A 56,387-nucleotide genomic window follows, 5' to 3' on the forward strand; every position below is an offset into this window, starting at 1 on the left:
GCTTATCGAGGACCTGCGCGAAAAGGGTATGGCGCTGATCGTCGCCTCTTCGGAAATGGAGGAGCTGGTCGCCTACTCGTCGCGCATCGTCGTTCTGCGGGATCGGCGGCAGGTGGGCGAGTTGAGCGGGGCAGAGATTTCCACCAAGGCCATCGTCGAGGCCATCGCGGCGGAGGATGCGGCATGATTAAATCCACCCTCAGACGGGTGATGCCGCAGATCATCATCCTTGTGCTGGTGCTGGCGGCCAACTTTCTGGTCTTCCCCGGCTTTTTCAACATCGAGTTTCAGCACGGCCGGCTTTTCGGAAACCTGATCGACGTGCTCAACCGCGGGGCGCCGACAGCGCTGCTGGCCACCGGTATGACGCTGGTGATCGCCACGCGGGGCATCGACCTGTCGGTCGGGGCCGTGATGGCCATCGCGGGGGCTGTCGCCGCCTCGGCGGTGGTGGGCGGCGCGCATTGGACGCTGGCGGTACTGCTGGCGCTGGCGGCGGGCGCGGCTTGCGGGCTGTGGAACGGCGTGCTGGTGGCGATCTTCCGCATCCAGCCCATCGTTGCCACTCTGGTGCTGATGGTCGCCGGGCGGGGCATCGGGCAGTTGCTGACCGAGGGCGCCATCCTGACCTTCAACGATCCGGGGCTGATCCGGCTGGGCGCGGGCACCATCGCCGCCGTGCCGACGCCGATCTGGATCTGGATCGTGGTTGCCTGCGCCGTGGGCCTCGTCATCCGCCGCAGCGCACTCGGCCTGCTGATCGAGGCAGTGGGGATCAACCAGACCTCCTCGCGCCTTGCCGGGATCAACGCCCGGGTGCTGCTGATCGCGGTCTATCTGGTCTCGGGGCTTTGCGCCGCGCTCGCGGGCGTCATCGTCGCCGCCGACATCAAGGGCGCGGATGCCAACAACGCCGGGCTGTGGATGGAGCTCGACGCCATCCTCGCCGTGGTCATCGGGGGCAATTCTTTGCTCGGCGGGCGCTTCTCGATCACCGCGTCGCTGCTGGGGGCGCTGATCATTCAGGGGGTCAACTCGCTGATCCTGCTCTCAGGCATGCCGGTGGAGTTCAACCTCGTCATCAAGGCGCTGATCATCATCGCCATCCTCGTCATCCAGAGCCCGCGCGTGCGCCACAGCCTCTACCTGCTGCGCGCCTCGACCGGGCCGGTGCTGCGGGAGCGGCCAAAGCCAGCCCGGCGCACCCCGCAAGAGGAGGGCCAGTCATGAGCCAGTCCACCAAGCTTCCGCTCTACATCACGCTGGCGACCTTCGTGCTGGCCTTCGTGCTCTGCGCCGCGCAGTACCCCGCGATGGCCTCGACGCGGGTGGTCGCCAACCTGCTGACCGACAACGCCTTTCTTGGCATCACCGCGGTTGGCATGACCTTCGTGATCCTGTCTGGCGGGATCGATCTGTCGGTCGGGTCGGTGATCGCCTTCACCGGGGTTTTTCTGGCGGTGATCCTGCGCGACACGGCGCTTCATCCGCTGGTGGCCTTCGCGCTGGTGCTGGTGATCACCACAGGCTTCGGGGCCGCCATGGGGGGGATCATCCACTATCTCGAGATGCCGCCCTTCATCGTGACGCTGGCGGGCATGTTCCTGATGCGCGGGCTGGCCTATGTTCTGTCGACCGAGTCCGTGCCGATCACCCATGAGTTCTACGACTGGCTGCAGTCGCTCTACTGGAAGGCGCCCGGCGGCGGGCGGTTCCGGCTGACCGGGGCGCTGATGCTGCTGACCTATGTGGCGGCGATGATCGTGCTGCACCGCACGCGGTTTGGCCAGAACGTCTATGCCATCGGCGGCTCGGCGCAGACAGCGCAGTTGATGGGGGTGCCGCGGGCGCGGACGACCATCGGCATCTACGCGGTGTCCGGCGGCCTCGCCGGTCTCGCGGGGATCGTCTACACGCTCTATACCTCGGCGGGCTACTCGCTGGCGACGGTGGGGGTGGAGCTTGACGCCATCGCCGCCGTGGTCATCGGCGGCACGCTCCTGACCGGGGGCAGCGGATTTGTCGCTGGCACTTTCTTTGGCATTCTGATCATGGGGCTGATACAGACGTATATCGTCTTTGACGGCACGCTTTCGAGCTGGTGGACGAAGATCGTGATCGGAGGCCTGCTGTTCGCCTTCATCATGCTGCAGAAGGGTTTGGGTTGGGCAACGACGGCGCGCATAAGGCATCTGACCGCATCAGACGCGCGATCATGACTTTGACGGCGGGCGGCGGGTTTTCGGACCGCGCCCAGAGCCACACGACGCAGGTGGTCGATCAACTGGGGCTGGCCATCGTCGCTGGGGAATACCCCGAACGCGCGATGATCCCGCTCGATCCCGACCTCGAAGAGATGTTCGGCGTCTCACGCACGGTGATCCGCGAAGCCAAGAAGACGCTGATCGCCAAGGGCATGTTGGCCTCGAAGGCGAAGGTCGGCACGCGGGTGCAGCCCTCGTCCGAGTGGAACATGTTCGACCCCGACGTGCTGCGCTGGCATTCCGAGCAGAAGACGCCCGGGCGCTTTGTCGACGACCTCAGCGAGATCCGCCTGATTATCGAGCCCGCGGCGGCTGCGCTGGTGGCAGAGCGCGCGGGCCCGGACGAGCATGCCCGGCTTGCCGCCAGTTGCGAGGCGCTGGCGCAGGCGGAAAGCCGCAGCGGATTTGCCATGGCCGATCTGGAGTTTCACAAGCTGATCCTGCAGCTGTCGGGCAATCGTTTTCTGCAGTCGCTGGGGGATCTTGTGCAGGCGGCGCTGTATGCGCAGCTGATCGCCGAGGCCGAGGAGGCGCGCGATCCGGGAGATCTGGCGCGCAGCGTCGAAAAGCACCGCGCCATCGTCGACGCGATCCGCGCTGGGGCGCCTGATGCGGCGCGGCGCGCGATGGAAAAAGTGGTGACCGATGCCCCTTCGGGCGGGGTGAAGCGCGCCGGCTAGCGCCGTTCAGAACGCCCGGATGCTCTCCTGCACCATGCTTAGCAGCCGTTCTGCGGCGGTCGACAGGTGGCGGCCACGCGCCTGAATGATGAGATAAGGCTCGACGGTGATCAGCCGGTTCAGCCGCAGCCGCCGCAGGTCAGCCGAGACCGGCGGCTCCAGCATCAGATCGATCACTTCTTGCGACATCGGCGCGACGGCGTCTGAATCCTTCAGCAGCGCGATGATCGCCAGAAGCGAGGAGGTGGTGATCACATCGGGCGGGGCGGTCAGCCCCTCGTCGTGAAAGGCCGTCTCGATGGCGGCGCGGATCGGTGCGCCGCGCTGCTGCAGGATCCAGCGCGTGGCGTGCAGATCGGCGATCGCCACTGGGCCCTGCGCCAGCATCGGGTGCCCTTCGCGCACCAGCAACTGCACGATCTCGTCGCGGGCCGGTTCGATCAGGAACTCGCGTTCGTTCACCTGCGGTGGCAGGCGGGCGAGGGCGAAATCCAGTTCGCCGCGCTCCAGCGCCTGCACCAGCGCGACCGAGGGCGCGACCTCGATCGAGATATCCACCGAACGCGACTCGGCCTTCAGCCGCTGCACCTGCGGCACCAACTGGCCAAGCGCCGGGCCGGTGACGGCACCAACCCGCACCGTGCCGCCAAGGCCCGAATGCAGATCGGCGAAATCCTCGGCCATGCGGCGCAAGTCATGCTCGATGCGCCGCGCGTGGCGTGCCAGAAGCGCGCCGGTGGGCGTGGGTTCCATCCCCTTCGGCGTGCGGCTGAACAGCTGCGCGCCCACCGCCTTCTCCAGATCGGCGAGCATCCGTGACGCACCGGGTTGGGTCATCCGGCACACGGTCGCGGCGACCTGCAACTGCCCGTGTTCGGCAATCGCGGCGATCAGACGGATTTGCGCAGGGCGCAGGTTCTTCAGAAGCTCGGACATGCAGCATACCTACAATGATATGCAGATTACCGATAATGGTATTTGTTCGGTATATCACCATTAAGTAGGACTTTTGGCGTCGCCTAGCGAGTCCATGAGGAGTCCGGGAGACAAGTGGGGTGCGGGAGACGCCCCCTTAACGGGAGGATACCAATGCAATTCAAGAAACTCGCGGGTGCGCTCGCGGTAAGCCTTGTTGCGCTTTCTAGCGCGGCTTTCGCCCAAGACAAGGGCACCGTTGGCATCGCAATGCCGACGAAAAGCTCGGCGCGCTGGATCGACGACGGCAACAACATGGTCAAGCAGTTGGAAGAAGCCGGCTACGAGACCGATCTGCAATACGCAGAGGATGACATCCCCAACCAGCTCGCGCAGATCGAGAACATGGTGACCAAGGGTGTCGACGTGCTGGTGATCGCCGCCATCGACGGCACCACCCTGTCGAACGCGCTGGCCAATGCCGCCGCCTCGGGCGTCAGCATCGTCGCCTATGACCGTCTGATCCGCGACAGCGGCGACGTCGACTATTACGCGACTTTCGACAACTTCAAGGTCGGCGTGCAGCAGGCGACCTCGCTGGTCGAGGGCCTCGAAGAGCGTTTCCCCGACAGCAAACCGTGGAACGTGGAGCTGTTCGGCGGCTCGCCGGACGACAACAACGCCTACTTCTTCTACAACGGCGCCATGTCGGTGCTGCAGCCGCTGATCGACAGCGGCGACATCGTCATCCAGTCCGGCCAGATGGGTATGGACAAGGTTGGCACGCTGCGCTGGGACGGCGCGGTGGCGCAGGCGCGCATGGATAACATCCTGTCGGCCAACTACACCGACAAGGACGTTCACGGCGTGCTCGCGCCCTACGACGGTCTGTCCATCGGCATCCTGTCGTCGCTGAAGGGTGTCGGTTATGGCTCGGGCGATCTGGAGATGCCGATCGTCACCGGTCAGGACGCCGAGGTGCAGTCGGTGAAGTCGATCCTCGCTGGCGAGCAGTACTCGACCATCTTCAAGGACACCCGTGAACTGGCCCGCGTCACCGTCGGCATGGTCAACGCGCTGATGGAAGGCTCCGAGCCCGAGATCAACGACACCGAGACCTACGACAACGGCGTGAAAGTCGTGCCGTCCTACCTGCTCGAGCCCGTCCCGGTGGACGCCTCGAACTGGGAAGAGGTTCTGATCGGCTCGGGCTACTACACCGAAGACGAGATCAAGTGATCCTCCCGCCATGCCCCTTCTTGTTTCCGGGGGCGTGACAGCAAGGGGGAGGCCGCAGGGCCTCCCCCGACCAAACCTCTGACAAGACAGGCACGGGTCATGACTCATCTTCTGGAGATGCGTGACATCACCAAGGAATTTCCTGGGGTGAAGGCGCTCGACCGGGTGAACCTTCAGGTGCGCGAGGGCGAGATCCACGCCATCTGCGGCGAGAACGGCGCTGGTAAATCCACCCTGATGAAAGTGCTCTCTGGCGTCTACCCGGCGGGCAGCTACGACGGCGAAATCCACTATGCTGGTGGCCTTGCCGAGTTCAAGACGCTGCGCGACAGCGAGGACAAGGGCATCGTCATCATCCATCAGGAACTGGCGCTGGTGCCGCAGCTGTCGATTGCCGAGAACATCTTCCTCGGCAACGAGCGACAGAAAGGCGGCGTGATCCAGTGGCAGGAGACCTTCCGCCGCACCGAGGAACTTCTGGCCAAGGTGGGCCTGCGCGATGCGCCGGGCACGCTGGTCGACAGCATCGGCGTCGGCAAGCAGCAGTTGGTGGAGATCGCCAAGGCGCTGTCCAAGGATGTGAAGCTGCTGATCCTCGACGAGCCGACGGCGGCGCTGCAGGAGAACGACAGCCGCAAGCTGCTCGATCTGATGCTTGAACTGAAGGCGCAGGGCGTGACCTGCATCATCATCTCGCACAAGCTCAACGAGGTGCGCTACGTCGCCGACACGGTCACCGTGATCCGCGACGGCATGGCGGTCTCGGAACTTGACGCCTCGCAGGGGCTGTCGGAGGACCGCATCGTGCGCGACATGGTGGGCCGTGACATGTCGCAGCGCTACCCCGACCGCACCCGCCGCGCCGGCGAGGTGGTGATGGCGGTGAAGGACTGGAACGTCTGGCACCCCGAGCACGCCGAGCGGCAGGTCATCAAAAACATCAATTTCAATGTCCGCGCGGGCGAGGTCGTCGGGATCGCCGGCGTCATGGGGTCAGGCCGCACCGAACTGGCGATGTCGATCTTCGGCCAGAGTTGGGGGCGGAACATCACGGGCGAGGTGTCGCTGCATGGCAAGCCGATCGACGTGTCGAAGGTGGACCGCGCTATCGGCAATGGCCTCGCCTACGTCACCGAGGACCGCAAGTCGCTGGGGCTGATCCTCGACGAGAGCATCCGCTTCAACACCACGCTGTCGAACCTTGGCGGCGTGTCCGAGAAAGGCGTGCTGAACGAGGCCGAGGAGACCGAGGTCGCCGAGCGCTATCGCAAGGCGCTGGCCACGCGCACACCCACGGTGATGCAGCAGGTCGGCAACCTCTCGGGCGGCAACCAGCAGAAGGTGGTGTTGGCCAAGTGGCTGTTCACCGAGCCCGAGGTGCTGATCCTCGACGAGCCCACGCGCGGCATCGACGTCGGCGCGAAATACGAAATCTATTCGATCATCAACGAGCTTTCCGCCGAAGGCAAAGCCGTGGTGATGATCTCGTCGGAGATGCCCGAACTGCTGGGCATGTGCGACCGCATCTATGTCATGAACGAAGGCGCTTTCGTCGGGGAACTCTCTGCCGAGGAAGCCAGCCAAGAGCGCATCATGTCGCTCATCGTCAGCGAGTGAGGGGGAGGGGACATGTCCACTCAAACGGCAGAAACCGCAGGGCAGCCCGATAGCCAGGGCCTGAAGCACTACCTGCGCAACCACATGCGCGAATACGGGCTGCTGTTCGCGCTGATCGCCATCATGGTGTTCTTTCAGGCGGTGACCGGCGGCACGCTGATGCGCCCGGTGAACATCACAAACCTGTTCCTGCAGAACAGCTATATCATCATTATGGCGCTGGGGATGCTCATCGTCATCGTCTCGGGCAACATCGACCTTTCGGTCGGCTCGGTGCTGGGCTTTATCGGCGCGCTGGCGGCGGTGATGATCGTGCAATGGGACTGGCCGGTGCCGCTGACCATACTCGCCTGTTTGATCGTCGGCGGCTTCATCGGCGCGGCGCAGGGCTATTGGGTCGCCTATTGGTCGATCCCGTCCTTTATCGTGACGCTGGCGGGGATGCTGGTGTTCCGCGGCGCCTCGCTGTGGCTGCTGCAGGGGCAGTCGGTGGGGCCGTTCCCGCCGGGCTTCCAGATGCTGTCGACCGGCTTCGTGCCCGATCTCTTCCCGGCTTCGATGACCGCCGGGCTGGCCGAGATCGCCGGGTCGCGCAACTTCAACCTGCTGGCCATGGGCGTCGGCATCATCGCCGCCGTCGCCATCGTCTGGCTGGGCCTGCGCGAGCGTGCCCGTGACAAGGCCTATGGCATCGAGGGCGAGCCTGCCAACTTCTTCTGGATCCGCAATGCCATCGTCTGCGGCGCGCTGCTGTTCCTGACCTACAAGATCGCCACCTTCCGCGGCATGCCCAACGTGCTGGTCACCATGGGTGTGCTGATCATCATCTACGCCTTCATCACCCAGAAGACGGTGATCGGCCGCCGCATCTACGCGCTCGGCGGCAACCGCAAGGCGGCCAAGCTCTCGGGCATCAAGACCGAGCGTCTGACCTTCCTCGCCTTCGTCAACATGGGCGTTCTGGCGGCACTCGCGGGGCTGGTCTTCGCCGCGCGCCTCAACACCGCGACGCCCAAGGCCGGCTTCGGCATGGAGCTTGACGTGATCGCGGCGGTGTTCATCGGCGGCGCGTCGATGGCCGGCGGCTCTGGCAAGATCGTCGGGGCGGTGGTCGGCGCCTTCATCATGGGCGTGATGAACAACGGCATGTCGATCATGGGCATCGGCATCGACTACCAGCAGATGATCAAGGGGCTGGTGCTGCTCGCCGCCGTGATCTTCGACGTCTACAACAAATCCAAACAGGGCTGAGCCGCGCGCTCAGCCCCCAACGAAGCCGCACCGGAGGCACCCATGTCCGTCAAGGATTTCACTCCCGCCCCCTGGCCGCGCAAGCTGCGCTCGACCCATTGGTACTCGGGCAACTCGCGCGACACGATCTACCACCGCGGCTGGCTGAAGAACCAAGGCTACCCGCACGACCTGTTCGACGGGCGCCCGATCATCGGCATCCTCAACACCTGGTCCGACCTCACCCCATGCAACGGCCACCTGCGGGAACTGTCGGAAAAGGTGAAGGCGGGCATCTGGGAGGCTGGCGGCTTCCCTGTCGAGGTGCCGGTGTTCTCGGCCTCGGAAAACACCTTCCGCCCCACGGCGATGATGTTCCGCAACCTCGCGGCGCTGGCCATCGAGGAGACCCTGCGCGGCCAGCCGATCGACGGCGCGGTGCTGATGGTTGGCTGCGACAAGACCACGCCCTCGCTGATGATGGCCGCCGCCTCCTGTGACGTGCCGTCGATCGTGGTGACTGGCGGGCCGATGTTGAACGGCTATTTCCAAGGCGAGCGCGTGGGCAGCGGCACGCACCTGTGGAAATTCTCCGAGATGGTGAAGGCCGGCGAGATGACGCAGGAGGAGTTCCTCGAGGCGGAGCAATCGATGTCGCGCTCGTCGGGCACCTGCAACACGATGGGCACGGCGTCGTCGATGGCGTCCATGGCCGAGGCGCTTGGCATGGCGCTTTCCGGCAATGCGGCAATCCCGGCGGTCGACAGCCGCCGCCGCGTGATGGCGCAGCTCTCGGGCCGGCGCATCGTGCAGATGGTGAAGGACGATCTGAAGCCGTCGGACATCCTGACCAAAGAGGCCTTCGAGAACGCCATCCGCACCAATGGCGCCATCGGCGGCTCGACCAATGCCGTGATCCACATGCTGGCGCTGGCGGGCCGCGTGGGCATCGACCTGACGCTGGACGACTGGGACCGCTGCGGGCGCGACGTGGCGACCATCGTCAACCTCATGCCCTCGGGCAAATACCTGATGGAAGAGTTCTTCTATGCCGGTGGCCTGCCGGTGGTGCTCAAGCGCCTCGGCGAGAGCGGCCAGTTGCACAAGGACGCGCTGACGGTCTCGGGCCAAAGCATCTGGGACGAGGTCAAAGACGTGGTGAACCACAACGAGGACGTCATCCTGCCGCTTGAAAAGGCGCTGACCCAGCAGGGCGGCATCGCAGTGCTGCGCGGCAACCTCGCGCCCAAGGGCGCGGTGCTCAAGCCCTCGGCGGCCTCGGAGCATCTGCTGAAGCACAAGGGCCGTGCCGTGGTCTTCGAGGACATCGACGACTACAAGGCAAAGATCAACGACGAGGCGCTCGACATCGACGAGACCTGCATCATGGTGCTGAAGAACTGCGGGCCCAAGGGCTATCCTGGCATGGCCGAGGTCGGCAACATGGGCCTGCCGCCGAAGGTTCTGAAGAAGGGCATTACCGACATGATCCGCATCTCTGACGCGCGCATGTCGGGCACCGCCTATGGCACGGTGATCCTGCACACCTCGCCCGAGGCGGCGGCGGGCGGGCCGCTGGCGGTGGTCAGGAACGGCGACATGATCGAGCTTGACGTGGAAAGCCGTCTGCTGCGCCTCGACATTCCCGACGAGGAACTGGCCGCGCGTCTTGCCGCGTGGGCACCGACGCATGATCTGCCCGGCAGCGGCTATGCGTGGCTGCACCAGAGCCACGTCGAAGGGGCCGACACCGGCGCCGACCTCGATTTCCTCAAGGGCTGCCGCGGCAACGACGTGGGCAAGGACAGCCACTGATGGATGTGTTCGACCAGCGGATCTGCGAGCTTGGCGAGGGGGCGCTCTGGCATCCTCTCCGGGCCGAGCTGTTCTGGTTCGACATCACCGGCAAGCGCCTGTTGTCGCACCATCCCGCCTCGGGCCACACCCGGGACGTTCCGCTGACCGAGATGTGCTCTGCGGCGGCATGGATCGACAGGGACCGCATGCTCATCGCCTCGGAGACGGGGCTTTGGGAGTATGACGTGACCACCGGCGTCTTCGGGCCCCTCGCGGACCTCGAGAAAGACAACCTGGCCACCCGCTCGAACGACGGGCGGGCGGACCCTTGGGGCGGGTTCTGGATCGGTACGATGGGCAAGCAGGCCGCGCCGCACGCAGGGGCGATTTATCGCCTCTACGGTGGCGAACTGCGCACCGTCGCGGACCGTATCACCATCCCCAACGCCATTTGCTTCGACCGGGATCGCGGCTGCGGCTACTTCGCCGACACCGATGCGGGGCTGCTGTTCCGCGTGCCGCTGGACGCGGCCGGATGGGCCGCCGCCGCCCCCGAGGTCTTTGTCGATTTCGCGGCGCAGGGGCTGAACCCCGATGGCGCGGTGACCGATGCGGCGGGCACACTGTGGGTGGCGCTTTGGGGGGAGGGGGCCGTGATCGAAGTGTCGCCCGATGGCCAATTGGGCAGCCGGCACGCGTTGCCAGCGCCACACGCGACCTGCCCGGCGTTCGGCGGTCCTGATTTCACAACGCTTTACTGCACCACGGCGACCGAAGGGCTGGACGCGGCGGCGCTGGCCGAAGCGCCACTGTCCGGCGCGCTCTTCGCCAAGCTGGGTGCCGGGCAGGGCAAGGCAGAGCCTGCCTTCATACCAGACAGGGGAGACGCATGATGAGCGACCCGATCCAGCTTGGCCTCGTCGGCCTTGGCACCATTGCGCGCAACCAGCATCTGCCCTCGCTCGAGGATGTGCCTGCGCTGCACCTGGCGGCCATCGCCAGCCGTCACGCCGGGCATGACACGCTGCCGTCCTACCACGACATTGACGAGATGCTCGCCAAGGCCCCCGGCCTGCAAGCGATCTCGCTTTGCACGCCGCCGCAGGGGCGGTTCGAGCAGGCGGTCGCGGCGATCAGCGCGGGCAAGCACGTGATGCTGGAGAAGCCGCCCGGCGCGAGCGTGTCCGAGGTCGAGGCGCTGAGGCGGCTGGCGCGCGACAAGGGCGTGACGCTGTTTGCCACGTGGCACTCGCGCGAGGCGGCGGCGGTCGAGGACGCGCGCGCGCTGCTCGCGGGGGCCAAGATCAAGCGGGCCGAGATCATCTGGAAGGAAGACGTGCGCCACTGGCATCCGGGTCAGGAATGGATCTGGCAGCCGGGCGGGCTTGGCGTCTTCGATCCGGGGATCAACGCGTTGTCGATCCTCACCCGCATCCTGCCTGAACCGGTGCACCCGGTGTCCGCACGTCTTGAGGTGCCGCAGAACAAGCAGGCACCGATCGCCGCCACGATGGAGATGCTGACGGCCTCGGGCGCGCAAGTAGCGGCCGAGTTCGACTGGCGACAGACCGGCCCACAGACTTGGGACATCCGGGTGGAAACCGATGGTCCCGAGGTGCTGCTGCGCGAGGGCGGGGCGAAGCTGTTTGTCGGAGGCGAGGAGCGCATCGCCGCCGAGGACCGCGAGTACCGCCGTCTCTACGCCCGGTTTGCCGAACTGATCGCGGCGGGCGAGTCCGATGTGGATCTGGCACCGCTGCAACTGGTGGCGGACGCCTTCCTGCTGGGCGCGCAGAGCCGTGTCGAGGCGTTCCATGATGATCCCTGAGCGGCATGTCTTCGGCGCCATGCCGGGGGGCGCCCCGGTCGAGCGTATCACCCTGCGCGCCGGGGACGTACGGGCCGAGGTGATCACCTATGGCGCGGCGCTGCAGGCGCTGCATGTGCCTGACCGCGACGGGAAGCTGGACGACATCGTGCTCGGCTTCGATGATCTGGCGGGCTACGTCGAGCATCGCAGCTTTTTCGGGGCCAGCGTGGGACGCGTGGCCAACCGCATCGCCGGGGGCCGGTTCGAGCTTGACGGCATGACCTATCAGCTGGCGCAGAACGAGGGCGCCACCACGTTGCACGGCGGCCCCGACGGGTTCGACCGGCGCAATTGGCAGGTGGCCGAGCTGAGCGATGGCGCGGTCACGCTGGAACTGCTCAGCCCCGCCGGCGATCAGGGGTTTCCCGGCAGGCTCTTGGCGCGCGCCTGCTACGCGCTGCGCGAGAACGACGGCGGCCAGCCCTGCCTTACGATCACCTATGAGGCCGAAACCAACGCACCGACGCTGGTGTCGATGACCAACCACAGTTTCTTTGCGCTGGCGGGGCTTTCGGCGCTGCCGGAGCGTCCCAACTCCGCCCTCGAGTATCGGCTGAAAGTGCCGGCGGCGCGCTATCTCACCGTTGACGAGGCGCTGATCCCCACCGGCGTTGTTCCGGTCGGCGCGAGCCCGTTCGATTTCCGCGAGGGCCGGCAGCCGCTGACTGCGGTGCGGTCGGGGGCTCTGGATGGCTATGACCATTGCCTGTGCCTCGACACGGGCGAGGTGGAGCTTGCCGACGCGCAAAGCGGCCGTGTCATGTGGATGAGCACCAATCTGCCCGGACTACAGGTTTACACCGGAAACTTCCTAGATGGCACGGTGCCAGGCAAGGGCGGCTATGCCGCGCGCAAGCATGACGCCATCTGCCTCGAGCCGCAGATCTGGCCAGACGCGATCAACATGCCGCAAAGCTGGGGGGCGCAAAGCCCTGTGCTGCGGCCCGGAGACCTGCGCCGCGCCGAGATGAGTTTCGCCTTCGGCACCCGCTGAGGCGCAGGCCTCTTTGGCGGCTCTTGCTTGACCCCGCGTGATCGCAGGTGTTTAGGTCGCGCGCGAAATTCCAGGAGGAGCCTCACGATGAAATTTCTCGCAAAAGCCGCGCTTGCGGCCAGCCTCGCGGCGCTGGCAGCCCTGCCCGTGCAGGCCGAAACCCGGGTGACGCTGAAGGCGGCCAAGACGGGCTCGTCCTACTACCAGATGGCGGTGCAGATCGCCGAGGCGATGAAGGCCGGCACCGACGGCGCGGTGAATGTGACCGTCGAGGAAAGCCAAGGCAGCACGCAGAACGTGATGGAAGTGCGGGCCCGCGGCGCTGACTACGTGTTCACTTCGCCGCCCGCGCTGGTCAGCGGCGCGCGCAACGGCACCGGTGCGTTCGAGGGCAAGGGCAGCCCTGCCTTCGGCGAGATCCGCGCGCTGTTCCCGCTGCCCTCGCTGACCATGCATTTCGTCATGTCGAAAGACAGCGGCGTCAGCGACTTCGCTTCGATGGAGGGCAAGACCCTGCTGCTCGGCAAGGGCAGCTTCGGTGCGCGTGAGGGCGAGAAATACCTCGGCCTCTTCGGCCTCGACGGCAAGGTCGAGATCGCCGACGTGGAACTGTCGAACGCCGTGCCTGCGCTGAAGAACGGCCAGATCGACGGTTTTGTCACCGCGGGCAGCTTCCCGGCGCCGAACGTCGTCGAGGCGGCGGCCTCGACCGATTTGACCGTGCTGTCGCTGAGCGACTCGCAGGTGGAAGAGACCGGCCGCGCCAAGCTGGTGATCCCCGCCGGCACCTACGCTGGGCAGGACAGCGATATCACCACCACCTCGCTGCCGGTGATCGCCTACACCACCACCAAGATGGATGACGAGACGGCCTACCAGCTGACCAAGACCTTCTGGGAAGAAAAGGCGCGCATGGGCGAAGAATCCGCGTGGTGGACCGGCGTCGATCCGCACCTGCTGCAGAACGTCGAAGGCGCGCTGCACCCGGGCGCGGTGCGCTACTATGAAGAAGCGGGCATTGCGCTGCCGGACGTGCAGCAGTAACTCCGCGTAAAACCAGTTCAGGCGGGCCGGGCATCACTGTCCGGCCCGACCTCATTTGACAAAGAGGCAGAAGATGGGGCTTGAGACGCAGATGCCGCAGGCGGCATGGAAGCGGGCGGTGTGGATCGGGCTGGCGGCGCTGGTCGTGGTCTATCACCTCGGTCTCATCTTCTCGGGCCTCGTGCCCAACCTCGTGAGCCGCCCGCTGCATCTGGCGGTTATCCTGCCTTGGGTCTTCATCTTTGGCGCCTCCGGACGCTGGCAACTGATCTCGGGTGCGGTGCTGACCGTGCTGGGGGTCGGCGCGGCTGGCTGGATCGCGCTGAACCATGAGATGCTGGGCGATCAATACGGGTTTCTGGAGAGCGATTTTCAGATCGGCGTCGCGGCGGTGCTTCTGCTCTGCGTGATCGAGGCGGCGCGCCGCGCCATCGGCTGGCCGCTGCCGCTGGTGGCGATGCTGGCGCTGGCCTACGCGCTCTTCGGTCAGCACATCCCCGGCGAATTCGGTCATGCCGGAACGCCGATCCAGAGCTTTCTCGGCACGATGACCATCGCCGAGGGCGGGCTTTGGGGGTCGCTGACCGCGGTGTCGGTGGGCGTGGTGTCGATCTTCGTGATTTTCGGCGCGGTGCTGAACGCAGGCGAGGCGGGGCAGGGCTTCATGAATGTCGCCGCCGCCGCTGCCGGGCGGCTGAAAGGCGGCGCGGCGAAGGTCTCGGTGCTGTCGTCGGCGCTCTTCGGGTCGATCTCGGGGTCGGCCAGCGCCAACGTCGCCTCCACCGGCGCGATCACCCTGCCGGCGATGACCAAACTGGGTTATCCCAAGAAGCTGGCCGCCGGGGTCGAGGCCGTGGCCTCCTCTGGCGGGCAGATCATGCCGCCGCTGATGGGGGCGGGCGCCTTCGTCATGGTCGAGCTGACCGGCACGCCCTACACGCAGATCATGGCCGCGGCGATCCTGCCCGCGATCCTTTATTTCTGGGCGGTCTGGGTGGGCATCAACGCCTATGCCACGCGCTACGAACTGAGGGGGATCGCCGCCGAGGACCGTCCGGCGCGGCGCGATGTGGCGATCACCTCGGCCTTCTTCCTTGTGCCCTTCACCGTGCTGATGATCGGCATGTTCGGGCTCGGCTACACGCCGCAATACGCCGCCTGCCTCGCGATCCTCGCCGGCGCGCTTTTGCTGCTGACCAACGGCAAGCTGACCTTCGACGCGCGCCAGACCGCAGAGAGGGTGACGGCGGCGCTGGTCAACTCGGCCAAGCAGGTGGCGATGATCGCCGCGATCATCCTGTGTGCCTCGATCGTCATCGGGGTGCTGGGGGTGACGGGGCTCGGGGTTAAGATCACCTCGCTGATCCTTTCGGGTTCGGGTGGCATGCTGTGGCCGTCGCTGCTTCTCACGGCGCTTGCCTGTCTCGTGCTGGGCATGGAGGTGCCGACCACCGCAGCCTACGTCATCTGCGTTTCGGTCGCTGGTCCGGCGCTGACACAGCTGGGACTGGCGCCGCTGCAGGCGCATCTCTTCGTCTTCTGGTTCGCGCTGCTTTCGACGATCACGCCCCCCGTTTGCGGCGCGGTGTTCATCGCGGCAGGCATGATCGGCGAGAACTGGATCAAGGTTGCCAGCAGCGCCATGGCGCTGGGGGTGGGGCTCTACATCATTCCGCTCGGCATGGTGGCGAACCCCGGCCTGCTGGAGCTTGCGGAGTCGCCGGGCACGGCGCTTTTCGCCTTTGTCCGCGTCGGGCTTGGGCTGGCGCTGGTGTCCTACGGGCTGATCGGGCGGGCGGCGCTGCCGCTGCGGCTGGCGGCGATTATCGGCGGGCTTATCGTGGTCTTCGCCGGGGTGGTGTTTTCTTCCGCCGGTTGAGAACGCTCGAACCGTTACCTGCTGGTGTTTTAAGAGACTCCATGCACTCATGTTCGCCGGGCTTGCCGAACGTATGAGGGGATGGTGACCACACGCTACGCCGACCTTTTGATGGAAACCGCCACGCGCCTCGCCGAGGCCGGTACCCCGCGCGAGACATGGGATGCCGCCGTTGCGATCGGCGACAAGATCGGGGCACGGGCGATGACCTGCGGTGCGGTCATGCGCGACAGCCGCGGGGTGGCGTGGGTGCGCACCTCGATGGAGCAGGGGTTTCTCGAGCAATTCGCGGCGGCGCGGCTCTACGAGGTCGATCCGATCCAGCAGGCCGCCATTGCCGGCAATGTGCCGGGGTACATGGATATCGCGGCGCGGCTGCCCCTGCAAAGCGGTCCGCGGGCGCGCGATCTGCACGAACTTCTTCTGGCGCATGGCTACCGTCACTACGTCAATCACACATGGGTCGAGGGCGCGGCCGAGCAGACCTTCGCGCTGGCCTGCGAGAGCCATCCCTCCGAGTTGTTTGGTCGCGGCACCGCTCAGGCGTTCCGGGCGGTGTCGGCGATGTTGTCGACGGCGATGCGGGCACCGGGTCTGAGCGATCTTGAGGACCGCGCCTTCGGCGCCCCCTGGGCGCGCCTCAGCAGCGCCGAGCGCGATGTGCTAAGCTATCTGGGGCAGGGCCTTCACCCCGAGCAGATCGCCGACCACCTCGCGCGGCCGCTGTCACAGGTGCAGCGTTTGCTCGAGCGCGCGTGCCGCAGGCTGGGCACACCGCGTCCGGAGCAGGCGATGTCGCTGATGCTCGTGCGCGGTGGACTCGTGCTCTAAGTCGCGAATTTGACAAAACTTTGCCGAAGCTTTGGGCGAACCGTGCAATGCAACTCAAGCGTTAACGATATCTAAAAATTTCGTGTTTGCCTTAGGTCACCTGTCATGCTTCGTCAGTAGGCGGAAGACGCAAGGAATGCATCGTCGTGATTGGAAACAGCCGGTATGCCAGACTCCTCATCGACACCGCCGACACGTTGGCTTCGGCCGGTTCCGATCAGCAGCTTTGGGAAGCTGTCGTTGGCATTGCGCAGCGTATCGGCGCCAATGCGGTCAACGCCGGAGCGCTGATGAAGGACAGCCGCAACCTCGTTTGGATGCGCAGTTCCGCCTCTGCCGCGTGGGTCGCGGAATACCGCGATCACGAACTCTGGCGGGTCGACCCTTTGCGACGCGGCGCGATCGCAGGAAGAATGCCGCAGTTTCTGGATGCGGCGACCGCCTGCCCGACGCGGGAAGAACCCCTGCGGCGTCATTTGCAGGCTGCGGCGCTGCTCCAAGGGTATCGGTATTTCGTGGCGCGCATGATGCCTCTCGGTGCGACCGATCAGGCGGTGGTCCTGTCTTGTGAGAAAGACCCGATGGGCCTGTTTGGACCGGGGACAGGGCGGGCCTTCACGGCGATCTCGACGATGCTGTCGTTGGCGTTGCAACCGCCGGGCCGTGCCGATGTTGAGGATCTTGCCTTCGGGTCCGGCTGGCCGCTGCTGACCTCCGAGGAGCGCGATATGCTGTGCTATTCCGGCGTCGGGCTGGCACCGGAGCAGGTTGCGGAGCGGCTGCAGATCACCCAAGACACCGCGGCCCGGCTGATCCGCAACACCTGTCTGAAACTGGGCACCGCGACGGTGGAGCAGGCCGCTGCGATGGCGATGGCCCGCGGCGCGGTCGACCTCTGAGCCGGGTCCGCGCCGCAGTCCCCGTCAGCGGCCCTTGATCTGCACGGTAAAGCTGGTCTGTGCGCCCGCCGGAGGGGCGGGGAAGGGCGCGGCGCTGCGGACCACGCGCAGCGCGGCCTGATCGAGCGCCGAGGACCCGGAACTGCGCGCCACCGACAGACCGGCCAGACCGCCCCGCCCCGAGACCCGGAACGCCACGACAGCCGAGCCACGCGCATTGATCCGCGGACGCGGTACGCGCGAGAGCTTGCGCATAACTTGGCCGGGGTAGTTGCTGGCGGCGGCATTGCCCGCCTCACGCGATTGCCCGCCGCTTCCAGCCGTCGCGGAACTGCCGCCCGCCCGGCCCGTGGCCGCGCCCGCCGTGGCGTTGCGTTCGGCGTTGCCCTGCGGCTGCTGCGCCTGACGGCGCGGTTCGGGATCGGGCTCCGGCTCGCGTTGGCGCTGCGGCTGCGGTGCGGGCTCTTGCTGGCGCTCGGCAAGGTCGGGGCTGCGCGGCTGCGGGCGCATCGAGCTTTGCGGAGCGGTCTCGGTCACCTCGACCTCGGGTTCCGGCTCGGTCGCCTCTACGGTTTCTTCGGGCTGCGGGTCCGGCTCCAGCGTTTCCGGCTCGGTCGGGGCCGTCTCTGTCACCTCCGGCTCGGCGGGGGTGACCGTCTCGGGCGGCAGCGCCTCGAGCGCCTCGAGCGTGTCGGGCATCTCTTCGGGCTCGGCCTCTTCCGTCGGCGCCACCGGAACGACCGGCTCTGCCTCAAGCGGCGGAATTACCGGCAACGCCGCGGTCATCTCGTCGACGGGCTCTGCCTCCACGGTCTCGGCCACCTCGGCGGGTGGATCTGCCGTCACCGTCTCGGGGGTTTCCTGTGGAGTCGGCTCGACCTGCTCGGGCGTCACCTCTTCGGGGGTGAGGGGCTCTGCGGTCTCTTCGGTCGGCTGCGTGCTGAGCGTGCCCACGGCCATATCCGCGAAATCAGTGCCGAGGGCGAGGTCGGTGCCGCCCGACATGCCTTCCATTTCGGCGCTTTCATTGGGCGGCATCACCGCAAGAACCGCGGCACCATGGGCCGACAGCGCGAGCACCGCCGCCGCGATTTTCACCTTGCGCGAGGATGCGATCATTCCAGCCCCCTTTCGGTGACGACCACCACCTTCTCGGCGCCGGCGGCGCGCAGTTCGCGCCCGATCCGGATCAGGTCGGCGGCGGGCGCGTCGCGGTCGGGCACGATCCGGGCGAGCGTGAGTGCCTCATCGCCAAGCATCTCCAGCGCAGCGGCGCTGTCTTCGACCGGTGTGCCCTGCACGCTCATCGTGCCATCGGCGTTCAGCACCAGAGCGTCGGCGGGCGCGGTGCCCTGCAACTCGGCGGTGCGCACCAGCCTCAGATCGGGATCGAGGGGCCGTGCGACGGTCCCGGCGACGAGGAAGAAGACCAGCATCAGAAAGACGATGTTGATCAGCGCGATCGTCGGCTCGCGTTCGGTTTTCTGCTTCTTGCGGCGCATTACGACGCTCCGAGAACCATGGCGCGGTATCCGCTGACGCCGCGCAGGACGACCAGCAGATCCGTCAGCCGTTGCGAATTGACCTCGCCGCGCAGCGCCACGATCAGCGGCTGCGCTTCGGCATCCTCGGCGTCATTGCGGCTCTCTTCGAGTTCCGCGGGCAACTCATCGAGGGTCAGCACGGTGCCGTTGAGGCGGATGTCTTCAGCGCCAAGCTGCAGGAACATCGGGCGGGTGTCGCCGGAGACCGCAGCGCCGGACCCGGCCGCCGCCAGTTCCACCTCTGCAAAGCGCGTGAAGGTCGAGGTCAGCATGAAGAAGAGCAGCAGCAGGAAGATCACGTCGATGAGCGAGGTCATCGACAGCTTCCGCCGCCGGCGCATCTTACGCATGGCGGGCCGCCCCTTGCGCCTGCGCCTGCATCTCGCCGGTGCCGGTGGGCGACAGGATGGTGTGCACCGCGCGTTCGGCCAGAACCCGCTCGGATTCCATCCGGGCCTCGAACCAGCTCAGCACCACAGAGGTCGGCATGGCGACGACAAGACCGACGGCGGTGGTCATCAGGGCCACCCAGATGCCGCCCGCAAGGATCGACGGGTCCACTTGGCTGCCCGCGTCCTGCAGCGCCTGAAACGCCGAGATCATCCCCAGCACCGTGCCGAAAAGGCCAAGCAGCGGCGCAAGCTGCGCCACCGAGTCGAGCAGGCGAAAGCCCTTTTCCAGCCGCGCGAACCGGGTTTCGGCCTCGGCCTCGAGCCGGGCGGCGTCGGTCTGGCCCGACATCGCCATGTCGATCACCGGACGCAGGTACGACCGCGAACGGTTCAGCGCCTCACGGGCTCCGGCGCGGTCGCCGCGATCCCAGGCGCGCACCGCCTCGCGCAGCGCAGCGTGGCGCCCGACGCCCGAGGCGGCGAATTGCCAGAGCTTGTAGATCACCACCGCGAGCGTCAGCAGCGAGACAGCGACCAGCAGCAGCACCACGGGGCCGCCAAGTTCAGCGATACGGCGTATGCCGTCGATCACCATGTCGATCATCCGATCACCTCCACGTCGCTACGCGATTTCAGATCCAGCCCCTCGGTGCAGAGGGCCGATTCACCGCCGCCCGCTTCGCAGCGGCTGGCGCCATTGATGAGGATCTGGCCAAGCCCGTCGCAGCCCGTGCCGGGCACGACGAACTGCCGCACCCGGGGCCGGCCCGCGGGCAGTTCCCCGAAGTCGAAGAGCGTCAGGCGATCGACCTGACCATTGGTGTCGAGCAGAACCGTCTCGTAGACCGCGCTGTCGATGTCGGTGTCATGGCCGTTGCGGATCAGAAAGCTCAGCTGGCAGCCTTGCTCGACGCTCTTGGTGGCGTTCAGTTCAAGCGAGAGCGCACCGGCAGGATCGCTGTCCTGAGCGGCAAGGGGCAGGGGCAGCAGCGCGAGAAGCGGCAGGCTCATGCGGAGAGTACGCAACACTGGGGTCTCCTGACTTTTCTTTGGATGGCTGGCCCGGCAAACCGTGTCCGAGGCTGGCAATACGGGGAGTTTAACTCCGAATTTGCCTCTGTGTGTCACGATCCTGAGGAATGCTCAATACCTGACTAAAACAATACGAAATCTGCATGTCTTTGCTTGTCGATCCCAGAGTGCGCGCGGGCTGGCAGCTTTTTCGCCTGCCGCCGGTCTTGGCCACACTTGGCGGTGTGTGTTCCTTTCACATTAGGGAAAGGGTGGTCCAAAGCGCAAATCGCGCGAAGCCGATGGTCATGGCGATAAGCCGGTGATGGCCCACCCACTGGCCCCGAGGAGTTTCGCCGCATGATCCCCGGAGACATGAATGGCTATTGGGGCGGCTATTGGTCGAACGGGACTGCGATCTCCTGTGCCTCGGGCTTTCCAGTTGGCGAGCGTGCGGCAGAGCGCGCCCGCGCTTTTCCTCGGAAAATGGCCCGGGGATCGGAGGGAGGCCAGAGTCGCGCGGGAATTTTACAAAGGTTGACCCGGGCGGGGTGACTATGTCAGGCGCGCGGCTTTCATCTTGACCCCGACGCGCATGCGTCGGCCCGGCCGAAGGAAGGATCCATGGCTCTTACCCTGCGTCGCAACCGCGATTGCGATCTCGCCCCGTTGGCAGCAATGCTGCCGGAATCGGAGCTACCGCTGCTCAACCCCAACGCCAAAGTGCCCTTTGACGAGATGGAATGGCACCGTAAGTGGCTTGGAGAGCGGGAGGACGTCTCCTTCTACCTTCAGGATGCTGCGGGGCGCGATGTGGGGTTTTTCGCCCTGCGGGAAGGAGTCGGCCCGGAAGTGCGGCATCTGACTTACGCCTATGTTGCCCAAGAGGCGCGCGGCGGGGCCGGTGCAGAGCTTACCGAACTCGTCGAGCAGGCGGCGCGGGAACTGGGGGCGCTGACCCTCACCCTGAAGGTCGAGGTCGACAATGAACCAGCGCACAACGCCTACCTCTCTGCCGGCTACGAGGAACTCTCGCGGCGGCAGGGCATGGCGACCATGTTGCTGGATCTGGACGCGCGTCGGGCGGCTTAATAGCAGCCGGCTTATGGCCGATCCTGATTGCGATCACCATTGCCGCCGCTGTGCGGCGCAGTTACCCCGAGCCTGCCGAACTAGGAAGGTTCGGGGCGCCATGCGTGAGGTCAGGGTCAGCCGGGCAGTTGTGCTGACAGAAAGCGGCTGAACGCCTCCCAGCTGGCGACGTCGGCACGCTCTTGGTAGCTGTCGGAGCCGAAGACGGTGAAGGCATGCGGCGCGCCGGAGAACACCCCGATGCTATAGGTGGTGCCTGCCTCTTCGAGTTCGTTGGCAAGGGTGGCCACATCCTCCATCTTGATGGAGGTGTCCGCGCCGCCGTGCATCACCAAGACCGGCGGTTCGTCTCCGCCCCAGGATTGGCCTTCGGGTGTCGTCAGACCGCCGTGGAACGTGGCATATCCGCTGGCCGTGTCGGCCATATCGCTGCGTGCCATTTCAAGCGCCACCGCGCCGCCAAAGCAGTAGCCCGCGACCACCAGTTCCTCGACACTCGAGCGCGACAAGGCCTCATCGACGCCCGCCTGTATTAGCGCGCGCATCCGCTCCCGGTCTTCATAGAGCGCCCCGGTCGCCGCGCGGCGATGGTCCATCGTTTCGGTGGGCGTGGAGTCACCGAACATGTCCAGAGCGAAGGCATTGTAGCCCATATCGGCCAGCATTTTGGCACGTTCGCGCTCGTAGTCGGTCATGCCGTCCCAATCGTGCATGATCAGGACAAGCCCTTTGGGAGAGTCTGCTTCTGCCCAGTATCCTGTGAAGTTCTCACCATCAACGGTGTAGGATACGTCTTCGGCAAGGGCCGGTGTGCTGGCCACGGCGGCGGCCGCGATAATCGTCGAAGTGATGACAGTACGCATGAGGACTTCCCTTATCTGGCGAGCCCCTTTTTCAAGGGCATTGCGAATAACGACTAGGGGTGAGGTAGAGCCGCGAGACGCCGCGGCAACGCGCCGCCGGGCCGATGCGGCTTGGCGATGGGGCTGCGTTGTCGCGCCAAGCTTTTGCTCTGCGATGCTGTCAAAGGCCCGGCAGGTGCCAGCCTCTGTGCGCGACCACATAAGAAGGCGCGGGCAACTTGTGCCCGCGCCTTGCCCACTGAGGGTGCCACTGAAACCAGTGGTGTCTCGACCGCCCCAAGAGGCGATGGGCCGCACCGTCAGGCGGCGATGGCGATGGCCTTCGCGTTGACGAACTCGTGCATCCCGAAGCCGCCGTGTTCGCGCCCATAGCCGGAATCCTTCACGCCGCCGAACGGCATTTCCGGCGTCGCGAGGTTGAAGTGGTTGATGAAGACCATGCCGGTGTCGAAATGCTTGCGGGCAAGATCCGTGGCGTAGTCGACATCCTTCGAGAAGATGCCCCCGCCAAGGCCGAAGCGGCTGTCATTTGCGATGCGCATGGCGTCTTCGTCGTCCTTCGCCCGGATCACCGAGGCGACGGGGCCGAAAAGCTCATCGTCATAGGCCGGCTGGCCCGGCGCGACGTCGACGAGCACGGTGGCCGGGTAGTAGTAGCCCTGACCGTCGGGCAGCGAACCGCCGCAGGCGATGCGGGCCCCTTTCTCGACGCTGTCCTGCACCTGCTTGTGCAGCGTCTCGCGCAGGTCTCCGCGCGCCATCGGCCCAAGCCCGGTCTCCGCCTTGTTCGGATCACCCGACACAACGTCCGACATCGCCTGGACGTAGCGCGTGACGAATTCATCATAGACCGCGTCGGTCACGATGAAGCGTTTGGCGTTCACGCAGGTCTCGCCGTTGTTGTAGATCCGGCCTGCCACGCAGGTCTTCACTGCGAGATCGAGGTCGGCGTCTTCAAGCACGAGGTAGGCGTCGTTCGAGCCAAGCTCGAGCACGGTCTTCTTGAGGTGCTCGCCTGCCTTCTTGGCGATGACGCTGCCACCGGCGTCGCTGCCAGTCATCGTGACGCCGCGCACCAAGTCGTGGGCGATCAGCTTGTCCGACTGGTCGTGATCGATGGTCATCACCGTAAACAGGTTCTTCGGGAGGCCAGCCGCCTCGTAGATCTCACGCAGCAGCAGGCCGCTGCCGGTGCAGTTGGCCGCGTGCTTGAGCAGCACGCCGTTGCCCGCCATCAGGTTGGCGATGGAATAGCGCACGGCTTGGTAGGCCGGGAAATTCCACGGCTGGATGCCGTAGATCACGCCCACCGGGGAATAGGTGACGATGCCCTTGCGCCCGTCCTGCAGCGAACGGTGCTCGTCTGCCAGAACCTCCGGGCCCTGTTTCGCGGTCCATGCGCAGATACCGGCGCAGAGATCGATCTCGTCGCGGCTGTCTCCGATCAGCTTGCCAACCTCGTCGGTCATCAGCTGCGCAAACTCTTCCTTGCGTGCAGTGAGTTCCTCGCCGATCCGCGCGATGATTTTCGCGCGCTGTTCCGCTGGCGTCAGGCGCCACTCGTCAAAGGCGCGGTGGCAGGACTCCAGAGCGTCGAACATTTGATCGTCGCTCATCAGATCGTACTGCGACAGTTCGGCTTCGGTGGCGGGATTGATTGTCGTGATGGTGCGGTCGGTCATGGTCCGTCCTTTCGCGTTGCTGCGTTGTCTGCGTAACGCTTCGGGCCGCCGGGCTTGTTCCTCGGGGGCGCACACCATCGTGTGAATGGATCGGGCAGAACCGTTCACACGCGCCGCCCGAGACGCGCCCAGTGAGTTTCCATTGGGTTTCCGGTGGGTTTGTGCGGGCGACTTAACGTTCTGAAAATGCGAAAGCCTGCGACCAGGGCGCAGGCTTCTTGCTGGGGTGAGGGAGGGGCCAGTGATCTTAGCCTTTCGTTGCCGAGCGATACCATTCGACAATCTCGCGCCGGGCCTCCGGGTCCATCTGGATCGCATTCGGGGGGGGCATCGCGTGGCTCGCGCCGGCCTGCAGGAAGACCTGCTTGGCATGGCGGGCGACATCCGACTCGGTCTCCAGCACCACGCCTTTGGGCGGATGGTACAGACCGTCCCACGAGGGTTCGCGGGCATGGCACATCGAGCAGTTGCCGACGACGGCGAAATAGGCGTCCTCGAACCCATCCGCACCGGCGAACTTTTCCTCATAGGAGGTGAGGGGCCGAGCTTCGGCCTCCTCGTAGCTGTCCATCATCGGCGCAGTGGACAGCCACGCGATGGCGATGAACAGCAGCGCGGTCGCCACCCATGTCCAATAGGGCGCGCCCTTGCGGGCGTGCATAGAATTGAAAAAGTGGCGGATCGTCACGCCCATCAGAAAGACGAGGCTGGCGATGAGCCATGCGTGGTCGGTGGCGAAGGCCAGCGGGTAGTGGTTCGACAGCATCAGGAAGACCACCGGCAGCGTCAGGTAATTGTTGTGCGTCGAGCGCAGTTTGGCGATCTTGCCGTACTTGGGATCGGGGGTGCGGCCGTTCTTCAGATCATCGACCACGATGCGCTGGTTCGGCATGATGATGAAGAACACGTTGGCCGTCATGATCGTGGCGGTGAAGGCGCCAAGGTGCAGCAACGCGGCGCGTCCGGTGAACACCTGATTGTAACCCCATGACATGATCACCAGCATGACGAACAGCAGCACCATCAGCAGCGTGGGCGTCTCGCCCAGCTCTGATTTGCACAGCCGGTCGTAGACCAGCCAGCCAATGGTCAGCGACAGCGCCGAGATCATGATGCCTTGGAACAGCGACAGGTCGGCCTTGGTGGGATCAAGCAGGAAGAGCTCGCCGCCCGCCCAGTAGACGATCATCAGCAGCGCCGCGCCCGAAAGCCACGTCGCATAGCTTTCCCATTTGAACCACGTCAGGTGGTCGGGCATCGCCTCGGGGGCCACAAGATACTTCTGGATATGGTAGAACCCACCGCCGTGAACCTGCCATTCCTCGCCATGCGCGCCGACCGGCAGATGCGGCACCTTGCGCAGACCAAGGTCGAGCGCGATGAAATAGAACGACGAGCCGATCCACGCGATCGCGGTGATCACGTGCAGCCAGCGCACGGCAAAGCCCAGCCAGTCCCAGATGATGGCGAGATCATACATATCCCGGTGTCTCCCTCTTATGGTTATGCCGCACCCTAGTTCGGCGTCGATTATTCTGCTATCTCCGGCTTCTACCAAGCAGTTTCAAGAAATCCCGAAAAATGTCCTACCTCGACAATATCCGGACCTTCGTGCGTGTCTACGAGTTGGGCAGCATGTCCGCTGCGGGCCGCGATCTGCGCATCTCGCCGGCGGTGACCTCGGCGCGAATCTCGCAGTTGGAGGACCATCTGAATGTCCGGCTGTTCCAGCGCACCACGCGCAACCTGACGGCCACCGAGCAGGGCCGCGCCTTCTACACCGGCGCGCGCGAGGTGCTCGAGGCGCTGGAAAGTGCCGAGGCGCAAGTGGCGCAGCTGACCGACAATCCCAAGGGCTCGCTCTTCGTGGCGGCGCCGCTGGGCGTTGGGCGGCGGCTTATCGCGGCGCAGGTGCCGGGGTTCCTGCGCGAATACCCCGAGGTGCAGATCCGGTTGCGCCTGTCGGACCGCAAGGTCGACCTCACCACCGAAGGGCTCGATCTGGCCTTCTTCCTTGGCCAGCCCGAAGACAGCACGCTGCGGATGCGCAAGATCGCCGATGTGGAGCGCGTGCTCTGCGCCGCGCCGAGCTATGTCGCGCGGCGCGGCAACCCGGCGTCGGGCGAGGCGCTGATCTCGGAAAAGCACGAATGCCTCAACCTGCGCTTCCCGGGCGCGACCGAATTCCAATGGCCGCTGCGCACGCATGAGGGCACGAAGCGCTTCGCCGTGGGGGGGCGCTACGAGTCCGATGACGGCGATGTGCTGACCGACTGGGCCCTGGCCGGAGAGGGGATCGTGCTGAAGCCGGTCTTCGAGGTCGCCGAGTACCTGCGCAGCGGACGCCTTGTGCCGGTGGCGGAAGAGACCCCGCCCGAGCCGATCCAGATGGGGTGCCTGTTTACCCATCGCCGCGGACAGGATCCAAAGACGCGGCTGTTCATGGACTACGTCACCGATCGCATTGCCGCGGCAATCCGGCAGGCCGAGCAGCGCGCGGCGGAGAGCGGGCGGTAGGCTGGCGGCCCTGCGTCCGCAAGGGCGGTTGAGGCAGCTTCAAACAGATTTTGAAAATCATCCGGCATTTTCCGGATTACACGTGTGGGATGACCCGGAGGCAACACCGAAGGAGCCCGTCCCCTATGACGCTGCACAGCCCGCTGCCCGCGACCCGCTATCCCCGCGACCTGACCGGCTATGGCGAGACACCGCCTGATGCCCGCTGGCCGAACGGCGCGAAGATCGCGGTGCAGATCGTGGTCAATTACGAAGAGGGCGGAGAGAACAACATCCTGCACGGCGATGCCGCCTCCGAGGCGTTCCTGTCAGAGATTGTCGGCGCCGCGCAATGGCCCGGCCAGCGGCATTGGAACATGGAGTCGATCTACGAATACGGTGCCCGCGCCGGCTTCTGGCGGCTGCACCGGCTGCTGAAGGACACGCCCGTCACCGTCTACGGCGTCGCCACCGCGCTCGCCCGCGCCCCTGAGCAGGTTGCCGCGATGAAGCGCGCCGGCTGGGAGATCGCGTCGCACGGACTCAAATGGGTCGAGCACAAGGACATGCCACAGGAGGAAGAGCGCGCGCAGATCCGCGAAGCGATCCGCCTGCACACGCTGGTCACTGGCGAGCCGCCGCGCGGCTGGTACACCGGGCGCTGTTCGATGAACACGGTGCGGCTTGCCGCCGAGGAAGGCGAATTTGCCTATATCGCCGACAGCTACGCCGACGATCTGCCGTACTGGTGCCGCGTGGCGGGCAAGGATCAGCTGATCGTGCCCTACACGCTGGACGCCAACGACATGCGATTTGCCTCGCCGCAGGGCTTCAACTCGGGCGACCAGTTCGAAAGCTACCTGCGCGACAGCTTCGACACGCTCTACGAGGAGGGGCTGGCGGGCGCGCCGAAGATGCTGTCGATCGGGCTGCACTGCCGACTTGTCGGGCGTCCGGGGCGGGTCGCCGCGCTGAAGCGCGTGCTGGCGTATATGGCCTCGCACGAGGGGGTGTGGTTCGCCACCCGCGAACAGATCGCCGCGCACTGGATGGCAGAGCACCCCGCGCCGCAGGGGCCGCGCCCCTCCGAGATGGATCGCGGCAGCTTCATCGAGGCCTTTGGCGGCATCTTCGAACACAGCCCGTGGATCGCCGAAGGGGCCCATGCGCTGCAGCTTGGCCCGACGCATGACAGCGCCCTCGGCGTGCATTCGGTGCTGGCGCGGGTGTTCCGCGATGCCCCCGACGAAAAGCGGCTGGCGGTGCTGACCGCGCACCCCGACCTTGCCGGCAAACTGGCGCAGGCCAAACGACTGACGGCAGAGTCGACCTCCGAACAGGCCGGGGCTGGGCTGGATGCGCTGACCGACGAAGAGCGCGCGGCGTTCACCAACCTCAACGACGCTTATACCGCGAAATTCGGTTTCCCCTTCATCATCGCCGTGCGCGACAACGACAAAGCCTCGATCATGCAGGCCTTCCGCCGCCGTCTCGAGAATGACCGCGCCACCGAGTTCGCCGAGGCCTGCCGCCAGGTCGAACGCATCGCCGAGCTGCGGCTGATCGACAAGCTGGGCGCATGAGCCGGATCGACGCCGAGACCCTGACCGCCGCCGCCTTCGCCCCGTTTGGCGAGGTGCTGGAGGCGGAAGGGGCGCCCGACAAGATCATCAATCAGGGGCTTTGCGGGCGGTTTCATGACCGCGCCACGCTGGACATCGTCGAGGGCCGCGCCGGGATCAGCCTGTTCAACGCCGAGCCACGCCGCCTGCCGCTGCGGCTCGAGATGGTCGAGCGGCATCCGCAGGGCAGTCAGGCTTTCGTGCCGATGACGCACCACCCGTTTCTCGTGGTGGTCGCGCCGGAGGCAGGCAGCGGCCCCGGCATGCCGCGTGCCTTCGTCACCCGCCTCGGGCAGGGGATCAACTTTCACCGCGGCACGTGGCACGGGGTGCTGACCCCGCTGCACGCGCCGGGTCTCTTCGCCGTGATCGACCGGATCGGCGCGGGACCCAACCTCGAGGAGCATTGGTTCGACGAACCCTACCTCATCCACGCCACCGCGTGAGGACGCCGGCAGCAAGACCGGCCCCGCGCCCTCAACAGGGAGCTGACCACCCATGACCGACCAAAGTCTCGGAACACCAGAGCAATTGCGCGATCCGGAATTCACCCCCGCGCTGCACAAGGCGATCCCGCTGGGCATCCAGCACGTGCTGGCGATGTTCGTTTCCAACGTGACGCCCGCCATCATCGTTGCCGGCGCTGCCGGGTTCGGCTTCGGCTCGAACAGCCCGGACTTCCCCGAACTGCTCTATCTCATCCAGATGTCGATGCTGTTTGCCGGGGTGGCGACGCTGCTGCAGACGATCACCGTCGGGCCGGTGGGCGCGGCGCTGCCGATCGTGCAGGGCACGTCCTTTGCTTTCATCCCGATCATGATCCCGCTGGTGGCGGGCAAGGGTGTTGACGGGCTTGCGGCCATGTTCGGCGGCATCCTCATCGGCGGCGTGTTCCACGCGCTGCTCGGCACGGTGATCGGACGCATCCGCTTCGCCTTGCCGCCGCTGGTGACGGGCCTTGTGGTGACGATGATCGGTCTCGCGCTGGTCAAGGTGGGCATCGAATATGCCGCAGGAGGCGTGCCCGCCAAGGCCAGCGGCGCCGAAAGCTACGGCTCGTGGGCCAGCTGGTCGGCAGCGCTTGTGGTGCTGGCGGTAACGCTGGGGCTGAAGTTCTTCGCCCGCGGCATGCTGAGCATCTCGGCGGTGCTGATCGGCATCCTTGTGGGCTATGTCTACGCGCTCTTCACCGGCATGCTGACCATGGAGGCGATCGCCGGCTCGTGGCAGAACGCCGCCGCCTTCGCACTGCCCGAGCCGTTCCGCTATGGCATCGAGTTCTCCGTCGCCGCGGTGATCGGCTTTTGCCTGATGGCCTTCGTCTCGGCGGTGGAAACCGTGGGCGACGTGTCGGGCATCACCAAGGGCGGGGCGGGCCGCGAGGCCACCGACGGCGAGATCTCTGGCGCCACCTATGCCGACGGCATCGGCTCGGCCATTGCGGGCATCTTCGGCGGCTTTCCCAACACCTCGTTCAGCCAGAACGTCGGGCTGATTGCCATGACAGGCGTGATGAGCCGCCATGTGGTGACCATCGGCGCGATCTTCCTGATCGTCTGCGGGTTGGTGCCGAAGGTTGGCGGGGTGATCCGCACCGTGCCGATCGAGGTGCTGGGCGGCGGTGTGATCGTGATGTTCGGCATGGTCGTGGCCTCGGGCATCTCGATGCTGTCCGACGTCGATTGGACGCGGCGCAACATGGTGATCTTTGCCGTGGCGCTGTCGATCGGCCTTGGCCTGCAACTGGAGGTGCTGAACGTCGCGCGGGGCGCGCCCAACGCGCTGCAGCACCTGCCCGACACGCTGCGCATCCTCGGTGCCTCGGGGATCCTGCCGGCGGCGCTGATCGCCATCGTGCTCAACCTCGTGCTGCCGAAGGAACTCGCCGAGGACACCACCGAAGAGATCTCGGGCGGCATGGCCGGCCATCGCGGAGAGGAGCCGCGCGGCACTGTCTGACCCGATCGATCCTTGGTGGAAGCGGCGGCGCGTCCCTTCGGGGGCGCGCCGTTTGTATTGGAGGTTGCGTGGGTGGCTGGTTCGGCACTTCCGGCGGATGGTCTGCGCGCAAGTGGCCCGGACCAAGGCCGAAGGCCGCCGGGCGAGCGGTCTTCCATTGTGGCGCCATCGGACCGAGCCCGATGGACCACGCCGTCCCGGCGGGCAGGCGCTCGCCCGGCTTTCGTGGCGCCTCGTGGTCAACGAAAAAAAGGGCGGAGGCAAAGCCCCGCCCTTGGCGTCTCCATCTGAAAGATGTCGTCAGAAATCGACCTCAATCGCGATGCCCGTCTCGACCGCCAGATCGACCACCGCCGCGGCGACCGCGAGATCCTGCAGGCCCACACCGGTACCATCGAAGAGGGTGATTTCTTCGGCCGAAGCGCGCCCCGGATGCGCGCCATTGATCACCGCGCCAAGCTGGGCGATGGCGCTCTCGTCGATCAGCCCCTGCGCCACCGCGTGCTGCGCCTCGCCGATCGACACCGACTGCGCAACCTCGTCGGTGAACACTGTGGCCTTGGCCAGCAGCGCCGGAGACACCTCCTGCTTGCCCTTGGTGTCGGTGCCCATGCAGGCGATATGGCAGCCCGGCGCGACATGCTCTGCCATGAGGATCGCGTCGAACGACGAGGTGATCGAGATGATTACGTCGGCCTCGCGCATCCCCGGCAGATCCACCGCCTCGAACGGCAGGCCAGCCTCGGCGGCGACCTTTTCGAGGTTCGGCAGCATCTCGGGGTGCAGGTTCCAGCCGATGACCTTGTCGAAGTCGCGCTGCTCAAGCGCGGCGCGCAGCTGGAACGTGGCCTGATGGCCCGCGCCGACCATGCCGATCACGCGGGCATCCTCGCGCGCCAGATGCCGGATCGATACAGACGAGGCCGCGGCGGTGCGCAGCGCGGTCAGCAGGTTGCCACCGACCATCGCCTTGACCTTGCCAGTATCGGGATCGAAGAGAAACACCGTGGACTGGTGGTTGATGATACCGCGCTTTTCGAGATTGTTCGGCCAGTAGCCCCCGGCCTTCAGCCCCAGCGTCAGACCGGCGCGGTCGAAGCCGCCCTTGAAGCCATAAAGCGCATCCTCGTGGCCGATGGCCTCGCGCACGACGGGGAAGTTGTAGGCGTCACCGGCGGCCATGGCGGCAAACACCTTCTCGACCGCGGCAAAGGCGGCCTCGCGGGTCATCAGGTCGGCGATCTCGCGTTCGGGAACGATGAGCATGTCTGCTCTCCTTTCAAAGAAAAGCGCCCGCGCGCCGGGACAAGAGAGCGCGCGGGCGAGGCGTGCCCGGAGGTCGGTCCGGGCACGGGGCAAAGAGTGAACGGGGCAAAATGAGGTGATGGTGGATCAGTAGGCCTTGCCGCGCGCCGACACCGGCCAGAGCGTTTCGACCTTGCCGCCGCGCACGCCGACGTACCAATCGTGCACATTGGCAGTGGGGTCGCAATGGCCCGGCACCAGCTTCAGCTTGTCGCCCACCTTCAGCACGCCGCCGGGATCGGCGATCACGCCATGCTCGTCCGAGCATTTGGTGTATTCCACGTCGGTCCGGCCAAAGACCACCGGCAGGCCGCTGTCCACCGACTGCGCCTTGAGGCCGGCGTCACAGACCGCGATCTCGGGCTTGGCATGGCTCATCACCTGCGTCAGCAGGAAGAAGGCGTTCTCCCATTCGCCATTGTCGATGCGGTTGCCGTCCTTGTCGCGGATGCGCCCGTAATCGGCGTCCATGAAGGCGTAAGACCCGCACTGAAGCTCGTTGTAGACGCCAGAGGTGCTCTCGAAATAATAGCTGCCGGTGCCGCCGCCCGAGACCAGTGCGGGCTTCAGCCCTGCTGCCTCCAGCGCCGCCACGGCCCCTTCGACCTGCGCGATGGCCACGGCGAGTTTCTCGCGCCGCGCCTCGTAGCTGTCGAGGTGCTGCATTGCGCCCTGATAGGCCTGGATGCCGGTGAAGGTCAGCCCCTCGGCGGCGGCGATGGCCTGCGCGATCTGCACCACCGCGTCGGCGGTCGTCACGCCGCAACGGCCCGCGCCGCAGTCGATCTCGACAAAGCATTCGATCGTCGTGCCGTGGCGTTGCGCGGCGTCCGACAGTTCGGCGACATTGGCGAGGTCATCGACGCAGACAATGATCTTTGCGCCCAGCTTCGGCAGCCGCGCCAGACGGTCGATCTTGCGCGGATCGCGCACCTGGTTCGACACCAGCACGTCGGTGATGCCGCCACGTACGAAGACCTCGGCCTCCGACACCTTCTGGCAGCATACGCCGACAGCGCCGCCAAGCCGCATCTGCAATTTCGCCACGTCCACCGATTTGTGCATCTTGCCGTGCACCCGGTGGCGCATGTTGTGGGCGCGGGCGTAGTCACCCATCTTGCGGATATTGCGCTCGAGCGCGTCGAGATCGAGCACGAGGCAGGGGGTCTGGATGTCGGCCTCGTCCATGCCCGGCAGCGCCGGCACGTCATAGCCCACCTCGAGTTTGTCGAAAGTCACGGGTGCGTTCATGGCTCAGGCTCCTTTGTCCCAGGGCAGGCGGGTCAGGTCGACATTGCCGCCGGTGATGATGAGACCGACGCGCTTTCCAGCGAAACGGTCGCGGTTCTTGAGGAGGGTGGCAAGCGGCACGGCGCTGCTCGGCTCCATTACAATCTTCATATGCGTCCAAATCAGCCGCATCGCCTCGATGATCTCGTCTTCCGAGGCGGTTAGGATTTCGCTGACGTGGTGCGAGACGAAATGCCAAGTCAGGTCCTTCAGCGGCACCTTCAGCCCGTCGGCAACCGTTTCAGGCGCGTCATCGGCGATGATATGTCCGGCCTTGAAGCTGCGATAGGCATCGTCGGCCTGCTCTGGCTCGGCGGCGATGATCTGGCATTCCGGGGCGAGCGTGGAAAGGGTCAGGCAGGTGCCCGAGATCATCCCGCCGCCGCCGATCGGCGCCACGACCATGTCCAGCCCCCCCGTCTGCTCCATGAGTTCGCGCGAGCAGGTGCCTTGCCCGGCGATCACGCGCGGGTCGTTGTAGGGCTGGACGAAATCGCCGCCCGTGGCCGCCTGCACCTCGGCAAAGACCGCCTCGCGGGACGAGGTGGAGGGCTCGCATTCGGTGATGATGCCGCCGTAGCCGCGCACCGCGTCTTTCTTGGCCTGCGGCGCCGTGCGCGGCATGACCACGTTGCAGGGGATGCCGCGGCGCCCGGCTGCATAGCTCAGTGACAGCGCGTGGTTGCCGGAACTGTGGGTGCAGACGCCCCGCGCCGCCTCGGCATCGGTGAGGCCGAAGACCGCGTTTGAGGCGCCGCGCACCTTGAAGGCGCCCGCCTTCTGGAAGTTCTCGCATTTGAAGAACAGCTGCGCGCCGGTCATCTCGTTCAGGATCGACGAGGTCAGCACCGGCGTGCGGTGGATGTGCGGCGCGATGCGGGCGTGCGCCGCCAGCATGTCGTCATAGGTGGGAATGGTTTGCGCCATATCCTTCATCACGCGGCCTCCTTGCGGGTGGTTGCGGGGGTGGCGCGATAGACCTCCTGCGCCGCCGCGACGCCCGCGCCGAGTGTGATGTCGAGCCCCAGATCCTTCATGCACATCTCGGCGCAGGCGAGGCCCGAGAGCGCCATCACGTCGGTCAGGCTGCCAAGGTGGCCGATGCGGAACACCTTGCCCGCGACCTCGCCAAGCCCTGTGCCGAAGGCGACGCCATAGGTTGTCGCCGCATGGCTGACGATATCGGTAGCGTTGACGCCCTCGGGCGTGCGGATCGCGCTGACCGTGTCCGAGTAGACCTCGGGCGAGGCGGCGCAGAGTTCCAGCCCCCAGGCGCGCACCGCGGCGCGCACGCCCTCGGCGATGCGGTGATGACGCGCGAAGACAGTCTCCAGCCCCTCGTCCAGCAGCATGCCGCAGGCCTCGTTCAACCCGTTCAGCAGGCCAACGGCGGGCGTGTAGGGATAGGCGTTGTTGGCATAGCCCTTGGCCATGTCGGTCACGTCGAAGAAGGTGCGCGGCAGTTTCGCGGTCTTGGTCGCTGCCATGGCCTTCTCGCTGAAGCCCACGATGGCGAGGCCCGGCGGCAGCATGAAGCCCTTCTGCGAGCCGGTGACGGCGACATCGACGCCCCACTCGTCAAAGCGGAAGTCCATCGAGGCGATCGAGCTGACGCCGTCGACGAACAGCAGCGCTGGGTGGCCCGCCTCATCAAGCGCGCGGCGCACCGCGGCGATATCCGAGCGCACGCCGGTGGCGGTCTCGTTGTGTGTGGCGAGCACGGACTTGATCCGGTGCTGCGTGTCGGCAGCGAGGATCTCGGCATAGCGGTCTGCGGGCAGCCCCTCGCCCCACGGGGTTTCCACGATCTCGACATTGAGACCGTGGCGCTGGCACATGTCGATCCAGCGGTGGCTGAACATGCCGTTGCGCGCCGCCAGCACGGTATCGCCGGGCGAAAGCGTGTTGCTCAGCGCCGTCTCCCAGCCGCCAGTGCCGGTCGAGGGGAAGATGAACACCTCGGCGCTGGCGCTCTTCAGCACGCGGCGCACGCCGTCGCGCGCCGGGTGCAGGATCTGCCCGAACAGCGGCGAGCGATGGTCGATCGTCGGCATGTCGCAGGCCTTGCGCAGGCGCTCGGGGATATTGGTCGGGCCCGGGATGAAAACGGGGTTCTGAAAGCTCATGGCCACCTCCTCTGGTCGCTGCAAAGCACCGTAGCGGCGGTGTGAGTTCGGGGAAATTTTTTTGAAATCGTTTTTCAAAAGGGCTTCGATCCGAAAACTGAAGCATTGTCAGCTGGTTGAGTTTTTCATATCGTGAATTGGACTTTCAAGTGAAATGAAAGGGATTTGATGGAAACCCCGAAAGATGCCGGACCTGCGCCGCGCCGCGCCCGTGGTCGGCCCCGTGGATGGGAAGACAACAGCGCGCAGAACACCATCAAATCGCTCGACCGGGCGATGCAGGTCCTGGACTATCTGAGCGCCCATCCCGGCCTGACGCTGTCGGAACTGGCGGGTGATCTGGATCAGTCGCCGGCCACGGTTTACCGCATCCTTGTCACGCTGGAGGGGCGGCGGCTGGTCGAGTTCGACCCGGCAGAGCAGCTTTGGCACATCGGCCCGCAGGCCTTCGTCATCGGCGCGCGGTTTCTGCGCCGCACCAGCCTTGTCGAGCGGGCGCGACCGATCCTGCGGGAGTTGATGGAGCAGACAGGCGAGACTGCCAACCTCGGCATTGTGCGCGAAGCCTCGGTGCTGTTTGTCAGTCAGGTCGAGACGCATGAGAGCATCCGCGCCTTCTTTCCGCCGGGGACGTTGTCACCGCTGCACGCCTCGGGGATCGGCAAGGCTCTGCTGGCCGAGATGAGCGAGGCGCGGCTGGCCAAGTTGCTTGACCGGCCGATGCAGCGGTTCACCCCGCACACGCTGGCCGACCCGGAGCCGCTGCGCATCGATCTCGCGGCGATCCGGACGCGCGGCTATTCGATTGACGCGGAGGAGAAAAATCTCGGGATGCGCTGCATTGCGGCGGCGGTTTTCGATGCGTCTGGCGAGGCGGTGGCGGGCATTTCCGTGTCGGGCCCGACAATCCGCATGCACGAAGAGACGACGCATGAAACGAGCCGCGCGGTGATGCGCGCGGCTCGGGATCTGACGTCGGCGATCGGCGGGATCACTCCGCCGGCGCGCTGACCTTCTTGGGTGCGGGCATGGTCTGCGCCGCCCCAGAGGGGCGCAGCGCCATGTGCCGGTTCACGTCCTTGTAGAGCAGGTAGCGGAAGCGGCCCGGACCGCCCGCGTAACAGGCCTGCGGGCAGAAGGCGCGCAGCCACATGTAATCGCCCGCTTCGACCTCGACCCAATCCTGATTGAGCCGGTAGACCGCCTTGCCCTCGAGCACGTAGAGCCCGTGTTCCATCACGTGGGTTTCGGCAAAGGGGATCACAGCGCCGGGCTCGAAGGTGACGACGGTGACATGCATGTCGTGGCGCAGGTCATTGGGGTCGACGAAGCGGGTGGTGGCCCATTTGCCATCGGTGCCGGGCATCGGGGTGGGGGCGATGTCCTGCTCGTTGGCGATGATCACCTCGGGGTGGGGCAGGCCGGGAACCGCCTCATAGGCCTTGCGGATCCAGTGGAAGCGCAGCGCCTCTTTGCCGGTGTTGCGCAAGGTCCAGAGCGTGGCGGGCGGCAGGAAGGCGTAGCCGCCCTCGCGCAGCACATGGGGCTCGCCCTCGACGGTCAGCGTCGCCTCGCCGCCCACCACGAAGAGCACGCCCTCGGCACCCGCATCGGTCTCGGGGTGGTCCGAGCCGCCGCCCGGCTGCACTTCCATGATGTACTGCGAGAAGGTTTCGGCAAAACCGCTGAGCGGGCGCGACAAGACCCACAGGCGGGTGCCCTCCCAGAACGGCAGAAAGCTGGTGACGATGTCGCGCATCGTGCCTTTGGGGATCACCGCGTAGGCGTTGGTGAACACCGCGCGGTCGGTCAAAAGCTGGGTCTGCGGTGGGTGGCCCCCGGTGGGGGCGTAGTAAATCTCGGTCATCTTGGGCTCCGGTCGGGGAGAGGTCCGCAGACTATGCGCCGGGCTCCGGGCGGGGGCGACAGGGCGCGGGACGAAAGGTCTTTCTTGGAAAACGAGATAATCGATCTCTGCCTTTCGATTTTACCTGAAGGATAGCTGAACCTGCATGCTGCGATGTACGGGACCTATGCGGTTCAGGTGCCTCTTTGATTGGGCTTTCACCCGGTCTTAAGTTCCGTGCGCAGGCGAACTGCCACAGGAAACTTCATGACTTCTCGGGGCTTTTCTTGCTTGTCAATTCCTGATTAAAACACACGGTATTGTAAGTTGACCGAAATTGTAGTGATTGATAGCGCGGACGGGCGGCGCCCGCCGCGCCACGCTGTATCGCAAATCCGGAGTCTGCCGTATGAGCATCCCCGAGCAAATCTGGCCCGAACACCTCGCTCAACGGTATATCGACAAGGGATATTGGCAAGGCGAGACCTTCGGGCAGATGCTTGATCGGCTGGCGGCGACTCATCCCGATCGCATGGCGGTGATCGCCGGAGAGACGCGCTGGAGCTACGCCGAATTGGCACGCCGCGCGCGGACCGCCGCCGAGGGCTTTGCCGGGCTGGGGTTGAAGCCGGGGGAGCGGGTGCTGCTGCAGATGCCCAACCGCGCCGAGTTCCTCGCCGCCGCGTTTGGCCTGTTCTACGCCGGGCTGATCCCGGTCTATGCGCTGCCCGCCCACCGCGAGACCGAGGTGCTGCATCTTGCCGCGAAGTCCGGCGCGCGCGCCTATGTGGTGGCCGACCGGCACGACGGGTTCGATTACCTGCCGCTGGCGCGCCGGGTGCTGGCCGAGGTCGAGGACGTCGCGCATGTGATCGTCGCGGGCGAGCCGGGAGAGTTCACCCGGTTCGACAGTCTGGGGGATGCGGGCTTGGCCGCCCCGGTGCCGCGCGATCCGCAAGCGGTGGCCTTCCTGCAGATCTCGGGCGGATCCACCGGGCTGCCCAAGCTGATCCCCCGCACCCATGACGATTACCTCTACAGCGTCCGTGCCTCGGCCGAGATCTGCGGCCTGAGCGCCGACAGCGTCTATCTCTGCGCCTTGCCCGCAGCGCATAACTTCCCGATGAGCTCGCCCGGCTATCTTGGCGTGCTGCACGTGGGCGGCACCGTGGTGATGAGCCCAAACCCGCAGCCTGACGTGGCCTTTCGTCTGATCGCCGAGCATGGCGTGACGATCACCGGACTCGTGCCGCCGCTGGCGCTGCTGTGGATGCAGGCCGCGCCGCGCACGAAGCACGATCTGTCGAGCCTGCAGGTGCTGGGCGTCGGCGGCGCGAAGTTCATCCCCGAAGCGGCAGCGAGGGTGCGCCCGGTGCTGGGCTGCACGCTGCAGCAGGTCTTTGGCATGGCCGAGGGGCTGGTGAATTACACCCGTCTCGACGATCCCGAAGAGATCATCGTGAACACCCAAGGCCGCCCGATCAGCCCCGACGACGAGGTGCTGGTGCTCGACGACGAGGGCAAGCCGGTGCCCGAGGGCGAGCCCGGCAACCTCTACACCCGCGGGCCCTACACGATCCGCGGCTACCACGCCGAGCCTTCGGCCAACGCCCGCAGCTTCACCCCCGACGGCTTTTATCGCACCGGCGACGTGGTGCGGCGTCTGCCCGGCGGCTACCTCGAGGTGCGGGGCCGCGCTGGCGATCACATCAACCGCGCGGGCGAGAAGATCTCTGCCGAAGAGGTCGAGGATCACCTGATCGCCCATGAGGGCGTCTTTGACGCCGCCGTGGTGGCGCTGCCCGACAAGTTCCTTGGCGAGAAGACCTGCGCCTTCGTGGTGCGTGCGGAGGCCGGGGAGGTGCAGTCAAAGGACCTCAAGGCCTTCGTCCGCAGCCGCGGAATTGCCGAGTTCAAAGTGCCCGACCAGATCGTCTTTGTGCCCGAGTTCGAGACCACCGCCGTGGGCAAGGTCAGCCGCAAGGCGCTGCGCGCAGCCCTGAAAGACAAATACCTGAACAAAGGAGACGCCGCATGAGCCTCAGCAAGGACAAGATGCGCGCCGACATCGCCGAAGCGCTGGAGGTGGCCCCCGAAGAGATCACCGACGAGGCCAACCTCTTTGACCTCGGGCTCGATTCCATGCGCCTGATGTCGCTGGTGATGACGTGGCAGGACGAGGGCGAAGACGGCGATCTGTCGGAGATCTGGGAGCACCAGACCTTCGCGGCCTGGTGGGGCGTGGTCGAAGCGCAGCGCGCGGGGGCCTGACATGACGGCCGGGACGGACGCCTTCGCGCTGACCGAGGCGCAGGAAGGCCTGTGGTACGCGCAGGCGCTCGACCGGGCCAACCCGATCTTCAACTGCGGGCAGTATATCGAACTGCTGGGTTCGCTTGACGTGGACCGGTTCACCCGCGCCTTCGACGCGGCGGTAGAGCAGACGCCCGCGCTGCGCCTGCGGTTCGGCATGCAGGGCGGCGCGCCCCGGCAATGGCTGGCAGAGCAGGGGCCGCGTTTGCAGGTGGTCGATCTTTCGGGCGAGGATGACCCCGAGACCGCGGCGCTGGCGCGGATGCGCGCGGACAGCGCGCGCGCCATCGATCTCGCGACCGAGCAGACCGGGCAGTTCGCGCTTTACCTGCTCGGGCCGGACCGCGCCTTCTGGTACGAACGCATCCACCATCTTGCCACCGATGGCTTTGGCATCGTGCTGCTGACCAATCGTGTCGGCGAGATCTATTCCGCAGACACGCTGGACAAGCCCGCACCGGCCCCCTTCCCGGGGCTGCAGCCGGTGTTGGCGGACGCCGAGGCCTACCGCGCCTCCGAGCGACGGGCGGCAGACGCCGCCTTCTGGAAAGACGAGATGCGCGGGCTGGAGACGGTGGCCGGGCCGGCAGAGGGTCGCGCCGTGACCTCCGCCCGATTTGACCGGGCGCGGCTGGAGTTGCCGCCCGAGCTTTGCGCCGCGCTCAAGGCGCGGGCGAAGTCTGCCGGGGTCGGCTGGCCCGATGCGCTGACGGTGCTGGGCGCGGCCTATTTTTCGCGGGTGTCGGGAGCGGGCGAGCGGGTCTACGGGCTGCCCTTCATGGCCCGCATGGGCTCTAAGGCCGCGCGCGTGCCCTGCATGTGGATGAACGTGCTGCCCTACCGCTGCGATCCCGACGAGGATGCGCCGCTGGAAAGCCTGCTGAAGACCGAGGCGCAGCGCCTTGCCGCGCTGCGCAAGCACGGGCGCTACCGCTCGGAGCAGTTGCGCCGGGACCTGCGCCGTACCGCGATCGACGCGCGCCTTTATGGCCCGATGATCAACGTGCAGCCTTTCGACATGCCGCCGCGCTTTGCCAGGCTGGAGGCGCATCTGCACATCCTCGGGGCCGGGGCGGTGGACGATATCACCGCCACCTTCCGGGGCGACGCGACGACATCTCTGTCGTTGGAAATCGACAGCAACCCCGCGCTTTACACCGCCGAGGAGGCAGAGGCGCATCTGCACCGTCTGGCCGCCTTTTTGGCCGCCGCGCTGGAGGCCAAGACGCTGGCTGAGGTGCCGACGCTGACCCCGGCCGAAGAGCGTTGGGCGGTCCACGAGGTCAATGCCACCGATCGCCCGCTGCCTGACACCACGCTGACGGACCTGATCACCGCGCAGATGGCCGCGACGCCCGACGCGCCCGCGGTTGTTTTCGAAGATCGCAGCCTCAGCTACGCCGAACTGGACCGCCGCTCTGCCGCGCTGGCCGCCGCGCTGCGCGAACGCGGGGCCGGGCCGGGTAAGGTGGTGGCCGTGGCGCTGCCGCGCTCCGAGCATTTGGCAGTGGCGCTGCTGGCGGTTCTGCGCGCCGGGGCGGCCTATGTGCCGTTGGACCCGGAAAACCCGCCGCCGCGCCTCGCGGCGCTGATCGAGCGGACGGGGTCTGTGGCGCTGCTGGCCGCAGGCGATCTCGACGCCGGCGGTATGATGCCCTTCGCGCCCGAGGCATGGCCCGCTACCGGCGACGCGCCCGATCCCGGCACCACGCCGGATGATCTGGCCTATATCCTCTTCACCTCCGGCTCTACCGGCGAGCCCAAGGGCGTGATGATCGAGCACCGGGCGATCGTGAACCGCCTGCTGTGGATGCGTGATCACTACGGTTTCGGCCCGCACGACCGCATCCTGCAGAAGACGCCCACCACCTTCGACGTCTCGGTGTGGGAGCTTTTCCTGCCATTCCTCTGCGGCGGCGTTCAGGTGTTTGCCGCGCCCGGCGCGCATCGCGACCCTTCGGCCATCGCCCGGTTGGTGCGGCGCGAGGCGATCACCACCATGCACTTCGTGCCCTCGATGCTGTCAGCCTTCCTAGAGGCACCGGCCTCCGAGGGGCTGGCACTGACCCGCGTGTTCTGCTCGGGTGAGGCGCTGACCGCCGAGCATCGCGACCGCTTTCACGCAAGGATCAGGGCCGAGCTGCACAACCTTTACGGCCCGACCGAGGCGGCGGTGGATGTGACTTTCTGGGACGCCGCGCCGGCGGATCGCAGCGTCCCCATGCCTATCGGTTTCCCGGTCTGGAACACCCGGGTTCAAGTGCTCGACGCGCGTATGCGTCCGGTGCCGGCGGGGGTGCACGGGCAGCTTTATCTTGGCGGCGCGCAGCTGGCGCGCGGCTACCTCGGGCGTCCGGACCTGACCGAAGAGCGCTTCCTCGCCGATCCGTTCCGTCCCGGCGAACGGCTCTATGCCACCGGCGATGTTGCCTACCTGCGCCCCGACGGTGCCGTGGTCTACGCGGGCCGGGCCGATCATCAGGTGAAGATCCGCGGGATGCGGATCGAGCCCGGAGAGATCGAGGCGGCGATCAAAGCCACGGGCCGTGTCCGCGACGCGGTGGTTCTCGCGCGCGCCGACGGCGGCGCCGAGCCGCGGCTGGTGGCCTATGTTCTGGCCACGCCGGAATTCGACAGCGGCCCGCTGCTGGCCGAACTGGCCACTGCGCTGCCTGCGCATATGGTCCCCTCTGCCGTGGTGGCGCTGGACAGCTGGCCGATGACCACCTCGGGCAAGCTCGACCGCAAGGCGCTGCCCGCTCCGCTGCTTGAAATGCCGCAGGGCACCCCGCCCGTGGGACCGGTGGAGGAGCGGCTTGCCGCGCTCTATCGCGAGGTCTTGCATCTGCCCGATACTCCCAGCCGCGAGGCGGATTTCTTCGACCTTGGAGGCGACAGCCTGACCGCGCTGACGCTGAGCTTCCGCATCGAGGCAACCTTCGGGCAGGATCCGGGGCTGGGGCAGATTTTCGAAACGCCCGGTCTGGCGCAGCTCGCGCGCGCGCTCGAGGTGGCCGACACCGCCCGCGCCGGACTGGCTCCGCTGCTGCCGCTGGCCGAGGGCACGGGAGCGCCGCTCTTTATCCTGCATCCGGCGGGCGGGCTTGGCTGGGGCTACCGGCGGCTGGCGCGGGCGCTGAGCAGCCCGCGTCCGGTGTTTGCGGTGCAATCGCCGCTGCTGACCGGCGCGCCACTGCCCGCAAGCCTGCGCGGCCTTGCCGCCGCCTATGCCGATCTGATCGAGGCGCAGGCCCCGGATGGGATGCTTCACCTCGCAGGCTGGTCGGTGGGCGGCATTCTCGCGCAGGAACTGGCGGTGGAATTGTCCGAGCGCGGACGGGACGTGGGGCTGGTGGCGATGCTCGACGCCTATCCGGCGGATTGCTGGCGGGCCGAGCCCGAGCTTACCGACGCCGAGGCGCTGCGCGCGCTGCTCGCCATCGCCGGGCACGATCCCGACAGTCACCCCGAGCTCGACAGCCGGGCGGCGGTCGTCGATTTTCTCAAGCAGGGCGGCACGCCGCTTGGCAGCCTGCCCGACGCCGTACTCGACGCGGTGGTTGGGCTGGTCACCGGCACCAACCGGCTGATCCGCAACCATGTTCAGCGGCGTTACGGTGGCGATCTGCTGCACGTGCGCGCCGCGCGGGACCATGCCGGACGCGATCTGCATGCAAGATTGTGGCAACCCTACGCAGAGCGCGTCGACGCGCTCGACCTGCCGCTGCTGCACCCCGAGATGGTCTCGCAGGTGGCGGCAGAGCGGCTGGGGCCGGAAATGTCTGTCAGGATGGCCAGCGCCGAGCAGGCGCTATCCCTGCCGAACGCGCGCCGCGCCTGAGCTCAGGCGCGGGCGGCGAGGGCCAGCGCGCCGGGCAGCGACGCGGGCAGAGAGGCGATATGTATGGCGCCGGGATAGACCTGCGCGCTGATCTCCAGCCCGGCGGGAGTGCCGTTCAGGCGGTCGATCATCCGCATGGTCGGCGGCGGCGGGCCGTCCGGCTGCGGCCCGTCGCTGCCGGTGCGCTTTTCCCGGTCGCCGACTCCGAAATGCAGCGTGCGTGCGGCGCCCTCGGTGATCTTGCGTTCGGCGATCAGCCGCATCACCAGCGCCTCGTCCCACCAGACCGAGGGGCTGATCGCGGCGTAGCGGGCAAAGCTCTCGGGGGCGCTGAGCGCAGCATAAAGCGTGAAGAGCCCGCCGAAGCTGTGACCCCAGAGCGTGCGGCGCTCGGCGTCGACCGGCAGATCACGCTCGATCTCGGCGCGGATGCCCCCGGTCAGCCGGGCGAGGAAGGCTTCGGCGCCCCCGGCTTTGCGCTCGGGGTGGTGCGGGTCGGGGCGCGGCACGGCGCCGGGCGCTTCGGGCGGCGAATAATCAAAGATGCGATGCGCGCGGGCGAACTGCTTGTCGGTGTCATACCCAATGCCGACGACGATGAGGCCGGGCGCTTCTCCGAGCAGCGCCGGCGTGAGGAAGTCGAAAGCGGCATTGCCGTCGAGCATGTAGAGGACCGGCCAGCCGCCCTCCGGAGCGGGCGCCTTGGGCACCGCAAGAAAGACCCGCGTTGCGGGCACCTCCGCCGCCTCCGGGCCGCAGGTGTCGCGCGGAAGTACACGGCTGGTCAGCGCGTGCGATGCGACAGGCGCTGCCAAAATTTCCAGCGTGGCGGCCTGTCCGCGATGCGGCGGAAGCTTGGCACCAGAGGCACTGTCGGTCATGGAACTTCCCTCACGGGCGTATTAATTGACAATTGCTGTCAACTACTCTCCCTTGGCCGCGGCTTCAATGCCCGCCGCCGAAGAAGACGCCGATGAAGAAAGGACGCTTCATGAACCGCCGTACCCGGCACCTGCCCGCGCGCACCCGCGGCCGGAACCCCGTCGCGCTGCTCTTTGCGCCCGTCTGCACGATCGTCTGGGCGCTGGCCTGCGTCTTGGCCTTTGCCGCTCCGGCGCAGGCCGAGATCCGCGTCACCGACATTGCCGGTCGCGAGGTGGTTCTGGAGCAGCCCGCGCAAAAGATCGTGCTGGGCGAGGGGCGCCATCTTGCGGTGCTGGGAATGCTGCATGACGATCCGGTCTCTCTTCTGTCCGGCTGGCGGCAGGACAAGGGGCTCGATCCTGCGACCTACGACGCCTATCTCGACAAGTTTCCGGCGCTGCAGGACGTGGCGCCGGTGGGGGCTGGCAATCGGCTGCTTTCGGTCGAGAGCACCATCGCCCTGATGCCCGATCTGGTGCTGCTGAGCGTGATGGATGCGACGTCGCCGCAGATGGAGGTGCCGCTGCGCCAGCTTGAGGCGGCGGGCATTCCCGTGGCCTTCGTCGATTTCTTCACCGCGCCGCTCGAGAACACGCTGCCGAGCCTGCGGCTGATCGGCAAGCTGACCGGGGCGGAGGCGCGGGCCGAGGAATTCGCCGGGTTCTATGAGGATCATCTCAGTGTCATCCGTACAACGCTGAAGGCCGACCAGCCTCAGCCGCCGCGCGTTTTCATCCATGTGCACGCCGCGCCGACCAATTGCTGCGCCACGGTGGGGCCGGGCGTGTTCGACGAATTCGTCGAGGCGGCGGGGGGCTACAACATCGGGCGCGACAGCGTGCCGGGCGTGATGGGCAACGTCGGGCTGGAGAACCTGCTGGCCGCCGACCCGGATGTCTATCTCGCCACGGGAGGCGCGCATTTGGCGGGCCGCGGCGGGCTGGTTCTGGGCGCAGGCATCAACGCAGAGACGGCGCATGAGAGCTTTGCGCAGCTTCTGGCAGCCCCCGGCTTTTCCGATTTGCGCGCGGTTTCAGAGGGCAATGCCATCGGCATCTGGCACCTGTTCAACGACTTTCCGGCGCATATCGCGCTGATCGAGGCGCTGGCCAAGCGCTTCCACCCCGATCTGTTTGCCGAGCTCGATCCCAAGGCCACAATGGCCGAGTTCGAGGCGCGGTTCTCGCCCGTCGACGTCAGCGGCAGCTATTGGATCGAGAGCGAATGAGCGCTGTCGACACCCTTCTCGCCGAGCAATCGCGGCGCAGCCAGCGCCGGGTTCTGCTGGTGGTGCTGCTGGGGCTGGGCGCGGTGGCCTCGGTGCTGCTCGATCTGGTGTCGGGGCCCTCGGGGCTGCCGCTCGATCAGGTTCTGGGCGCGCTCACCGGCGTCGGTGAGGTGCCCAAGGCTGCCGAGGTGATCGTCTGGCAGGTGCGCCTGCCGGTGGCGATCATGGCGCTGTTGGTCGGCGCCGCGCTGTCGCTCTCGGGGGCCGAGATGCAGACCGTGCTCGACAACCCGCTGGCCGAGCCCTTCACGCTGGGCATCTCCGCCTCGGCGGCACTGGGCGCGGGCGTCGCCATTGTGCTGGGGCTGGCGATCCCGGGCGTTCCGGCGCTCTGGGCGGTCTCTGGCAACGCGTTTCTCTTCGCGCTGCTGGCGCTGGGGCTGCTGCAACTGGCCTCGGCCCTGCGTGGCGGCGGCAGCGAGGTGGTGATCCTGCTGGGCATCGCCGTCAACTTCACCGCCGCGGCACTGCTGGCGCTGGTGCAGTTCGTCGCCTCGCCGGACGCGCTGCAGCAGTTGGTGTTCTGGACCATGGGCAGTCTGGTGAACGCGCGCTGGGAGGGCATTGCCGTGCTGGCGCTGGTGCTTGCCGCGTGCTTGCCGTTCTCGATCGCGGCGTCGTGGCGGCTGACCGCGCTGCGCCTCGGCAACGATCAAGCGCAGGGCTTTGGCCTCGACGTGGCGCATCTGCGGCGCTGGACGCTGATGCGGGTGAGCCTGCTGGCCGCGGCTTCGGTGTCGATGGTCGGGGTGATCGGCTTCGTCGGTCTTGCCGGGCCGCATATCGCCCGCATGGCGGTGGGCGAAGATCACCGTTTCCTGCTGCCTGCCAGCCTGTTCACCGGCGCGCTGCTGATGTCGCTGGCCTCGGTCGCCTCAAAGCTGCTGGTGCCGGGCATCCTGTTGCCGGTGGGCATCGTGACCTCGCTGGTCGGCCTGCCGGTGTTCTTTGCCCTCGTGCTGCGAAAGGACATGCGATGAGCCTCGAGATCACCAACCTGACGGTCGCCCGCGGGGCGCGCAAGGTGATTGACCGGCTCAGCCTGCCGCCGTTTGCCATGGGCGAGTTCGCGGTGATTGCCGGGCCGAATGCCGCGGGGAAATCCACGCTGCTGCGCGCCATCGCCGGGCTGCTGCCCGCCGCTGGCTCGGTCACGCTTGAAGGGCAGGATCTGAAGGCGCTGCCGCGGGCCGAGATGGCGCGGCAGGTGGGCTTCATGCCGCAGGCGCTGGAAAGCCGGTCGGCGCTGTCGGTGCTCGATAGCCTGATGGTGGCGATGAACGCCGGTGGCGGGCTGACCGGGCGCACGCTGCGCGGACCGGCTGCGGCGCGACATGCGCTGGAGGTGCTGCAGCGCTTCGGCCTGTCCGATCTGGCGATGCGCCCGATGGGCGCGCTGTCCGGCGGCCAGCGGCAGGCAGTGGGTCTGGCGCAGGCGATGATCCGCGACCCCAAGCTGTTGCTGCTCGACGAGCCCACCTCGGCGCTGGATCTGGCGCGGCAGTTCCACCTGTTGTCGGAGGCGCGCAAGCTGGCGCGCGAGGGGCGCATCGTGATTGCCGTGCTGCATGATCTGGCGCTGGCGGCGCAATGGGCCGATCGGGTGGTGCTGCTTGAAGGCGGCGCGCTCAACGCTTCGGGCGCTCCGTCGGAGGTGCTTACCCCGCAAAGCCTGTCGCAGGTCTATGGCATCGAAGCCCGGGTCGAACGCTGCTCGGAAGGGCGCGTGATGGTGATGGTGGACGGGCTGTCAGCCCCCTGATTTCTAGGAGACATTGAACACATGCAATTGCTCGACAACGACGCGCGCTACGGCGCGATCTCACGCCTGCTGCACTGGGCGCTGGCGGCGCTGATCCTCTGGCAGTTCTTGGGCATGGCGCTGAAGCTGGTCCTCGGGCGAAATGGCTTTACCGGCTTCTTCGTCGGCACGCACCAGACGGTGGGGTTTGTGATCTTCCTGCTCGTGCTGCTGCGCGTCGTTTGGGCTTTGCTGAGCCGCAAGCGCCGCCCATCGCATGGCGATGGAACGCTGGGCAAGGCCGCGGCGGCGGGGCACGGGGTGCTCTACCTGCTGATGCTGGCGATCCCGTCGCTGGCTTTGCTGCGCGCTTGGGGCGGCACCCGCGGCTTCAGCGCCTTTGGCACGCAAATCTTCGCCCCGCGCGAGGCGGAGCTGGCTTGGGCCACGGCGCCGGGCAATCTTTTGCACGGTGAACTGGGCTGGGTGATGGCGGTGGTGATCGCCGGTCACATCGCCATGGTCGCGCTGCACGAGGGGCTGTGGCGCGACGGCACGCTGCGGCGCATGGCCGGGCGCGGCTGAAACATTCCTGAGGAGCGCCGCGCGGCGCTCCTCAGGAAGCGCGGTGTCACAGCGCTGCGGCCTCGACCTCCAGCCGTTCCAGCACCGGCGTCTTGGCCCGCCATTCGGTGTACCAAGCGTCCACGGATTCGCCAAAGAACGCCCGATCCACCGGGCGCACGGCAAAGCCAGCCTCTTCGATCCTACCGCGATAGATCGTGTCGATCTCCTCGTAGCTGGCGCGCAGCTCTTCAAGCGTGGCGGTCACGGCGCTTTCGATCAGCGCACGGTCGTCGGCGGTCAGTGCTGACCAGCGGTTCCCCGAGCCGACGGCGATCATTGGGAAGATCATGTGATCCGAGGCCAGCATCTCGGCGGCATGCTCGAAGTAGCGGCTGTTCCACGTCCCTTCGAAATCGATCTGCATGCCGTCGATCTGGCCATTCGCCAGCGCGTCGTAAAGGGCCGGCAGCGGCAGCGGTGTCGGCGCGGCCCCGACGCGGCGCCAGAAATCCAGCTCCTGTGCCAGCGGCACGGTGCGGATCTTGCGCCCTTGCAGGGCGTCGCCGGTTTCGGCGGGGCGCCGCAGCAGCACTTGCCGCATCCCGGCCATGCCAAAGCCCAGCCCCACAAGCCCTAGTCTGCCGGCCTTGGCGAGTAGTTCCTGCGCCGTCGGCCCGGCCAGCAGGCGCCGGGCCTGACCGATGTTCTGCACCAGATAGGGCGCGGTGAGCGCGCCGAACTGAGGGTCGCGGTTCGACAGCTCGCCCAGCGTCAGAAACGCCATGTCGAGCGCGCCGGTCTGCAGCTGCTGCAGCATCTGTGCCTCGTTGCCGAGCTGTCCCGCGGCGTGAACCGACAGCGAGATGCGCCCGTCGGTGGTCTCTGCGAGCCGCGTGGCGAGGGCCTCGGCGCTTTTGCTCCACTGGTGGCTCGGCGGGGTGATCAGACCGATGCGCAGGGGGCCTGGCGCGGCCAGTGCGGGAGCGGCGCTCAGCGCGAGGCCTCCGAGCGTGGTTTTCACGAAGGTACGACGGTCCATGATAGGTCCTCCTAGAAAGTCAGCAGCGGCCAGATCGAAACGCCGATCAGCACTGCGAAGGCGGCGGCAAGGAACGGCGTCAGCCGCGCGGCGATGCGCCCCGCGGGTTCGCCGGACAGGCTTGCGGCGGCAAAGAGCCCGGCGCCGACGGGGGGCGTCAGCAGGCCAAGCGACAGATTCATGCAGATCACCAGCCCCAGATGCACAGGATCGAGCCCGTATTGGTTGGTTCCCAGCGGCAGCAGCACGGGCACGGTCAGCAGCAGCGCCGGGATCGGGTCCATCACCATCCCGACCCCTAGCAGCAGCAGGTTGAGCATCAGCAGAAACAGCACGGGGCTTTCGGTGCTCGCCGAAAGCCAAGCACCAAGCTGCGCCGGGATGCCCGCGTAGGCCAGCACCCATGCCAGAAGCTGGGCGCAGGCCACGAGAAACAGCACCACCGCCGCGCCGAGCGCGGCGCGGGTGAACAGCGGCGGAAGGTCGCGTAGGCGGATCTCGCGATAGACGCAGAGCCCAAGCCCCAGCGCCAGCAGGGCCGCCAGACCGCCAGCCTCGGTCGGCGTGGCGATGCCGCAAAGGATCGACAGCACAACGAACAGCGGGATCAGCAGCGCCGGCAGCGCCCCGCGCAGCACCCGCCGTCTTTCAGCGTTCCGCAAATACGCCGGCGCGGCCTCGCCATCGGGCGCGGCGCCGGTAGCGCCCGCCGGCCATGGCACCGAGCGCGCCCGCCAGTAGATCACTCCGAAGAATGCCAGTCCCATCAGCGCACCGGGGAACAGCCCGGCGATGAACAGATCGCCGATCGGCACCTGCGCGATCACCCCGTAGAGGATGAACAGCATTGATGGCGGGATCACCGGCGCCAGCATCGCGCCGGCGGCTGTCAGCGCCACGGCGTCCGCCCGCGGATAGCCGGCGTGCTCCATCTGCGGCACCGCCATGCGGGTCATCACCGTCAGCTGCGCCACAGTCGAGCCGAGGATCGCCGCCAGCATCACGTTGGCGATGAGGCTGACATACGCCAGCCCGCCGCGCACCGGCCCGACCAGCAGCCCCGCCAGCGCGATCAGCCGCCGCCCGGACCCGCCGGCATTCATCGCCTCGCCCAGCAGGATGAACAGCGGCAGCGCCAGCAGACCGTAGCTTTCGATCCCGGCGACGAATTGCTGCGGCAGGCTGGAAAAGAGGATGGTGTCGCCGCGCAGGACGATCAGCAGCACGGCCACCAGCGCCAGCGCTGCGGCAATTGGCACGGCAAGGGTCAGCAGCCCGGCAAAGGCCAGAACGGGCATCATTGCGCGCGCGCCCCGCGCAGGTCCATCGCCAGCAGCAGGGCCGCGTGCAGCGTCCCGCCGAGCACGAAAAGCGGCAGCACCAGCCAGATCCAGATCTTGCGGAGGCCCAGCGTCTGCGTCGGCTCGAGATAGAGGAAGTTGAAACTCGCGTCGGCCAGCGCCTGCGCCGAGCCGGCGGCGATCAGCCCCGGCAGGTCGAACCAGCGCCAGACCGCGACGCCCAATCCCGCGAAACCGGCCAGCAGCACCGCGTCCACGATGACCCGCAGCCACGCGGTACCGCGCGGCCCAAGGCGCTCTGGCAGGAAGGTCAGCGCCATGTGACCGCGCTGCCCGAAGAGCGCGGCGGCGCCGAGAAATCCCGACCAGACCATGGCGGCCACCGCCGCCTCATCGGCCCAGATCAGCGGTGCGCCGAGGCTGCGGGCGATGGCGCCGGTGCAGCATATCAGCAGCACGACGCCCAGCATCAGCCCGGCAAAGCCCGCCTCAAGCCGCGCCAGAACGTGGTTCACCGCAGCCAGCCGGGACAGCGTGGCGGTGGGTTGGGCGTGGGTAGTGCTGGCAAGGGTCATGGCGTCTCGGATTGGCGTTATGCGACCGGACACGGGCCGGAGGCGCGCCCTGTATTGCGCGCAAAGGCGAGTGTTTCAATCAAGATATGGCGCCGTATCGACCTGGCCGCGGCTTGCCCAGTCAAGTTGTGGTGAAATGGAGACAAACCGACCGGCGACCAGAACCACCTCGCATCCCCACCCCCACGGCAAGGAGCGCCCGGACAGAAGATGCCGGTCGCAGGCGGCGACGATCATCCGGCACAGGCAGCCCGCGTTGGGTGGGGCGACGTCTGGCCTGTCGCGGGGGCCCAAAGGCCCCGCAACACCTCGCCGGGCGCGGCTCAGACCCGCTCTTTTTGGGCGGCCAGCGCGGAGAGCAGCGCGGTGACCTGCCCGGCATTGTCCTTGGCTGGGGTGCCGTCAGGGCGTTCGATGTTGTTCTCGAACCCGATCCGCATGCCGCCGCCAAGCTCTGCAGCGCGCAGCAGGCAAGCCTCTTCCGTGCGCCCGAAGGCGCAGGCGGCCCATTGTACGCTGGGGGGCAGGGCCTTCGCCGCGCGCAGGAAGCAATCCAGATCCTCGGGCTGGGCCAGCGTCGGCGGCGCGTAGCGTCCGAGGACGAACAGCACCTGCCGGGGTGCCGGAACCCACCCTTGCTCGGCCAGAGCGGCAAGCCGCGTCACCTGTTCGGGGGTGTAAAGAATGTGTTGAAGCGCGATGCCCTCGGCTTCGGTCTGCGCATAGAACCGCTGCGCCTCCGGGTCCGGGCCGGGGTCTGGCCACATCTCTCGCAGCGCCACCGAGACGCCCTCTGGCCTGAGCGCGCGCACCAGTGCCCGCTGCGCGTCGGGGCTGTAGCGCCCGATCGCCTCGGTCGTGATCTGCACCGGCATTTCGGGCACGGCACGCGCCATCTCTGCAAGCAGTTCGCGGTAGAGCCCGGCGTCCAGCACATGCCGCGCTTCGGCATCGCGGACATGCGCGTGCAGCGCTTCGGCACCTGCGTGCTGCGCCGCGCGGGCCGCGGCGACGATCTGCGGGATCGTTTCGGGCAGGGCAGGGTGGTCGGCGCGGGTGCGGCGTGCGCCGTTCGGGGCCAGCATGATGCGCGGCAGAGTGGCCAGTCGGCTCATGCCGCGATGGCCCCGTCCAAAGCCCGGTCAATGGCGCGTGAAAGCTTGCCCACAAGCTCGTCGATCTGCGCTTCCGAGATGATGAAGGGCGGGGCCAGCAGCACGTGATCGCCGCGTTGACCGTCGAGCGTGCCGCCCGCCGGGTAGCAGATCAGCCCCTCGTCCATCGCGAAACGTTTGATCTTGGCGTTGATCTTCAGCGCCGGATCGAAGGGGGTCTTGCTGTCGCGGTCGGCGACCAGTTCGACCCCGCGAAAGAGCCCGCGCCCGCGAATGTCGCCCACATGCGGGTGCTGGCCGAGCGCGTCGGTCAGCGCCGCCTGCAGCGTCTCGCCGCGCGCGCGAACCTGCGGCAGCAGGTCCCGCTCGAGGATGGCGGTCAGCACCGCGCGCCCGGCGGCGGCGGCGAGCGGATGGCCGTGGTAGGTGTGGCCGTGCTGAAACGCGCCCGATCCTTCGGCGATCGCGTCATAAATGGCTGCGGTGCAGAGCATTGCGCCGATCGGCATGTAGCCCGCGCCAAGGCCCTTGGCGATGGTGACGATGTCGGGCGACACCCCGTCCTGCTCGCAGGCGAAAAGCGTGCCGGTGCGGCCCATGCCGCACATCACCTCGTCGAGGATCAGCAGCACGCCGTGGCGATCGCAGATCTCGCGGATGCGCTTGAAGTAGCCGGTCACCGCCGGAACCGCCCCCGCCGTCGCGCCCACCACCGGCTCGGCGATGAAGGCCATGACCGTATCCGGCCCGAGGCGCCGGATCTCGGCCTCCAGCTGATCGGCGGCGCGCAGGCCGTAGGCCTCGGCGCTCTCGCCGTCCGCGCGCAGGCGGTACTCGTAGCAGGGGGCGATATGCGAGGTTTCGACCAGCAGCGGGGCGTATTTCTCGCGTCGCCATGCATTGCCGCCAGCGGCCAGCGCGCCGAGCGTATTGCCGTGGTAGCTCTGGCGCCGGGCGATGACCCGGTGGCGCTGCGGCTGGCCGGTCTCGAGGAAGTACTGACGTGCGAGCTTGATCGCCGCCTCCACCGCCTCGGAGCCGCCGGACAGCGGATAGACCTTCTCGATGCCCTGCGGTGCGTTCTGGATCAGCAGGTCGGCCAGTGCCTCGGTGGGCTCGGAGGTGAAAAAGCCGGTATGGGCGAAGGTCAACTGATCGATCTGCGCGTGCAGCGCGGCGCGCACGTCCGGATCCGAATGCCCGAGACAGGACACCGCCGCGCCGCCCGAGCCGTCGAGATAGGCGCGGCCCGCCGCATCGTGGATATAGCATCCCTCGCCGCGCACCGCCAAAGGCAGCTGCGCGTTCGAGCGTCCGAAGACATGTCCCATTGAAGTTCTCCGATTAATCGCCGCGCACGACGAAGACAGACTGATTGGCGTGGCGCACCACCCGCGCGGCGTTCGGCCCCAGCAGGTAGTCCGCAAGTTCGGGCGTGTGCGAGGCCAGCACAATGGCATCGACCTCGAGCTTGTCGGCGGCGCGCAGGATCTCGTCGTAGATGCGCCCATGCAGCACATGCGGATGCACGGTCACCCCGTCGGGCACGTTCTGGTTCACCCATGCTTTCAGCTTGTCGCCAACCTCGTGCAGCGCGCCCTTTTCGAACCCATCCTTGAAGAAGCCGCTGACCACCGACATGCCGAAATCGGGCAGCACGGTCACCACGTGCAGCACGATGTCCGGCCCGCCGAGTTGCAGCGCCGACGGCAGCGCCTTGCCCCAGCTTGCCGGGGCGGACAGGTCGACGGGCAGAAGGATCGTCTTGTACATGGCGTCTCTCCTCAGAAGGCCGGCTTGGTCTGGCGGCGGCGTTGCATCAGGATGACCAGCCCCAGCAGCAGCAGCGCGGGAAGGTAGAAGACCTGCGCGGGCAGCCGCTCCTGCGGGACGAGCACCGAGGCCAGCCGCACCGGCTCATCCGCGTAGAAGTCGAAATCGCCCAGCTTCTCGGCGGTCGGGGTGCCGAACATCGGCTCATCAAGCCGCACCATGTCGCCCTCTGGGAAGAGCATCAGGCCGGAGTTGTCGATCCGCTCCTGCGCGCTGTCGCCCTCGGCGTCCATGACCAGCGTGGTCGAGGCGATCTCGCCGGTGTTGAAATCCGGCCCTTCGATTTCCAGCCGGATGCGGCTGCCCTCGGGCAGCTCGGCCAGCACGTCTTCGAACTGCGCGGGGGGGACGTCCTCGAACGGGCTCTGCACCGCGTTCAGCCAGACGTTCGGCACGAAGAGGGTGAAGGCGACCAGCAGCAGCGCGCCGCTTTCCCAGATGCGCGAGCGGGCCAGGAAGTATCCCTGCGTCGCGGCGGCGAAGAGCAGCATGGCGAAGGTCGCCACCACGAAGACAAAAAGCGCGTGCAGGATGCCCGAGGTGGTGCCCAGATCGACGCCGTAGAGGATCAGCGTGGGGTTGAAGATGAAGAGGAACGGCAGGGCGACGGTGCGCAGGCTGTAGAAGAAGGCGGTGAAGCCGGTCTTGATCGGATCGCCCCCCGAGACCGCCGCGGCGGCGAAGGAGGCAAGGCCGACGGGCGGCGTCACGTCGGCCATGATGCCGAAGTAGAAGACGAAGAGGTGCGCCGCGATCAGCGGCACGATCAGCCCCTCCTGCGCCCCGAGCGTGACCACCACGTTGGCCATCAGCGAGGAGACCACGATGTAGTTGGCGGTGGTTGGCAGGCCCATGCCGAGGATCAGCGAGAACAGACCCACGAGGATCAGCATGATGATCAGGCTGCCGCCCGAAAGCTGCTCGACGAGGCCGGCAAGCTCGGTGCCGATCGGGGTCTTGGTGACCGTGGCGACGATGATGCCCGCCGCTGCCGTGGCGACGCCGATGCCGATCATGTTGCGCGCGCCGGCGATGAGCCCTTCGATCAGGTCGCCGAAGCCAGCCTTGAACTCGGCCGCCAGATGCGCACCCTCCCCCCGGAACAGCGCCTTCAGCGGGCGCTGCGTGATAATGATCAGCAGCATCAGCGCGGTGGCATAGAACGCCGATTTTGCCGGGCTCTGGCGTTCGACCATCAGGAACCACACCAGCACCACGATGGGCAGGATGTAGTGCAGGCCAGTGGCATAGACCTCGGCCACGGTGGGCAGCTTGATCGACGGGTTGTTGGGATCGTCGACTTCCAGATCCGGGCGCCGCGCCGCGATGGCCACGAGCCACAGGTAAAGGCCGGCCAGCACCAGCATCATGATCGGGCCTGCCAGCGCGGGCAGGGCGCCTTTCAGCGCGCCAACGATATAGATCAGCGCGGTGAAGGCGGCGCCAGCCACGGCGAAGCCGATAAAGAACTTGAGGATCATCCCGGCAAAGGACTTGGCCTCGCCAAGCGCTGGCATGTCCTTTTTCAATGCCTCAAGGTGCACGATGTAGACCAGCGCGATGTAGGAGATCACCGCCGGAATGAAGGCGTGCTTGATCACCTCGACGTAGGAGATGCCGATGAACTCGACCATCAGGAAGGCGGCGGCGCCCATCACCGGCGGCATGATCTGGCCGTTGACCGACGAGGCCACCTCGACCGAGCCTGCCTGCTCGTTGGAAAAGCCGACACGTTTCATCAGCGGGATGGTGAAGGTGCCGGTGGTCACCACGTTTGCGATCGACGAGCCCGAGATCAGCCCGGTCATCGCCGAGCCCACCACGGCCGCCTTGGCCGGGCCGCCGCGCAGGTGGCCAAGCCCGGCGAAGGCCAGCTTGATGAAATAGTTCCCAGCGCCCGCCTTATCCAGCAGCGAGCCGAACAGCACGAAGAGGAAGACGAAGGCGGTCGAAACGCCAAGCGGGATGCCGAAGACGCCCGCGGTGTCGAGCCATTGCGCATTTATCAGCGCGGTGAACGACAGGCCCTCGTGCTCGATGAGTTCCGGGATCAGCCAGCCGGTGCCCATGTAGGCATAAAGGAGGAAGAGCGAGCCGACGATGGTCAGCGCCGGGCCAAGCGCGCGGCGGCTGGCTTCGAGCAGGATCAGCAGGCCGACGGCGCCGATGATCACCTGCAGCTGCGTCGGCAGCCCCGAGCGCGCGGTCATCGCCAGATGGTCGGAGAAGAGGAAAACATAGAAAGCGCAGAACCCACCGACAGCCATCAGCAGCCAGTCGGTCAGCGGCACGCGGTCACGCGGCGAGGATTTCAGCGCGGGATAGGCAAGGAAGGCCAGCAGGATGGCGAAGGTCAGGTGAATGGGCCGGGTCTGCGACGAGTTCAGCGCCGGCACGATGTCGGCGAACCACAGTTGCGGCTGCGCGATCCACAGCTGGAACAGCGACCACACCAGCGCCAGCCCGGCGATCAGCAGGGCAACATAGCGGTTCGTCGGCGCGCGTGCGCCGCTGTCGGTGCTGGCGACGAGGTCCTGAAGCTCTTCGTCGCTGAACTGGCGTCCGCCCTGCTGTGGATTGTCGCTCATGCTGTGGCCCCTCTGATGCCGCCTTCCGGAAAGGCCCGGGCGCCTCTTTGAGCGCCCGGGCCGGGTGTCACTGCGAAAGCTGCGCCGATCTTACTCGATCAGGCCAGCTTCCTTGAAGTAACGCTCGGCGCCGGGGTGCAGCGGAGCCGACAGACCTGCGGTCGCCATTTCCTCGGGGTCGAGGTTGGCGAAGGCCGGGTGCAGGCCGCGGAACTGGTCGATGTTCTCGAACACGGCCTTAACGACCTCATAGACCACGTCTTCGGACACGTCGGCAGAGCTGACGAAGGTTGCGCCGACGCCGAAGGTCGTCGTGTCCTCGTCGTTGCCGCGGTACATGCCCCCGGGGATGGTGGCGGTGCGGTAGAAGGGGTTCGCCTCGACCAGCGCGGCGGTCGCATCGTTGTCGACGTCCACGAGAACGCTGTCACAGGCGGTGGTCGCTTCCTGAATCGAGCCCGAGGGGTGGCCAACGGTGTAGACCATCGCGTCGATGTTGTTGTCGCACAGCGCCTGGCTCTGCTCTGCCGCCTGCAGTTCGGACGCCACGGAGAAATCGTCCATGCTCCAGCCCATCTCGTTCATCAGCACTTCCATGGTGCCGCGCTGACCGGAGCCGGGGTTGCCGACGTTGACGCGCTTGCCCTGCAGGTCCTCGAAGGTCTCGATGCCGGCATCGGCGCGGGCGACCACGGTGAACGGTTCGGGGTGCACCGAGAAGACTGCACGCAGGTCTTCGAAGGCGCCGGTTTCCTCAAAGCGCGAGGTGCCGTTG

General features: G+C 66.7%; 51 protein-coding genes (2 of these 51 running past the window's edge). 28 read left to right on the forward strand and 23 right to left on the reverse strand.

Annotated features, from left to right (window positions below):
* The 4 genes in view from ACXAJT_RS19145 to ACXAJT_RS19160 are tightly spaced (each overlapping or abutting the next) and all read left to right on the forward strand, a layout consistent with a single transcriptional unit that may run on beyond the window.
* Positions 1-187: the 3' portion of a sugar ABC transporter ATP-binding protein gene (locus ACXAJT_RS19145; RefSeq protein ID WP_475237647.1), read on the forward strand. The gene continues 1,316 nt to the left of window position 1, outside the view; 187 of the gene's 1,503 nt are visible here — the last part of the coding sequence; its start codon lies off the left edge, out of view; it ends in the stop codon at positions 185-187.
* Entirely contained in the window at positions 184-1,230 is a 1,047-nt protein-coding gene (locus ACXAJT_RS19150) for an ABC transporter permease (RefSeq protein ID WP_475237648.1), read from the forward strand. The genes ACXAJT_RS19145 and ACXAJT_RS19150 overlap by 4 nt, the downstream gene beginning before the upstream one ends.
* A complete protein-coding gene (gene yjfF, locus ACXAJT_RS19155; RefSeq protein WP_475237649.1) occupies positions 1,227-2,219 on the forward strand; it encodes a galactofuranose ABC transporter, permease protein YjfF in 993 nt (330 codons plus the stop codon). Before ACXAJT_RS19150 ends, yjfF begins: the two co-directional genes overlap by 4 nt.
* Positions 2,216-2,944, forward strand: coding sequence for a FadR/GntR family transcriptional regulator (locus ACXAJT_RS19160; protein WP_475237650.1), 729 nt, complete (start codon positions 2,216-2,218; stop codon positions 2,942-2,944). The genes yjfF and ACXAJT_RS19160 overlap by 4 nt, the downstream gene beginning before the upstream one ends.
* Before the next feature lie 6 nt (positions 2,945-2,950).
* Here the strand turns inward: ACXAJT_RS19160 and ACXAJT_RS19165 are convergent, their stop codons facing one another.
* Entirely contained in the window at positions 2,951-3,880 is a 930-nt protein-coding gene (locus tag ACXAJT_RS19165) for a LysR family transcriptional regulator (protein ID WP_475237651.1), read from the reverse strand.
* A gap of 153 nt (positions 3,881-4,033) precedes the next feature.
* On the opposite strand from ACXAJT_RS19165, the gene chvE reads away from it, so the two are divergent.
* From chvE to ACXAJT_RS19220, 11 genes are all read left to right on the forward strand, one after another.
* Complete coding sequence (gene chvE, locus ACXAJT_RS19170; protein ID WP_475237652.1) at positions 4,034-5,098, forward strand: multiple monosaccharide ABC transporter substrate-binding protein; 1,065 nt, start codon at positions 4,034-4,036, stop codon at positions 5,096-5,098.
* 99 nt (positions 5,099-5,197) lie between these two features.
* Positions 5,198-6,715 carry a multiple monosaccharide ABC transporter ATP-binding protein gene (mmsA, locus tag ACXAJT_RS19175; RefSeq protein ID WP_475237653.1) on the forward strand — a complete coding sequence of 506 codons (1,518 nt, stop codon included), beginning with the start codon at positions 5,198-5,200 and terminating at the stop codon, positions 6,713-6,715.
* Positions 6,716-6,727: 12 nt separating this feature from the next.
* Complete coding sequence (mmsB, locus tag ACXAJT_RS19180; protein ID WP_475237654.1) at positions 6,728-7,966, forward strand: multiple monosaccharide ABC transporter permease; 1,239 nt, start codon at positions 6,728-6,730, stop codon at positions 7,964-7,966.
* A 42-nt stretch (positions 7,967-8,008) separates the two neighbouring features.
* Complete coding sequence (gene araD / locus ACXAJT_RS19185) at positions 8,009-9,760, forward strand: L-arabinonate dehydratase (RefSeq protein WP_475237655.1); 1,752 nt, start codon at positions 8,009-8,011, stop codon at positions 9,758-9,760.
* Entirely contained in the window at positions 9,760-10,635 is an 876-nt protein-coding gene (locus tag ACXAJT_RS19190; RefSeq protein ID WP_475237656.1) for an SMP-30/gluconolactonase/LRE family protein, read from the forward strand. The genes araD and ACXAJT_RS19190 overlap by 1 nt, the downstream gene beginning before the upstream one ends.
* On the forward strand, positions 10,635-11,570 hold the full coding sequence (locus tag ACXAJT_RS19195; RefSeq protein ID WP_475237657.1) for a Gfo/Idh/MocA family protein: 936 nt from the start codon (positions 10,635-10,637) through the stop codon (positions 11,568-11,570). Before ACXAJT_RS19190 ends, ACXAJT_RS19195 begins: the two co-directional genes overlap by 1 nt.
* Positions 11,557-12,606 carry an aldose epimerase family protein gene (locus tag ACXAJT_RS19200; RefSeq protein WP_475237658.1) on the forward strand — a complete coding sequence of 350 codons (1,050 nt, stop codon included), beginning with the start codon at positions 11,557-11,559 and terminating at the stop codon, positions 12,604-12,606. Before ACXAJT_RS19195 ends, ACXAJT_RS19200 begins: the two co-directional genes overlap by 14 nt.
* A gap of 87 nt (positions 12,607-12,693) precedes the next feature.
* Positions 12,694-13,650 (forward strand): TAXI family TRAP transporter solute-binding subunit, encoded by a 957-nt coding sequence (locus ACXAJT_RS19205; RefSeq protein ID WP_475237659.1) that lies wholly within the window; start codon positions 12,694-12,696, stop codon positions 13,648-13,650.
* A 73-nt stretch (positions 13,651-13,723) separates the two neighbouring features.
* A complete protein-coding gene (locus ACXAJT_RS19210; RefSeq protein ID WP_475237660.1) occupies positions 13,724-15,529 on the forward strand; it encodes a TRAP transporter permease in 1,806 nt (601 codons plus the stop codon).
* A gap of 84 nt (positions 15,530-15,613) precedes the next feature.
* On the forward strand, positions 15,614-16,360 hold the full coding sequence (locus tag ACXAJT_RS19215) for a helix-turn-helix transcriptional regulator (RefSeq protein ID WP_475237661.1): 747 nt from the start codon (positions 15,614-15,616) through the stop codon (positions 16,358-16,360).
* A gap of 146 nt (positions 16,361-16,506) precedes the next feature.
* Positions 16,507-17,259: a helix-turn-helix transcriptional regulator gene (locus tag ACXAJT_RS19220; RefSeq protein ID WP_475237662.1), complete on the forward strand. Its 753-nt coding sequence runs from the start codon at positions 16,507-16,509 to the stop codon at positions 17,257-17,259.
* Between the two features lie 24 nt (positions 17,260-17,283).
* Here ACXAJT_RS19220 and ACXAJT_RS19225 read toward each other — a convergent pair whose 3' ends face one another.
* The 5 genes from ACXAJT_RS19225 to ACXAJT_RS19245 are packed head-to-tail and all read right to left on the reverse strand — an operon-like array spanning position 17,284 to position 20,224.
* Positions 17,284-18,378: an energy transducer TonB family protein gene (locus ACXAJT_RS19225; RefSeq protein WP_475237663.1), complete on the reverse strand. Its 1,095-nt coding sequence runs from the start codon at positions 18,376-18,378 to the stop codon at positions 17,284-17,286.
* On the reverse strand, positions 18,375-18,761 hold the full coding sequence (locus ACXAJT_RS19230; RefSeq protein ID WP_475237664.1) for an ExbD/TolR family protein: 387 nt from the start codon (positions 18,759-18,761) through the stop codon (positions 18,375-18,377). The genes ACXAJT_RS19225 and ACXAJT_RS19230 overlap by 4 nt, the downstream gene beginning before the upstream one ends.
* On the reverse strand, positions 18,761-19,153 hold the full coding sequence (locus ACXAJT_RS19235; protein WP_475237665.1) for a biopolymer transporter ExbD: 393 nt from the start codon (positions 19,151-19,153) through the stop codon (positions 18,761-18,763). The genes ACXAJT_RS19230 and ACXAJT_RS19235 overlap by 1 nt, the downstream gene beginning before the upstream one ends.
* Entirely contained in the window at positions 19,146-19,799 is a 654-nt protein-coding gene (locus ACXAJT_RS19240; protein WP_475237666.1) for a MotA/TolQ/ExbB proton channel family protein, read from the reverse strand. The genes ACXAJT_RS19235 and ACXAJT_RS19240 overlap by 8 nt, the downstream gene beginning before the upstream one ends.
* Positions 19,796-20,224 carry a hypothetical protein gene (locus tag ACXAJT_RS19245; protein ID WP_475237667.1) on the reverse strand — a complete coding sequence of 143 codons (429 nt, stop codon included), beginning with the start codon at positions 20,222-20,224 and terminating at the stop codon, positions 19,796-19,798. The genes ACXAJT_RS19240 and ACXAJT_RS19245 overlap by 4 nt, the downstream gene beginning before the upstream one ends.
* A 606-nt stretch (positions 20,225-20,830) precedes the next feature.
* Here ACXAJT_RS19245 and ACXAJT_RS19250 point away from each other — a divergent pair.
* Entirely contained in the window at positions 20,831-21,298 is a 468-nt protein-coding gene (locus ACXAJT_RS19250) for a GNAT family N-acetyltransferase (RefSeq protein ID WP_475237668.1), read from the forward strand.
* 116 nt (positions 21,299-21,414) lie between these two features.
* On the opposite strand, the gene ACXAJT_RS19255 is transcribed toward ACXAJT_RS19250, so the two are convergent.
* The 3 genes from ACXAJT_RS19255 to ACXAJT_RS19265 all read right to left on the reverse strand — a co-directional run bounded on the left by ACXAJT_RS19255 (position 21,415) and on the right by ACXAJT_RS19265 (position 25,323).
* The gene (locus ACXAJT_RS19255) at positions 21,415-22,161 is read right to left on the reverse strand and encodes a dienelactone hydrolase family protein (protein ID WP_475237669.1); all 747 of its coding nucleotides are present in this window, start codon (positions 22,159-22,161) and stop codon (positions 21,415-21,417) included.
* A 299-nt stretch (positions 22,162-22,460) separates the two neighbouring features.
* A complete protein-coding gene (locus ACXAJT_RS19260) occupies positions 22,461-23,843 on the reverse strand; it encodes an NAD-dependent succinate-semialdehyde dehydrogenase (protein ID WP_475237670.1) in 1,383 nt (460 codons plus the stop codon).
* Positions 23,844-24,090: 247 nt separating this feature from the next.
* On the reverse strand, positions 24,091-25,323 hold the full coding sequence (locus ACXAJT_RS19265) for a urate hydroxylase PuuD (RefSeq protein ID WP_475237671.1): 1,233 nt from the start codon (positions 25,321-25,323) through the stop codon (positions 24,091-24,093).
* A gap of 101 nt (positions 25,324-25,424) precedes the next feature.
* Here ACXAJT_RS19265 and ACXAJT_RS19270 point away from each other — a divergent pair, with 101 nt between their 5' ends.
* The 4 genes from ACXAJT_RS19270 (at position 25,425) to ACXAJT_RS19285 (ending at position 29,920) form a co-directional block, all read left to right on the forward strand.
* Positions 25,425-26,360 (forward strand): LysR family transcriptional regulator, encoded by a 936-nt coding sequence (locus tag ACXAJT_RS19270; protein ID WP_475237672.1) that lies wholly within the window; start codon positions 25,425-25,427, stop codon positions 26,358-26,360.
* A gap of 125 nt (positions 26,361-26,485) precedes the next feature.
* Entirely contained in the window at positions 26,486-27,922 is a 1,437-nt protein-coding gene (gene puuE, locus ACXAJT_RS19275) for an allantoinase PuuE (RefSeq protein ID WP_475237674.1), read from the forward strand.
* Entirely contained in the window at positions 27,919-28,407 is a 489-nt protein-coding gene (locus ACXAJT_RS19280; protein WP_475237676.1) for an ureidoglycolate lyase, read from the forward strand. Before puuE ends, ACXAJT_RS19280 begins: the two co-directional genes overlap by 4 nt.
* 52 nt (positions 28,408-28,459) lie before the next feature.
* A complete protein-coding gene (locus tag ACXAJT_RS19285) occupies positions 28,460-29,920 on the forward strand; it encodes a uracil-xanthine permease family protein (RefSeq protein ID WP_475237679.1) in 1,461 nt (486 codons plus the stop codon).
* Positions 29,921-30,220: 300 nt separating this feature from the next.
* Here ACXAJT_RS19285 and bhcD read toward each other — a convergent pair whose 3' ends face one another.
* The 4 genes from bhcD to bhcA form a co-directional block, all read right to left on the reverse strand.
* Complete coding sequence (gene bhcD / locus ACXAJT_RS19290) at positions 30,221-31,186, reverse strand: iminosuccinate reductase BhcD (RefSeq protein WP_475237681.1); 966 nt, start codon at positions 31,184-31,186, stop codon at positions 30,221-30,223.
* A 126-nt stretch (positions 31,187-31,312) separates the two neighbouring features.
* Complete coding sequence (gene bhcC, locus ACXAJT_RS19295; RefSeq protein ID WP_475237683.1) at positions 31,313-32,476, reverse strand: 3-hydroxy-D-aspartate aldolase BhcC; 1,164 nt, start codon at positions 32,474-32,476, stop codon at positions 31,313-31,315.
* 3 nt (positions 32,477-32,479) lie between these two features.
* Positions 32,480-33,451, reverse strand: a complete 972-nt coding sequence (gene bhcB / locus ACXAJT_RS19300) for a beta-hydroxyaspartate dehydratase BhcB (protein ID WP_475237684.1) — start codon at positions 33,449-33,451, stop codon at positions 32,480-32,482.
* Positions 33,451-34,641, reverse strand: a complete 1,191-nt coding sequence (gene bhcA / locus ACXAJT_RS19305) for an L-aspartate--glyoxylate aminotransferase BhcA (RefSeq protein ID WP_475237686.1) — start codon at positions 34,639-34,641, stop codon at positions 33,451-33,453. Before bhcA ends, bhcB begins: the two co-directional genes overlap by 1 nt.
* A gap of 168 nt (positions 34,642-34,809) precedes the next feature.
* Between bhcA and bhcR the strand changes: the two genes are divergently transcribed.
* Positions 34,810-35,652 (forward strand): HTH-type transcriptional regulator BhcR, encoded by an 843-nt coding sequence (gene bhcR, locus ACXAJT_RS19310; RefSeq protein WP_475237687.1) that lies wholly within the window; start codon positions 34,810-34,812, stop codon positions 35,650-35,652.
* On the opposite strand, the gene ACXAJT_RS19315 is transcribed toward bhcR, so the two are convergent.
* Positions 35,633-36,508, reverse strand: a complete 876-nt coding sequence (locus ACXAJT_RS19315; protein WP_475237689.1) for a bifunctional allantoicase/(S)-ureidoglycine aminohydrolase — start codon at positions 36,506-36,508, stop codon at positions 35,633-35,635. The two genes, bhcR and ACXAJT_RS19315, sit on opposite strands and share 20 nt — an antisense overlap.
* Positions 36,509-36,896: 388 nt before the next feature.
* On the opposite strand from ACXAJT_RS19315, the gene ACXAJT_RS19320 reads away from it, so the two are divergent.
* The 3 genes from ACXAJT_RS19320 to ACXAJT_RS19330 are packed head-to-tail and all read left to right on the forward strand — an operon-like array spanning position 36,897 to position 42,641.
* On the forward strand, positions 36,897-38,525 hold the full coding sequence (locus ACXAJT_RS19320) for a (2,3-dihydroxybenzoyl)adenylate synthase (RefSeq protein ID WP_475237690.1): 1,629 nt from the start codon (positions 36,897-36,899) through the stop codon (positions 38,523-38,525).
* Positions 38,522-38,758, forward strand: coding sequence for a phosphopantetheine-binding protein (locus ACXAJT_RS19325; RefSeq protein WP_475237692.1), 237 nt, complete (start codon positions 38,522-38,524; stop codon positions 38,756-38,758). The genes ACXAJT_RS19320 and ACXAJT_RS19325 overlap by 4 nt, the downstream gene beginning before the upstream one ends.
* 1 nt (position 38,759) lies before the next feature.
* Positions 38,760-42,641, forward strand: a complete 3,882-nt coding sequence (locus ACXAJT_RS19330) for an amino acid adenylation domain-containing protein (RefSeq protein ID WP_475237693.1) — start codon at positions 38,760-38,762, stop codon at positions 42,639-42,641.
* 2 nt (positions 42,642-42,643) lie between these two features.
* On the opposite strand, the gene ACXAJT_RS19335 is transcribed toward ACXAJT_RS19330, so the two are convergent.
* Positions 42,644-43,522 carry an alpha/beta hydrolase gene (locus ACXAJT_RS19335; RefSeq protein WP_475237694.1) on the reverse strand — a complete coding sequence of 293 codons (879 nt, stop codon included), beginning with the start codon at positions 43,520-43,522 and terminating at the stop codon, positions 42,644-42,646.
* A 110-nt stretch (positions 43,523-43,632) separates the two neighbouring features.
* Here ACXAJT_RS19335 and ACXAJT_RS19340 point away from each other — a divergent pair, with 110 nt between their 5' ends.
* From ACXAJT_RS19340 to ACXAJT_RS19355, 4 genes are read left to right on the forward strand one after another with little or no spacing between them, the layout of a single operon-like run.
* Entirely contained in the window at positions 43,633-44,793 is a 1,161-nt protein-coding gene (locus tag ACXAJT_RS19340) for an ABC transporter substrate-binding protein (RefSeq protein ID WP_475237695.1), read from the forward strand.
* A complete protein-coding gene (locus tag ACXAJT_RS19345; protein ID WP_475237697.1) occupies positions 44,790-45,833 on the forward strand; it encodes a FecCD family ABC transporter permease in 1,044 nt (347 codons plus the stop codon). The genes ACXAJT_RS19340 and ACXAJT_RS19345 overlap by 4 nt, the downstream gene beginning before the upstream one ends.
* Entirely contained in the window at positions 45,830-46,615 is a 786-nt protein-coding gene (locus ACXAJT_RS19350; protein WP_475237698.1) for an ABC transporter ATP-binding protein, read from the forward strand. Before ACXAJT_RS19345 ends, ACXAJT_RS19350 begins: the two co-directional genes overlap by 4 nt.
* A 21-nt stretch (positions 46,616-46,636) precedes the next feature.
* Positions 46,637-47,179 carry a cytochrome b gene (locus tag ACXAJT_RS19355; protein WP_475237700.1) on the forward strand — a complete coding sequence of 181 codons (543 nt, stop codon included), beginning with the start codon at positions 46,637-46,639 and terminating at the stop codon, positions 47,177-47,179.
* Between the two features lie 46 nt (positions 47,180-47,225).
* Here the strand turns inward: ACXAJT_RS19355 and ACXAJT_RS19360 are convergent, their stop codons facing one another.
* The 8 genes from ACXAJT_RS19360 to ACXAJT_RS19395 all read right to left on the reverse strand — a co-directional run.
* Positions 47,226-48,200 (reverse strand): TRAP transporter substrate-binding protein, encoded by a 975-nt coding sequence (locus ACXAJT_RS19360; protein ID WP_475237702.1) that lies wholly within the window; start codon positions 48,198-48,200, stop codon positions 47,226-47,228.
* Between the two features lie 11 nt (positions 48,201-48,211).
* Positions 48,212-49,501, reverse strand: a complete 1,290-nt coding sequence (locus ACXAJT_RS19365) for a TRAP transporter large permease (protein ID WP_475237703.1) — start codon at positions 49,499-49,501, stop codon at positions 48,212-48,214.
* The gene (locus ACXAJT_RS19370) at positions 49,498-50,076 is read right to left on the reverse strand and encodes a TRAP transporter small permease (protein WP_475237704.1); all 579 of its coding nucleotides are present in this window, start codon (positions 50,074-50,076) and stop codon (positions 49,498-49,500) included. The genes ACXAJT_RS19365 and ACXAJT_RS19370 overlap by 4 nt, the downstream gene beginning before the upstream one ends.
* Positions 50,077-50,399: 323 nt before the next feature.
* A complete protein-coding gene (locus ACXAJT_RS19375) occupies positions 50,400-51,182 on the reverse strand; it encodes a beta-keto acid cleavage family enzyme (protein ID WP_475237755.1) in 783 nt (260 codons plus the stop codon).
* A gap of 5 nt (positions 51,183-51,187) precedes the next feature.
* A complete protein-coding gene (locus ACXAJT_RS19380) occupies positions 51,188-52,522 on the reverse strand; it encodes an aspartate aminotransferase family protein (RefSeq protein WP_475237705.1) in 1,335 nt (444 codons plus the stop codon).
* A 13-nt stretch (positions 52,523-52,535) separates the two neighbouring features.
* Positions 52,536-52,964: a universal stress protein gene (locus tag ACXAJT_RS19385; protein ID WP_475237709.1), complete on the reverse strand. Its 429-nt coding sequence runs from the start codon at positions 52,962-52,964 to the stop codon at positions 52,536-52,538.
* 11 nt (positions 52,965-52,975) lie between these two features.
* Positions 52,976-55,612, reverse strand: a complete 2,637-nt coding sequence (locus tag ACXAJT_RS19390; RefSeq protein WP_475237712.1) for a TRAP transporter permease — start codon at positions 55,610-55,612, stop codon at positions 52,976-52,978.
* Between the two features lie 90 nt (positions 55,613-55,702).
* A protein-coding gene (locus tag ACXAJT_RS19395) for a TAXI family TRAP transporter solute-binding subunit (protein ID WP_475237715.1) crosses the window boundary here: on the reverse strand, positions 55,703-56,387 show its 3' portion. Its footprint extends 287 nt past the window's final position; 685 of the gene's 972 nt are visible here — the last part of the coding sequence; the start codon falls outside the window, past its right edge — the gene reads right to left on this strand; the stop codon is at positions 55,703-55,705.

Source organism: Salipiger sp. ABF4_146 (assembly GCF_056161345.1).

Bases quoted from the DNA above. Each gene is read 5' to 3' on its own strand.
- ACXAJT_RS19150 (WP_475237648.1), top strand. From the start codon at position 184: ATGATTAAATCCACCCTCAGACGGGTGATGCCGCAGATCATCATCCTT.
- yjfF (WP_475237649.1), top strand. From the start codon at position 1,227: ATGAGCCAGTCCACCAAGCTTCCGCTCTACATCACGCTGGCGACCTTC.
- ACXAJT_RS19160 (WP_475237650.1), top strand. From the start codon at position 2,216: ATGACTTTGACGGCGGGCGGCGGGTTTTCGGACCGCGCCCAGAGCCAC.
- ACXAJT_RS19165 (WP_475237651.1), bottom strand. From the start codon at position 3,880: ATGTCCGAGCTTCTGAAGAACCTGCGCCCTGCGCAAATCCGTCTGATC.
- chvE (WP_475237652.1), top strand. From the start codon at position 4,034: ATGCAATTCAAGAAACTCGCGGGTGCGCTCGCGGTAAGCCTTGTTGCG.
- mmsA (WP_475237653.1), top strand. From the start codon at position 5,198: ATGACTCATCTTCTGGAGATGCGTGACATCACCAAGGAATTTCCTGGG.
- mmsB (WP_475237654.1), top strand. From the start codon at position 6,728: ATGTCCACTCAAACGGCAGAAACCGCAGGGCAGCCCGATAGCCAGGGC.
- araD (WP_475237655.1), top strand. From the start codon at position 8,009: ATGTCCGTCAAGGATTTCACTCCCGCCCCCTGGCCGCGCAAGCTGCGC.
- ACXAJT_RS19190 (WP_475237656.1), top strand. From the start codon at position 9,760: ATGGATGTGTTCGACCAGCGGATCTGCGAGCTTGGCGAGGGGGCGCTC.
- ACXAJT_RS19195 (WP_475237657.1), top strand. From the start codon at position 10,635: ATGAGCGACCCGATCCAGCTTGGCCTCGTCGGCCTTGGCACCATTGCG.
- ACXAJT_RS19200 (WP_475237658.1), top strand. From the start codon at position 11,557: ATGATGATCCCTGAGCGGCATGTCTTCGGCGCCATGCCGGGGGGCGCC.
- ACXAJT_RS19205 (WP_475237659.1), top strand. From the start codon at position 12,694: ATGAAATTTCTCGCAAAAGCCGCGCTTGCGGCCAGCCTCGCGGCGCTG.
- ACXAJT_RS19210 (WP_475237660.1), top strand. From the start codon at position 13,724: ATGGGGCTTGAGACGCAGATGCCGCAGGCGGCATGGAAGCGGGCGGTG.
- ACXAJT_RS19225 (WP_475237663.1), bottom strand. From the start codon at position 18,378: ATGATCGCATCCTCGCGCAAGGTGAAAATCGCGGCGGCGGTGCTCGCG.
- ACXAJT_RS19230 (WP_475237664.1), bottom strand. From the start codon at position 18,761: ATGCGCCGCAAGAAGCAGAAAACCGAACGCGAGCCGACGATCGCGCTG.
- ACXAJT_RS19235 (WP_475237665.1), bottom strand. From the start codon at position 19,153: ATGCGTAAGATGCGCCGGCGGCGGAAGCTGTCGATGACCTCGCTCATC.
- ACXAJT_RS19240 (WP_475237666.1), bottom strand. From the start codon at position 19,799: ATGATCGACATGGTGATCGACGGCATACGCCGTATCGCTGAACTTGGC.
- ACXAJT_RS19250 (WP_475237668.1), top strand. From the start codon at position 20,831: ATGGCTCTTACCCTGCGTCGCAACCGCGATTGCGATCTCGCCCCGTTG.
- ACXAJT_RS19255 (WP_475237669.1), bottom strand. From the start codon at position 22,161: ATGCGTACTGTCATCACTTCGACGATTATCGCGGCCGCCGCCGTGGCC.
- ACXAJT_RS19260 (WP_475237670.1), bottom strand. From the start codon at position 23,843: ATGACCGACCGCACCATCACGACAATCAATCCCGCCACCGAAGCCGAA.
- ACXAJT_RS19265 (WP_475237671.1), bottom strand. From the start codon at position 25,323: ATGTATGATCTCGCCATCATCTGGGACTGGCTGGGCTTTGCCGTGCGC.
- ACXAJT_RS19270 (WP_475237672.1), top strand. From the start codon at position 25,425: ATGTCCTACCTCGACAATATCCGGACCTTCGTGCGTGTCTACGAGTTG.
- puuE (WP_475237674.1), top strand. From the start codon at position 26,486: ATGACGCTGCACAGCCCGCTGCCCGCGACCCGCTATCCCCGCGACCTG.
- ACXAJT_RS19280 (WP_475237676.1), top strand. From the start codon at position 27,919: ATGAGCCGGATCGACGCCGAGACCCTGACCGCCGCCGCCTTCGCCCCG.
- ACXAJT_RS19285 (WP_475237679.1), top strand. From the start codon at position 28,460: ATGACCGACCAAAGTCTCGGAACACCAGAGCAATTGCGCGATCCGGAA.
- bhcD (WP_475237681.1), bottom strand. From the start codon at position 31,186: ATGCTCATCGTTCCCGAACGCGAGATCGCCGACCTGATGACCCGCGAG.
- bhcC (WP_475237683.1), bottom strand. From the start codon at position 32,476: ATGAACGCACCCGTGACTTTCGACAAACTCGAGGTGGGCTATGACGTG.
- bhcB (WP_475237684.1), bottom strand. From the start codon at position 33,451: ATGAAGGATATGGCGCAAACCATTCCCACCTATGACGACATGCTGGCG.
- bhcA (WP_475237686.1), bottom strand. From the start codon at position 34,641: ATGAGCTTTCAGAACCCCGTTTTCATCCCGGGCCCGACCAATATCCCC.
- bhcR (WP_475237687.1), top strand. From the start codon at position 34,810: ATGGAAACCCCGAAAGATGCCGGACCTGCGCCGCGCCGCGCCCGTGGT.
- ACXAJT_RS19315 (WP_475237689.1), bottom strand. From the start codon at position 36,508: ATGACCGAGATTTACTACGCCCCCACCGGGGGCCACCCACCGCAGACC.
- ACXAJT_RS19320 (WP_475237690.1), top strand. From the start codon at position 36,897: ATGAGCATCCCCGAGCAAATCTGGCCCGAACACCTCGCTCAACGGTAT.
- ACXAJT_RS19325 (WP_475237692.1), top strand. From the start codon at position 38,522: ATGAGCCTCAGCAAGGACAAGATGCGCGCCGACATCGCCGAAGCGCTG.
- ACXAJT_RS19330 (WP_475237693.1), top strand. From the start codon at position 38,760: ATGACGGCCGGGACGGACGCCTTCGCGCTGACCGAGGCGCAGGAAGGC.
- ACXAJT_RS19335 (WP_475237694.1), bottom strand. From the start codon at position 43,522: ATGACCGACAGTGCCTCTGGTGCCAAGCTTCCGCCGCATCGCGGACAG.
- ACXAJT_RS19340 (WP_475237695.1), top strand. From the start codon at position 43,633: ATGAACCGCCGTACCCGGCACCTGCCCGCGCGCACCCGCGGCCGGAAC.
- ACXAJT_RS19345 (WP_475237697.1), top strand. From the start codon at position 44,790: ATGAGCGCTGTCGACACCCTTCTCGCCGAGCAATCGCGGCGCAGCCAG.
- ACXAJT_RS19350 (WP_475237698.1), top strand. From the start codon at position 45,830: ATGAGCCTCGAGATCACCAACCTGACGGTCGCCCGCGGGGCGCGCAAG.
- ACXAJT_RS19355 (WP_475237700.1), top strand. From the start codon at position 46,637: ATGCAATTGCTCGACAACGACGCGCGCTACGGCGCGATCTCACGCCTG.
- ACXAJT_RS19360 (WP_475237702.1), bottom strand. From the start codon at position 48,200: ATGGACCGTCGTACCTTCGTGAAAACCACGCTCGGAGGCCTCGCGCTG.
- ACXAJT_RS19365 (WP_475237703.1), bottom strand. From the start codon at position 49,501: ATGATGCCCGTTCTGGCCTTTGCCGGGCTGCTGACCCTTGCCGTGCCA.
- ACXAJT_RS19370 (WP_475237704.1), bottom strand. From the start codon at position 50,076: ATGACCCTTGCCAGCACTACCCACGCCCAACCCACCGCCACGCTGTCC.
- ACXAJT_RS19380 (WP_475237705.1), bottom strand. From the start codon at position 52,522: ATGGGACATGTCTTCGGACGCTCGAACGCGCAGCTGCCTTTGGCGGTG.
- ACXAJT_RS19385 (WP_475237709.1), bottom strand. From the start codon at position 52,964: ATGTACAAGACGATCCTTCTGCCCGTCGACCTGTCCGCCCCGGCAAGC.
- ACXAJT_RS19390 (WP_475237712.1), bottom strand. From the start codon at position 55,612: ATGAGCGACAATCCACAGCAGGGCGGACGCCAGTTCAGCGACGAAGAG.